This window comes from Flavitalea sp., from assembly GCF_035489435.1.
GTDB lineage: Bacteria > Bacteroidota > Bacteroidia > Chitinophagales > Chitinophagaceae > DATHKG01.
The window spans coordinates 1-57,671 of record NZ_DATHKG010000147.1 but is presented as its reverse complement, the minus strand read 5'-3'; the positions used below and the strand labels follow the sequence as shown (position 1 = coordinate 57,671).

The 57,671-nt window shown below is 41.2% G+C and carries 46 protein-coding genes (1 of these 46 running past the window's edge); 23 read left to right on the top strand and 23 right to left on the bottom strand.

Features of this window, described 5'->3' with window-relative positions:
• The 7 genes from VK664_RS22830 to VK664_RS22800 form a co-directional block, all read left to right on the top strand.
• Positions 1 to 1,214, top strand: the 3' end of a protein-coding gene (locus VK664_RS22830) for a SusC/RagA family TonB-linked outer membrane protein (RefSeq protein ID WP_461401025.1). 1,921 nt of this gene lie to the left of the window's left edge; 1,214 of the gene's 3,135 nt are visible here — the last part of the coding sequence; its start codon lies beyond the left edge, outside the window; the stop codon is at positions 1,212 to 1,214.
• 26 nt (positions 1,215 to 1,240) lie between these two features.
• Positions 1,241 to 3,085, top strand: coding sequence for a RagB/SusD family nutrient uptake outer membrane protein (locus VK664_RS22825; RefSeq protein WP_461401024.1), 1,845 nt, complete (start codon positions 1,241 to 1,243; stop codon positions 3,083 to 3,085).
• A 226-nt stretch (positions 3,086 to 3,311) separates the two neighbouring features.
• Positions 3,312 to 5,726, top strand: coding sequence for a GH92 family glycosyl hydrolase (locus VK664_RS22820; protein WP_461401023.1), 2,415 nt, complete (start codon positions 3,312 to 3,314; stop codon positions 5,724 to 5,726).
• 96 nt (positions 5,727 to 5,822) lie between these two features.
• Positions 5,823 to 8,993, top strand: coding sequence for a GH92 family glycosyl hydrolase (locus tag VK664_RS22815; protein ID WP_461401022.1), 3,171 nt, complete (start codon positions 5,823 to 5,825; stop codon positions 8,991 to 8,993).
• Between the two features lie 284 nt (positions 8,994 to 9,277).
• A complete protein-coding gene (locus tag VK664_RS22810; RefSeq protein ID WP_461401021.1) occupies positions 9,278 to 9,514 on the top strand; it encodes a hypothetical protein in 237 nt (78 codons plus the stop codon).
• Positions 9,515 to 9,791: 277 nt separating this feature from the next.
• A complete protein-coding gene (locus VK664_RS22805; RefSeq protein ID WP_461401020.1) occupies positions 9,792 to 11,099 on the top strand; it encodes an alkaline phosphatase family protein in 1,308 nt (435 codons plus the stop codon).
• Between the two features lie 216 nt (positions 11,100 to 11,315).
• Positions 11,316 to 11,720, top strand: coding sequence for a hypothetical protein (locus tag VK664_RS22800; RefSeq protein ID WP_461401019.1), 405 nt, complete (start codon positions 11,316 to 11,318; stop codon positions 11,718 to 11,720).
• Positions 11,721 to 11,939: 219 nt separating this feature from the next.
• Here the strand turns inward: VK664_RS22800 and VK664_RS22795 are convergent, their stop codons facing one another.
• Positions 11,940 to 12,893, bottom strand: a complete 954-nt coding sequence (locus VK664_RS22795; RefSeq protein ID WP_461401018.1) for a hypothetical protein — start codon at positions 12,891 to 12,893, stop codon at positions 11,940 to 11,942.
• Positions 12,894 to 13,364: 471 nt separating this feature from the next.
• Between VK664_RS22795 and VK664_RS22790 the strand changes: the two genes are divergently transcribed.
• Positions 13,365 to 14,879 carry an MFS transporter gene (locus VK664_RS22790; RefSeq protein WP_461401017.1) on the top strand — a complete coding sequence of 505 codons (1,515 nt, stop codon included), beginning with the start codon at positions 13,365 to 13,367 and terminating at the stop codon, positions 14,877 to 14,879.
• Here VK664_RS22790 and VK664_RS22785 read toward each other — a convergent pair.
• Positions 14,871 to 17,279 carry an ABC transporter permease gene (locus tag VK664_RS22785; protein WP_461401016.1) on the bottom strand — a complete coding sequence of 803 codons (2,409 nt, stop codon included), beginning with the start codon at positions 17,277 to 17,279 and terminating at the stop codon, positions 14,871 to 14,873. The two genes, VK664_RS22790 and VK664_RS22785, sit on opposite strands and share 9 nt — an antisense overlap.
• A 467-nt stretch (positions 17,280 to 17,746) precedes the next feature.
• On the opposite strand from VK664_RS22785, the gene VK664_RS22780 reads away from it, so the two are divergent.
• Both VK664_RS22780 and VK664_RS22775 read left to right on the top strand, forming a co-directional pair.
• A complete protein-coding gene (locus tag VK664_RS22780; RefSeq protein ID WP_461401015.1) occupies positions 17,747 to 18,502 on the top strand; it encodes a 5-oxoprolinase subunit PxpA in 756 nt (251 codons plus the stop codon).
• 210 nt (positions 18,503 to 18,712) lie between these two features.
• A complete protein-coding gene (locus tag VK664_RS22775; protein WP_461401014.1) occupies positions 18,713 to 19,891 on the top strand; it encodes an NRAMP family divalent metal transporter in 1,179 nt (392 codons plus the stop codon).
• On the opposite strand, the gene VK664_RS22770 is transcribed toward VK664_RS22775, so the two are convergent.
• Together VK664_RS22770 and pxpB are read right to left on the bottom strand one after the other, a co-directional pair.
• Positions 19,892 to 20,896 (bottom strand): 5-oxoprolinase subunit C family protein, encoded by a 1,005-nt coding sequence (locus VK664_RS22770; RefSeq protein WP_461401013.1) that lies wholly within the window; start codon positions 20,894 to 20,896, stop codon positions 19,892 to 19,894.
• A gap of 35 nt (positions 20,897 to 20,931) precedes the next feature.
• Positions 20,932 to 21,660 carry a 5-oxoprolinase subunit PxpB gene (gene pxpB / locus VK664_RS22765; protein ID WP_461401012.1) on the bottom strand — a complete coding sequence of 243 codons (729 nt, stop codon included), beginning with the start codon at positions 21,658 to 21,660 and terminating at the stop codon, positions 20,932 to 20,934.
• A gap of 223 nt (positions 21,661 to 21,883) precedes the next feature.
• On the opposite strand from pxpB, the gene VK664_RS22760 reads away from it, so the two are divergent.
• The 4 genes from VK664_RS22760 to groL all read left to right on the top strand — a co-directional run bounded on the left by VK664_RS22760 (position 21,884) and on the right by groL (position 29,761).
• Entirely contained in the window at positions 21,884 to 25,159 is a 3,276-nt protein-coding gene (locus tag VK664_RS22760; RefSeq protein ID WP_461401011.1) for a sensor histidine kinase, read from the top strand.
• 127 nt (positions 25,160 to 25,286) lie between these two features.
• Positions 25,287 to 26,027: a LytR/AlgR family response regulator transcription factor gene (locus VK664_RS22755; RefSeq protein ID WP_461401010.1), complete on the top strand. Its 741-nt coding sequence runs from the start codon at positions 25,287 to 25,289 to the stop codon at positions 26,025 to 26,027.
• A gap of 176 nt (positions 26,028 to 26,203) precedes the next feature.
• The gene (locus VK664_RS22750) at positions 26,204 to 27,508 is read left to right on the top strand and encodes a vanadium-dependent haloperoxidase (protein WP_461401009.1); all 1,305 of its coding nucleotides are present in this window, start codon (positions 26,204 to 26,206) and stop codon (positions 27,506 to 27,508) included.
• Between the two features lie 618 nt (positions 27,509 to 28,126).
• Complete coding sequence (groL, locus tag VK664_RS22745; protein WP_461401027.1) at positions 28,127 to 29,761, top strand: chaperonin GroEL; 1,635 nt, start codon at positions 28,127 to 28,129, stop codon at positions 29,759 to 29,761.
• A 56-nt stretch (positions 29,762 to 29,817) separates the two neighbouring features.
• On the opposite strand, the gene VK664_RS22740 is transcribed toward groL, so the two are convergent.
• The 5 genes from VK664_RS22740 to VK664_RS22720 all read right to left on the bottom strand — a co-directional run bounded on the left by VK664_RS22740 (position 29,818) and on the right by VK664_RS22720 (position 32,920).
• Positions 29,818 to 30,279 (bottom strand): redoxin domain-containing protein, encoded by a 462-nt coding sequence (locus VK664_RS22740; protein ID WP_461401008.1) that lies wholly within the window; start codon positions 30,277 to 30,279, stop codon positions 29,818 to 29,820.
• A 135-nt stretch (positions 30,280 to 30,414) separates the two neighbouring features.
• The gene (locus VK664_RS22735) at positions 30,415 to 31,068 is read right to left on the bottom strand and encodes a YciE/YciF ferroxidase family protein (RefSeq protein ID WP_461401007.1); all 654 of its coding nucleotides are present in this window, start codon (positions 31,066 to 31,068) and stop codon (positions 30,415 to 30,417) included.
• 74 nt (positions 31,069 to 31,142) lie between these two features.
• Positions 31,143 to 31,583, bottom strand: a complete 441-nt coding sequence (locus VK664_RS22730) for an arsenate reductase ArsC (protein WP_461401006.1) — start codon at positions 31,581 to 31,583, stop codon at positions 31,143 to 31,145.
• A gap of 19 nt (positions 31,584 to 31,602) precedes the next feature.
• A complete protein-coding gene (locus tag VK664_RS22725) occupies positions 31,603 to 32,448 on the bottom strand; it encodes an arsenite methyltransferase (RefSeq protein WP_461401005.1) in 846 nt (281 codons plus the stop codon).
• 142 nt (positions 32,449 to 32,590) lie between these two features.
• Positions 32,591 to 32,920 carry an ArsR/SmtB family transcription factor gene (locus tag VK664_RS22720; RefSeq protein ID WP_461401004.1) on the bottom strand — a complete coding sequence of 110 codons (330 nt, stop codon included), beginning with the start codon at positions 32,918 to 32,920 and terminating at the stop codon, positions 32,591 to 32,593.
• Positions 32,921 to 33,143: 223 nt separating this feature from the next.
• Here VK664_RS22720 and nhaA point away from each other — a divergent pair, with 223 nt between their 5' ends.
• Positions 33,144 to 34,379 carry a Na+/H+ antiporter NhaA gene (gene nhaA, locus VK664_RS22715; RefSeq protein ID WP_461401003.1) on the top strand — a complete coding sequence of 412 codons (1,236 nt, stop codon included), beginning with the start codon at positions 33,144 to 33,146 and terminating at the stop codon, positions 34,377 to 34,379.
• Between the two features lie 47 nt (positions 34,380 to 34,426).
• Here nhaA and VK664_RS22710 read toward each other — a convergent pair whose 3' ends face one another.
• The 4 genes from VK664_RS22710 to VK664_RS22695 form a co-directional block, all read right to left on the bottom strand.
• Positions 34,427 to 35,170, bottom strand: coding sequence for an SDR family oxidoreductase (locus VK664_RS22710; RefSeq protein ID WP_461401002.1), 744 nt, complete (start codon positions 35,168 to 35,170; stop codon positions 34,427 to 34,429).
• A gap of 117 nt (positions 35,171 to 35,287) precedes the next feature.
• Entirely contained in the window at positions 35,288 to 36,148 is an 861-nt protein-coding gene (locus VK664_RS22705; RefSeq protein ID WP_461401001.1) for an oxidoreductase, read from the bottom strand.
• A 423-nt stretch (positions 36,149 to 36,571) separates the two neighbouring features.
• A complete protein-coding gene (locus tag VK664_RS22700) occupies positions 36,572 to 37,159 on the bottom strand; it encodes a TetR/AcrR family transcriptional regulator (protein ID WP_461401000.1) in 588 nt (195 codons plus the stop codon).
• Positions 37,160 to 37,257: 98 nt separating this feature from the next.
• A complete protein-coding gene (locus VK664_RS22695; RefSeq protein ID WP_461400999.1) occupies positions 37,258 to 38,196 on the bottom strand; it encodes a diacylglycerol/lipid kinase family protein in 939 nt (312 codons plus the stop codon).
• Positions 38,197 to 38,280: 84 nt separating this feature from the next.
• Between VK664_RS22695 and surE the strand changes: the two genes are divergently transcribed.
• Together surE and VK664_RS22685 are read left to right on the top strand one after the other, a co-directional pair.
• Positions 38,281 to 39,018: a 5'/3'-nucleotidase SurE gene (surE, locus tag VK664_RS22690; RefSeq protein ID WP_461400998.1), complete on the top strand. Its 738-nt coding sequence runs from the start codon at positions 38,281 to 38,283 to the stop codon at positions 39,016 to 39,018.
• A gap of 244 nt (positions 39,019 to 39,262) precedes the next feature.
• Entirely contained in the window at positions 39,263 to 39,823 is a 561-nt protein-coding gene (locus VK664_RS22685) for a helix-turn-helix domain-containing protein (protein ID WP_461400997.1), read from the top strand.
• An 18-nt stretch (positions 39,824 to 39,841) separates the two neighbouring features.
• On the opposite strand, the gene VK664_RS22680 is transcribed toward VK664_RS22685, so the two are convergent.
• Positions 39,842 to 41,680 (bottom strand): PAS domain-containing sensor histidine kinase, encoded by a 1,839-nt coding sequence (locus VK664_RS22680; protein WP_461400996.1) that lies wholly within the window; start codon positions 41,678 to 41,680, stop codon positions 39,842 to 39,844.
• Positions 41,673 to 42,065 carry a cupin domain-containing protein gene (locus VK664_RS22675; protein ID WP_461400995.1) on the bottom strand — a complete coding sequence of 131 codons (393 nt, stop codon included), beginning with the start codon at positions 42,063 to 42,065 and terminating at the stop codon, positions 41,673 to 41,675. Before VK664_RS22675 ends, VK664_RS22680 begins: the two co-directional genes overlap by 8 nt.
• A 345-nt stretch (positions 42,066 to 42,410) precedes the next feature.
• Between VK664_RS22675 and VK664_RS22670 the strand changes: the two genes are divergently transcribed.
• Both VK664_RS22670 and VK664_RS22665 read left to right on the top strand, forming a co-directional pair.
• Entirely contained in the window at positions 42,411 to 43,127 is a 717-nt protein-coding gene (locus VK664_RS22670) for a 3-ketoacyl-ACP reductase (RefSeq protein ID WP_461400994.1), read from the top strand.
• Between the two features lie 731 nt (positions 43,128 to 43,858).
• On the top strand, positions 43,859 to 44,476 hold the full coding sequence (locus VK664_RS22665) for a putative quinol monooxygenase (RefSeq protein ID WP_461400993.1): 618 nt from the start codon (positions 43,859 to 43,861) through the stop codon (positions 44,474 to 44,476).
• A 122-nt stretch (positions 44,477 to 44,598) separates the two neighbouring features.
• On the opposite strand, the gene VK664_RS22660 is transcribed toward VK664_RS22665, so the two are convergent.
• On the bottom strand, positions 44,599 to 45,495 hold the full coding sequence (locus tag VK664_RS22660; protein ID WP_461400992.1) for a YitT family protein: 897 nt from the start codon (positions 45,493 to 45,495) through the stop codon (positions 44,599 to 44,601).
• 190 nt (positions 45,496 to 45,685) lie between these two features.
• Positions 45,686 to 48,136, bottom strand: coding sequence for an ABC transporter permease (locus tag VK664_RS22655; protein WP_461400991.1), 2,451 nt, complete (start codon positions 48,134 to 48,136; stop codon positions 45,686 to 45,688).
• 317 nt (positions 48,137 to 48,453) lie between these two features.
• On the opposite strand from VK664_RS22655, the gene VK664_RS22650 reads away from it, so the two are divergent.
• Positions 48,454 to 49,350, top strand: a complete 897-nt coding sequence (locus VK664_RS22650) for a YitT family protein (RefSeq protein ID WP_461400990.1) — start codon at positions 48,454 to 48,456, stop codon at positions 49,348 to 49,350.
• 198 nt (positions 49,351 to 49,548) lie between these two features.
• Here the strand turns inward: VK664_RS22650 and VK664_RS22645 are convergent, their stop codons facing one another.
• From VK664_RS22645 to VK664_RS22635, 3 genes are read right to left on the bottom strand one after another with little or no spacing between them, the layout of a single operon-like run.
• Positions 49,549 to 50,037 carry a hypothetical protein gene (locus VK664_RS22645; RefSeq protein WP_461400989.1) on the bottom strand — a complete coding sequence of 163 codons (489 nt, stop codon included), beginning with the start codon at positions 50,035 to 50,037 and terminating at the stop codon, positions 49,549 to 49,551.
• The gene (locus VK664_RS22640) at positions 50,037 to 50,984 is read right to left on the bottom strand and encodes a M56 family metallopeptidase (protein WP_461400988.1); all 948 of its coding nucleotides are present in this window, start codon (positions 50,982 to 50,984) and stop codon (positions 50,037 to 50,039) included. Before VK664_RS22640 ends, VK664_RS22645 begins: the two co-directional genes overlap by 1 nt.
• Positions 50,981 to 51,352: a BlaI/MecI/CopY family transcriptional regulator gene (locus VK664_RS22635; protein WP_461400987.1), complete on the bottom strand. Its 372-nt coding sequence runs from the start codon at positions 51,350 to 51,352 to the stop codon at positions 50,981 to 50,983. Before VK664_RS22635 ends, VK664_RS22640 begins: the two co-directional genes overlap by 4 nt.
• 65 nt (positions 51,353 to 51,417) lie before the next feature.
• Between VK664_RS22635 and VK664_RS22630 the strand changes: the two genes are divergently transcribed.
• Positions 51,418 to 52,707, top strand: a complete 1,290-nt coding sequence (locus tag VK664_RS22630) for an SGNH/GDSL hydrolase family protein (RefSeq protein ID WP_461400986.1) — start codon at positions 51,418 to 51,420, stop codon at positions 52,705 to 52,707.
• 237 nt (positions 52,708 to 52,944) lie between these two features.
• On the opposite strand, the gene VK664_RS22625 is transcribed toward VK664_RS22630, so the two are convergent.
• Positions 52,945 to 53,709 carry an oxygenase MpaB family protein gene (locus VK664_RS22625; protein WP_461400985.1) on the bottom strand — a complete coding sequence of 255 codons (765 nt, stop codon included), beginning with the start codon at positions 53,707 to 53,709 and terminating at the stop codon, positions 52,945 to 52,947.
• Between the two features lie 263 nt (positions 53,710 to 53,972).
• On the opposite strand from VK664_RS22625, the gene VK664_RS22620 reads away from it, so the two are divergent.
• Positions 53,973 to 54,569 carry a hypothetical protein gene (locus tag VK664_RS22620; RefSeq protein ID WP_461400984.1) on the top strand — a complete coding sequence of 199 codons (597 nt, stop codon included), beginning with the start codon at positions 53,973 to 53,975 and terminating at the stop codon, positions 54,567 to 54,569.
• 57 nt (positions 54,570 to 54,626) lie between these two features.
• Here the strand turns inward: VK664_RS22620 and VK664_RS22615 are convergent, their stop codons facing one another.
• Positions 54,627 to 55,349: an SMUG2 DNA glycosylase family protein gene (locus VK664_RS22615; RefSeq protein WP_461400983.1), complete on the bottom strand. Its 723-nt coding sequence runs from the start codon at positions 55,347 to 55,349 to the stop codon at positions 54,627 to 54,629.
• Positions 55,350 to 55,883: 534 nt separating this feature from the next.
• Here VK664_RS22615 and VK664_RS22610 point away from each other — a divergent pair.
• The gene (locus VK664_RS22610) at positions 55,884 to 56,171 is read left to right on the top strand and encodes a hypothetical protein (RefSeq protein ID WP_461400982.1); all 288 of its coding nucleotides are present in this window, start codon (positions 55,884 to 55,886) and stop codon (positions 56,169 to 56,171) included.
• Between the two features lie 179 nt (positions 56,172 to 56,350).
• Here the strand turns inward: VK664_RS22610 and VK664_RS22605 are convergent.
• A partial coding sequence (locus tag VK664_RS22605; RefSeq protein ID WP_461400981.1) for a DUF2569 family protein occupies positions 56,351 to 57,671 on the bottom strand: 1,321 nt, incomplete at its 5' end.

The window sequence follows — 57,671 nt, the reverse complement described above, 5'->3', positions numbered from 1 at the left end:
CTTCCGCAGCCTGGGTTTTAAGCAACGAGAAGTTTATGCCGAAGCTGTTCAACACGTTTAAATTAAGAGCATCATGGGGCCAGTTGGGTAATGACAGGGTAAATCCGTTTCAATATATAGGGGCGTTTGGATATTCACCTGGTTGGGTGGTAAATGGTGTTGATGTCAGGGGTATCGCAGCTACTTCAACACCAAACCCGGATATCACCTGGGAGGTATCTGAAACTACCAACCTTGGTGTTGAACTTGGATTTCTCCAGAACAGGTTAACATTTGAAGCTGATATCTATCAAACCAAAACAAAAAATATCCTGGCGCGCAGACAGGCATCTATACCTGCTTATACGGGTCTCGTACTGCCAGATGAAAACATTGGTAAAATGGACAGCAAAGGATTTGAGTTACAGGCAGGATATCGCCAGAACATCGGCAAGGTCGGATTAAGATTAAGTGCAAATTATTCTTATACTGAAAACAAGATCGTTTTTATAGATGAGACGCCACAGTCTGAACCTTATCAGAAAAGAGAAGGCCAGCCCCTGAGTTCAGGTCTTGTATACAAGTCGATAGGTATATACCGGACACCGGAAGACCTGGCTAAAAACATCAACTATCCCGGTGCAAGGGTGGGTGACCTGATTTTTGCAGATTTGAATGGGGACGGCAAGATTGACGGTAATGACCGTTATATGTTTAATCCCACAATTGTGAATGAAGCCGATGGTACCATTAGTGTTTATCCAAAAGCTCAGTTCGGTATAAATATCGGTCTCGATTATGAAAACTTTGATCTCAGCATACTAATGGCAGGTCAGAGTGGTGCAAAGTGGAGATTGAACAATGGATTCAATTCAGGTGCTGCAGGCAATGGTCTGAAATATGTTGCAAACAACAGCTATAGTCCCGATAATGTAAATGCTGAACTTCCGATGATTGCACCAAATGGTACCGGCGCATCGAACAGCGATTTTTATTATCATGAATCAACCTGGCTTCGAATGAAAAACATCCAGCTAGGTTACACGCTTCCAAACAAGTGGCTTTCACGGGTTAAGATATCAGCATTAAGATTGTATGCTTCAGGCGACAACCTGTTTCTGATTTATAATAACCTTGAGAAATATGGTGCAGGTGATCCTGAATTCCTGAGCGGTAATGGAGGGGTATATCCAAATATGAGAACTGTAAGTGTGGGTCTGAATATAACTTTCTAACGGCGCACGATCAAAATTATAGTAAGATGAATAATTCAAAATATACCAATAGTAAATCTGTCAAGGCTTTTGTGATACTGTTTCTTAGCCTTATAGTGATTGTCGTTTCATGTAAACGTGATCTGTTAGACAAGCGTCCGCTTGATACTATTTCCGGGGATGCTGTTTTCACCGATCCGGCGTTTCTTCAGAACTATGTTTACAATGTCTATAACGGCATAAGACCGCCCTGGAGTCCAGGCACCGGCAGTTACGAAGCGCTGACTGATATTGCAGTCTGTCAACCCGAAACTCATGATAAGGCAGCTGGTATACGTCAATACCTGGAGGGTAACATCTCACCGGATAATATCCGCGACCTAACAGATATCTGGAATGAAGAATACAGTTATATCCGGAAAGCCAATATCTTTTTTGAAGAGATTGCAGAATCGAAGATTGAGAAAGAGAAACTTGATCCGATGAAAGGTGAAATGCATTTCCTGCTTGGCTGGATCTACTTTGAACTGATGCGTAGTTATGGTGGAGTTCCGATCATAAAAGAAAGTTTTCAGTTAACGGAAACAACATTTGATGTATCAAGAAATACTTTTGATGAATGTGCTGCTTATGTCCTGGATAATTGTGAGAAGGCTATTCAATTACTTCCGGCTGGTTCAGCGCCTTCAGGCAAGATAGGCAAGGCTGCTGCACTGGCTTTAAAAGCCAGGGTACTACTATATGTTGCAAGTCCGCTCAATAATCCTTCCAACGATCTGTCCAAATGGCGGGCAGCGGAAGTAGCCACTAAGGCTGTTATTGATGCGGGATTTCAATTGCATCCAACCCATGAAGATCTATTCACACGTCCACTAAAAACTGATGAGATCATTCTTGGAAAAACATTTACACCCGGTACAAGAATACCAGATTGGGGTTTTAATTATGATTACTGGCCAAGTGGTTTTGATGCCAGGCAACGTATCATGCCAACACAGCGGTTCGTGAATATGTTTCAACTTAAAAATGGAAAATATCCTTATCTCGCAGATGGTATAACTGTAAACGCCGCTTCAGGTTATGATCCTCAACAACCAAATAAAGACAGGGATCCCCGTTATTATACATCTGTAATTTACCCGGGGGCAGGTCCTTTTAACATCAGCGATGGTGCAAAAAGTACAGTGAGGACCTATGAGTATTGGGAAGATGCAAATCCGAACCCAAACAATGTTGCGCCTTTTCAAAATCCAAACAAGGTTGATCCCAAAAACGGGCAGAATCTTTTTGATTTTGGACGTGATTCAAAAACATATTGGGTTAAGGGTTTAACCCCTTTTCATCACCGTGTTCAAACAGGTTATACTTTCAGAAGACTCCTGGATTTTACTGGCCCAAGGGCAAGCTATGATTATAATTACAGCCAGGCAATCGTGTTTTTAAGACTTGCTGAATTTTATCTTAACTATGCCGAGATACAAATAGCTTTAGGTAATGAAGCTGTTGCCCGTGAATACATCAATAAGATAAGAAAAAGACCATCGGTTAATATGCCTGATATCATATCAACCGGTGCTGAACTTGTAAATGAATATAGAAATGAAAGAGCTATTGAACTTCACCTGGAAGACTCAAGATTTTTTGATTTGTTACGTTGGAAAGCAGCTCCGGGCAATATAGATGCTCCGACAAGAGGGCTTACTTCTGTGACAATGGATTGGACAGGTGTGCAGGCGGGCGATCTTTTAGGTAAACTTTCATACACTTATGGCATAATACCGGAAGCTGAGATAAGGAGGCCATGGAAGGGAGATCATTATTATCTTTTCCCGATTCCGAATGATGAGATCAAAAGGAGTAACAATGCCATTAAGCAGAATTCCGGTTACTAATCTGGCAATAAATTTTATGATCATATTCCTGTATTAAATAAAGCTCTGATGAAATAATATTATTTAATAATGCGGGACGCTAATTTCAACTTGGTTGTTTAATTAATGGCTTCCAAAATGCCAGAAGTTAATTTCAACATGGTTGTTTAATTGATGGCTTCTAAAATCTCAAAAGGTATTATCTAAAACCCTATAGTTCGTTAGCAATATTTTATAAAAATTAAGAATGAAATTGTTCAAGTCCGATACCAGTAGACACCTATCCGGATCAGTAATCAAAAATATTTTATCTGTTTCAGGTTTTTTGTTTGCTGGCCTCATTACACAGGCTCAACAAAAGCAACCCGTTGATTATGCTGATCCATTGATTGGAACTTCGGAATCAAGATGGATGCTTAATCCTGGTGCCAGCAGGCCTTTTGGCATGGTACAACTCAGCCCCGACAACCAGGGTGATGACTGGAAAGCCGGTTACGAATATACCCTGGCCAGTGTTTCAGGCTTTAGTCATATTCATGCCTGGACCATGGCTGGCTTATCAGTAATGCCAACAACGGGCCCTGTAAATCCGAAAATCTATCCTCCTGATGCGCCAACCACTACCGGGGAAACGGCCGGTCACCGTTCAAGAATCGATAAACGTACTGAAGTTGCTTCTCCGGGTTATTATTCAGCCGATCTTATTAATTATCGTATCAAAACGGAAATAACCAGCACAACAAGGGCGGGATTTTTTAAGATGACTTTTCCCGTGTCACAGGATGCACACCTGATGTTTAACCTGTTGTTCCCTGCTGAATATCCTTTTAATGTGCTTGATGCACAGATAACCCGCGTTAGTGATACAGAAATTGAAGGTTATTCAAAACAGCAGAGTGGGAACTGGATGCAGAAAGGTGGTTTCAATGACTACACAGTTCATTTCGTCGCCCGCTTCAACAAACCTTTTAAAGATTTTGGAGGATGGAAAGGAGATACGATAACACATAAGCTCAGTGAAATTAAAGGCAATGGTGATATAGGTGCTTTTGTTGATTTTGAAACCAAAGCCGGCGAGGTGATCCTGATGCAGACAGGCATCTCTTATGTTAGCATTGAACAGGCGCGATTAAATCTTCAGACAGAAATGGATCCCTTTAAATGGGATTTTGAAGCGGCCCGTAAAGATGCACGGGATGTGTGGAACGGAATGTTAAGTAAGATAAAAGTCGAGGGAAGTTCGGAGACTAATAAGATAAAGTTCTATACCAATCTATATCGATCTTATGCCGCGCGTTCCATCCTGAGTGATGTGAATGGCAAATATGTTGATCCCTGCGAAAATATAAGACAACTTGATGATCCATCATCTCCGATACTTGGCTGCGATGCTTTCTGGAATACGTTCTGGAACCTCAACCAGCTTTGGACAACTGTTAACCCTGATATCGCCAGCAAATGGGTAAAGTCCCAACTGGAAATGTATAAACATGGCGGTTGGTTATCGCGAGGTCCTGCCGGTTTTGAATATTCAGGTATCATGGAAGGCTCTCACGAGATCGCACTGATCGTAAGTGCTTACCAGAAAGGCATACGCGACTTTGATGTAAAAACCGCGTTTGAAGCCATGTTGCATCAGCAAACGGTTCAGGGCATCAAACATGAATGCGGCGGTGTTGCAGGAAACAGGGATCTCAATGATTATATTAAGTACGGCTATGTGCCAAGAGAATCCGGTCCGGTATCTAATACACTTGAGTTTGCCTATGATGACTGGTGCGTAGCCCAGATGGCCAAAAGTCTCGGCAAGAAAAAAGAGTATGATACATTCACCAGGCGCGCGAATAACTATCGCAACATGTTTGATCCGGAGACAAAGTTCATGCGTCCGAAATTTAAGAATGGTAAATGGATGGATGAATTTGATCCCATCCATACAAGAGGATATACCGAGGGTAATCCATGGCAATACAGTTTTTTTGTTCCCCAGGATATGAATGGATTGGTAAGCCTGGTTGGTGTGGATGAATTCAATAACAGGTTGGATGATGGGTTCAAAAAATCTTCACCTTCCGATTTTAATGCGATCGGTGATAAGATGGAATTGTTTTATATCAATCATGGTAATCAGCCAAACATGCAGGCGGCTTATCTTTTTAACTATTCCGGCAAGCCATGGTTAACGCAAAAATGGGTGAAGGCAATCATGTCTCAGTATTACGGCTCCGATCCTTATAATGGATGGCCAGGTGATGAAGACGAAGGGCAGATGGGCGCCTGGTTTGTAATGAGTGCAATGGGTCTTTTTCAAACAGATGGTGGTGCTTCTGAAAAACCGTTTTATGAAATTGGTAGTCCGCTGTTTCCAAGAACAACAATTGAACTCGATTCAAAATATTATCCGGGTAAAAGTTTTGTGATTGAAGCAGAGGATGTTTCTGATGAAAATATTTATGTACAATCCGCAACACTTGATGGTAAAGCTTTAACCAAACCATGGTTTTATCATGCAGACCTGGTAGATGGTGGTAAATTGGTATTGAAGATGGGGCCGAAGCCAAATGAAGACTGGGGTAGCAAACCCGGCGATGCACCGCCTTCCATGTCTTCAGGCATTAAGGGTTCATCATCGGGATCTAAGAAATTAGCAGCGGCGAAATAAAATCGACTAAAATTAAGGTGCAGGTGCAAAGATCTGATATCATACATCAAGCCCTGAAGTAAAAACCGTTATGGTGAAACAAATAAAAAATCAAAGATGCAGTTTAACAGGTTCTTAAGAGTCCAGGTATTTACGGTTATTTTATTAGCAGTAACAACTTCTTCATTCGGACAAAACAAGGTTATTTGGGAGATAGGTAAAGCTGATAACCAGTCATCAGAGCTTGCACTGTCACCAATTGACTATAAAAAATTTCTTGAACATGATTTTGGATGGGAGGATCGGTATTTTATCATAGGATATTCAAAAGCAGAAAAAGATTTTCCATATGTACTGCCTGGTCCAAAAGATAAATGGGGTGGCACAGCACCGACCTCCGGAATCAGATCTCATTTGGTTAACATCCTTTTTCAGCTCGACAAACTCCCGCCGCAGGGGCAGCAGGCTGAAGCAAAGCTTATTATAGATCTGTTAGGCTATAACGTCAATATACCACCGCTTTTTAAAGTAAGTATAAATGGTGTAGGAATAGTAAAGGAGTTGCCTAAAGGTTCTTCAAAAAACCTGCTGCCAGACTCGGCCTTTACGCCAGCAGAATATATCATAGAGATTCCTGTAAAGCCGGGATTGCTACGCCCCGGCGGAAACGAGATCACAATAACTTCGTTGGATGGTTCATGGCTTGTATTCGACAATTTACGCCTGGAGGGACCTGCCATCATAGCGGTGCGGGATCCTTCCGGCGTATTTTTAAGAGAAGCCAAGGCAGCCAGTTATGAACTGAACCTTGATGGGAAAAGGATTCAACCCTTACTCGTGGATATGGAACACCTGGAAGGGAATCCAGCTGTAGCCGTGAAACTGGACGGTAAGCAGGTCTTCGAACAAAAGCTTGAGACTGGTCGCTACCAGTTTGAAGTCCCGATGCCAGCGACAACTACCGTTAAAAAAAGCAACTACGAGATCCTGGTTGATGGAAAGGTTATTCAAACCGGTACTGTTTCGCGTTCAGCAAAGCCGCTTGCCACCTATTCAGATTATGTGGATACTAAGATTGGAACAGCGCATTCACGCTGGATGATCGCACCTGGTCCCTGGATGCCATTTAGTATGGTTAAAATCAGCCCTGACAATCAGAATGATGGCTGGCAGGCCGGCTATGATCCAACCTTTGAAACCGTCGGAGCTTTTAGCCATATCCATGAATGGACTATGGGCGGACTTGGGATGTTACCTGTAAATGGTCCGCTGAAGACAAAGGTTGGAAGTCCCAGGAGTGCTCCTGGCGAAGGCTATCGATCCGCCATTGATAAATCCACAGAAGAAGCACCACTGGGTTTATACAAGGTTCAGTTGACCAACTATGATATCAAGGCCGAACTGACCGCTACGACCCGCGCCAGTTTCCAACGATACACTTATCCAAAAGATACGGATTCAAGGATCATGATTGATCTGCAAACGCCCGCTGAATATAAATATCAATTACCCGAGGTGCAGCTTAAAAAGGTAAGTGATCGCCGTATAGAAGGATTCAGTAAACAGGTTTCACCAGATGTCTGGAATGGGATACCAAACGATTATGTTGTTCATTTCGTGATTGAATTTGATCAACCTATAAGAAAATTCGGAACCTGGACAAATGATGAAACCGGAACCGGCGACCTGATAAATGTAAAAGATGCCAAAGACGCCGGGGCCTATGTTGAGTTTGATACACGCACAAACCAGGTAGTACAGGTTCGTACAGGCATATCTTATGTAAGCATCGATGGTGCTTCAAAAAACCTGGAGACCGAAATAAGCAAACCATTCGGATGGAGCTTTGAGAAAGTGTATAATAACCAGCGTAAGGTTTGGGATGATTTGTTCGGCAGGCTGAAAATTGCGACTAATGATCGGCGTGAGAAGCTCCGTTTCTATACAAATATGTATCGCGGTATCTGCAGCCGGAACATTTTCAGTGATGTAGATGGTAAGTGGGTGGATGCAACTGAAAAAATACAACAATTAAAAGGTGCTGATGATGTAGCTATTGGTTGCGATGCATTCTGGAACACTTTCTGGAACCTTAATCAATTCTGGAACCTTGTTACACCGGAATGGTCATCAAAATGGGTGAGATCACAACTTGCTATGTATGATGCAAATGGCTGGCTGGCAAAGGGTCCCGCAGGTATGGAATATATACCGGTAATGGTTGCTGAACATGAAGTTCCGTTAATCACTTCGGCATATCATATGGGCATCAGGGATTTTGATGCACAAAAAGCATTCGCAGCAATTGAAAAAACCGTATCAACCCAACAAACAAAAGTTGGTGGCGGCCTGGCAGGTAACCAGGATTTCGATAGCTATATAAAATACAAATTTGTACCTTATGATAAGGGTCGCTTTTCAAATACACTTGAGTATGCCTATGATGACTGGACAGTTGCCCAGTTTGCGAAGGCTTTAGGAAAGACTGAAAAATATAAAGAATTTTCTGAACGATCGTTGTGGTGGAAAAACGCGATCGACCCTGAAACGGGATATGCCCGCTTACGTAAATCAGATGGCACCTGGTACCCTGACTTCGATCCTTTTAAGTCTGGCGCCAATGAACATTATGTTGAAGGAAATGCATGGCAGTTAACATTTTTTGTTCCGCAGGATGTACCTGGTCTGGCGAGCACCATTGGTATAGATAAATTCAAAGAACGCCTTGCCTGGGGGTTTAAGGAATCTGAGAAATGGCGCTATAATGCACCGAACGATGCTTATTGGGATTACCCGGTGATCCAGGGCAATCAACAGTCTATGCATTTTGCTTATCTCTTTAACTGGGTGCAGCAACCATGGCTCACGCAGCAATGGAGCCGTTCGATTGTTGACAGGTATTATGGATACGATATTGCCAATGCTTATCTCGGCGATGAGGACCAGGGACAGATGAGTGCATGGTTTATTATGTCTGCCATTGGATTGTTCCAGATAGATGGTGGTGCGCGCATCAATCCGATTTATGAAATAGGCAGTCCTATCTTTTCAAAAGTATCAATTGATCTTGGAAATAAATACGGAAGAGGCAAGACCTTTGATATTGAAGCTAACAATGTTTCAAGATTAAATAAATATGTTCAGTCTGCTACCTTAAATGGCAAAAAATTAGATGCCTTCTGGTTTCCCGCGAGCGAACTGTTAAAGGGCGGCAAACTTGTACTTGAAATGGGCCCGCAACCCAACGTAAATTGGGGAGTCAGTAGTCCGCCGTCAGTTGCCAACTAAGTATTATTATAGTTATGAGTTATGAGTGATGAGTTATGAGTGATGAGTGGAATGGTGAGTTGTGAGTGGCGAGTGGTGAGTTGAGTGATAGAGTGAGGAGTTGGGGTTGTGGGTCATGAGAAAGCCCGTAAATTGCGAATACTGCCCAACCCCCGATGGGGGGGTGACTTCGCATAGCCCGGAGTGGAAACCCCGGGAACAGGTGAAACCACGTGGATGGGTGAAACCACGGCAATTTTATAATTATTTACCGCGAGGGTTGTGTTATTTTTGCGAACATATTGATGCGCAGATTAATCATTTTTATTCCGGGTGGGGAAACGGAGCCAGTTACCGTTGCAATTCAGCATCAACCAGATCTAGAAGTGCCAGGTATCTGGAACGTTTCAACAAATGAAGTGTTTCTTGGTACGGAACTCTGGAACAAGTTTCCAAAAAATGATCAGCCTATGCAGAGAAAAATCTTTGATCAATTGATAAGAGTTTCAAATGAGTTGCCTGCCGCTGGCATAAAACCTTAACCACGGAAATCAACGGATGAACTTTAATTGTCATCACCTAGTTTATTATCTTCACCCATGAAAATCCCAGGCAACATTAATAAATCATTAAGTCGAACCCGATCAATCATAATTCATAACATTGCACATTATTTGAAATCCTACACCACTAAAATGCACCGCTACCTAATCATAAAATAATTCATCCCTTAAAAATTCATCATTTAAGTTTCATAATTCATAACTCATAATTCATATTTCTCTTCACATATTTCTCTTAACATAATTCATCATCATTTTGAAAAAGTTATATCTGTTTACATTTTTACTTGTCGCTTCATTGATGGGATTCGCTCAAAAGGTGGAACATGTTGTCCTTATTACGATCGATGGATTCCGCCCGGACTATTATCTTGACCCATCCTGGAAAACACCCAACTTAGCGCAAATGCTGAAAGACGGAGTTCATGCAAAGGGCGTTAACAGCGTATTTCCATCAATGACCTATCCTTCACATACAGCCATAGTAACAGGGGTTAGACCGGCTAAGCATGGCATTTACTTCAATGGAATGTTTGAACCCAATGGTTCGACAGGCAAGATATATTGGGAGGACAGCTCAATCAAAGTACCTACGCTTTGGACCGCTGCGAAAACAAAGGGATTGAAGACTGCTGCGTTGATGTGGCCGGTATCGGCAGGTGCCCCTATCGACTATGATATTTCAGATGTTGGAAGCATGGGCGAAAAAAACCGGGAACAGCGCGCAACTCCTTCAGGAATCGTCGCAGAGCTTAAGAAAAATCTTTTTAATGATTCACCCCGTATTGAATATGGTAAGGACCGTAATGTCGCAAAAATTGCCGCTTATATTATCAAGAAGGAAAAACCAAACCTGATGACGATCCACTTTTTTGGTGTTGATCATTATTCTCACCAGGAAGGTCGTGAAGGTCCGGCAGTAAGCGCCGCTATCGCACATGCAGATAGTAGCTTAGCAATTGTTATCGATGCAATCAAATCAGCTGGCATCTGGGATAAAACTGTCTTTATTGTTACAGGAGATCACGGCTTTATGGATGTTACTACTTCAGTAAGTCCAAATGTCTGGCTCACCAAAGAAGGCTTTATTACCGATGTAAAAAAAGATGAATGGAAGGCTCAGTTTTATTCTGTTTCGGGTTCCGGTTATCTTTATCTCAAGGATAAAAACGATACAAAAACGGCAACAGCAGTAATGACTATGCTCAATAATCTTCCGGCGGAGGACAAAAAATATTTTAAAATCATCGATCGCAAACAACTTGATAAAGCAGGGGCAAATCCAGAAGTCGCTTTTGCTATTACAGCTCAGAATGGTGCAGCAATTGGAAATGCAATGACCGGAGATGCTGTAAAATCCAGGAATAAAGGTGGAGCACACGGGCACTTTCCGGATTTCAGGGAGATTCGGACAGGGTTTGTCGCAGTCGGACCTGGAATAAAAAAGGGAAGTGTTATCCAGGAAATGAATCTTATTGATATCGCACCTTATATATCGCAGTTGCTTGGACTTTCAATGCCTGGTGTTGAAGGAAAGGTTCCAGCAACCTTAGCTGGCAAATGATAACATCGGGGTACATAGTGAATTCTTAAGATATTATAAATAAGGCCGGACATATTAATGTGTAATACCAGGTAAGTCAATAGCAATTCTATAAAATTGAATTAGATGAAAGCTTAGTGAACTTTGTTTCGCTAAGTTATTTTTATGAATCGGAAAGTCAGAAATCAACATCAGTACCGAGGCTGATAAAAATCATGTTTTTGCAAAACGCAGATCATGGTAGGGATAAGTCAGATGTCTGAATTTTACAGTACAAAATTCAAACACATGCTAAGCACTCTTAATCAAATCATTCAACCTTCTTTAGCTTATCCTGCAAAAACATCTTTAGTCAGCCGTTTCACTACCTGGGCATCTGGCCAGGAAAATAATCGTTTTATGTGGCTTGGGTTATCAATAGCGGGACATGGCTGTTTCCTGACCCCGTTAACTGTTGCGATGGTGGCGTTGACCGGAATGAACCTTGTTTTGTTTATGTCCGCAATGGTTGGCATGACAATATCACTGATTGTAAACCTTGCAGCGCTGCCTACAAAAATCACTATACCTGTATTGATCCTAAGTATCTTAATTGATATTGTAGTAATTATATCAGCATTTTCTTTAGAGAATATCAATTAACATAAGGCAAGCTCACGTGCTCAAATAAAGGAGCTTGCTCGCCACATAATCTAAGTGTAGTCCATTAGTAGTCATATGTCCTCGGCGTCCGGAATACTGTTAAACCAGCGTTCCGGATCCCGTATTTATGCGCACCTACAGTACTGTTTTTTTGCTCTCGAAAATGCTTTTATGCGTTATTTCCCAAAGAGCCAACATTACTTATACAAGCCGCCGTTACTATTTCTGCAAAGTCTTGTTGATACTCTCCACCTTCCTTTGCTGATTTCTATAACGCTGATTATAGAAAAAAGCATTGCTGGCGGCAAGACCTATTCGGATAAAAGGATAGGGCTGATAAAAGTATATATTATAATAGTCATGTCCCATATAACCAACAGAGCCGAAAAAAGCTGCGTTTTCGCTTCCCTGTATTTTCCGGTAATACTTTATTTCTGTGTTGAAGTATTGATTCCATTTAGCTTCGATATTTTCAAGAATGAACATTCCACTAATCACTAAACGGTATTTTTCTTCTTCAGTTACTTCTGTGCGTTCCTGAATGTTCCTGTCCATTAGTTTGTTAACTATCCTTGCAAATCTTGTATAGGCATAGTAATAGTTCATCCTGAACTTACCAAAGCGATCGCGGTAAGCAGGCTCGTCTCCTGTCTTTATCAAGCCGGTATGTGCCTCCAAACCCAGTCTCAGGTAGTTGTTTTGACGATTTGTGATTTTTCCAAAATGATAATTCGCTACCAGGTAATTGGTAACAAAGTTGCCATTGTACAAATTAGGATTACCTGTTATTGAATCAAGTGGTGGGCCATCCTGGCCATTGCTATGATGATAATAACCTACACTTAAGTACTTATAGTCAGTTAGTTTTGTACGGTCAATGGGGAAATAGATTTGTCCACCGGGGTTGAAGCTTGGCGTACGTACCGGCAATGACTTTTGATTTGCGATTATCCGTACACGCACAATAGGAGTCAACACAACATTGAATCTCCACTTTCTTGGTGTGATATAAAAATTGGGGATGATATTGGCGTTCAGTATGTACTGACGTTTGTCGGGATGACCCTGGTCGAAAAATGTGATATCCCCGATATCTGAATTCAATACATATAGCTGTGAGTAAGCGATATTCATTTCCTGCGGATACCTTACCACATTTATCACCGTATCCATTTTTTGAGAATGAGTGTTTAAGTAAATCAACATGCAGGTATTGAGAAGAATACAAAACCTCATAAGTGAAAATTCTTATACGAATATATTCAATTCATCGTGGCATAATCATTGAAATCGAATCAGCTCAACTTCTCGTCATCTTCAGTAACTATAATAAACAATGGTCATGCACATCATTTCCGACGCAACAGGGCATATTGGATCTGCTGTTCTCATAAAGCAGCAATGGCCATGGCAAAAATTGCCCGGTTTGTTCTTCAAAAAAATATGAAATGTCAGACCACCCAACGCTGGACGGACTTCACTCAGAAATATATTAGAAACCTCTTAAAGGCTGCGTGGCCAAAACTAAATCGCGGAATGGTGCCGGCCAGACAGCCTCGTCGCAATCACGCCGTATGATTGTCTTATCTGCACCCTGTCAATGTATTTTCTTTCGTTTAAGTTTGTGTCTCAATAAATGATATCATGGACAATTCCATAGCGCCCAAAGCAACCAGGAAGGAATGGATAGGACTTATCATTATTGCACTTCCATGCATTGTATATGCGATGGATCTAACAGTTCTTAATCTTGCCATTCCACATATCAGCGCAGATCTGAAACCAAAAAGTTCTGAATTACTTTGGATCATAGATATCTATGGTTTTATGGTGGCAGGTATGCTGATAACCATGGGTACATTGGGAGATAAAATAGGTCGTCGCAAACTGTTGATGATTGGAGCGGCATTTTTTGCCATTACTTCAATATTAGCGGCGTTTTCAACCAGCGCTGTCATGCTTATCGCAGCACGTGCTCTACTCGGGCTTGCAGGTGCCACGGTGGCGCCATCCACTTTATCACTTATAAGAAATATGTTTCCTGATGAAAAGCAACGCACGTTTGCCATCGGGGTCTGGATAACAGGTTACTCTGTTGGCGGTGCTATTGGGCCATTGGTAGGAGGAACATTGCTTGACCACTATTCCTGGCAATCCGTTTTCCTGGTCAGTGTTCCGGTAATGGTTTTACTATTGATAACTGCACCTTTCCTTTTACCCGAGTATAAGGATCCGGATGCTGGTAAGCTTGATCTCCTGAGCGCAGGCCAGTCGATTATTGCCATTCTTTCAATCATATTCGGATTGAAAAAGATAGCAGAAGATGGGCCTACCTTACAAGCCGGGACAAGTATTCTTATAGGGATTATTTTTACTTTCATATTTATCAGACGTCAGAATAAACTTGCGTCACCGCTAATCGATCTCCGGTTGTTCCGCATTCCCACCTTCAGTGTTTCATTACTTGCTTATATGACCGGGGCATTTGTTTCATTTGGAGGAACCGTATTTCTCGCTCAGTATCTTCAACTGGTGCTTGGTTTATCGCCCTTGAAGGCAGGACTTTGGATGCTTCCCTGGACAATAGGTTTCATCATTGGTTCATTGTTAACCCCTCTGATCATAAGGTTCATGAAACCTGTCAGGGTTATGACAATTGGATTTGTGCTGGCAGCGATTGGCTATGCCATACTGCTTCAGTTGGAATACCTGCCACCATTAATGGCAATAGTTATAGGATCAGTGATTACTTCCATAAGTATGGCACCAATTTTTACATTGACAACTGATTTTATTTTGAATTCAGCACCGCCCGAGAAAACCGGGGCCGCTTCAGCTATCTCAGAAACAAGTGCGGAAATGGGTGGAGCCCTGGGTGTTGCAATCCTGGGAAGTATTGGCACCGCCATCTACAGACTTAAACTTGCCAATGAGCTGCCTGCCTCAATTCCAGGCTCAGTCGTGGATGCGGCGGAAGACACACTTGGAGCGGCTTTAATTGAGGCCACTAATTTAAAAGCAGGTGGTGAAGCTTTAATGATGATAGCAAAAGAATCTTTTACTGATGCACTTCAGTTTATACTGCTCATCTCTGCCATCTTATCCGCGATACTTGCGTTTATTATATATATAAAGTTGGGCCGGGCAAAATCACTCTGACCTTAAAGTATAAGCCGGGTTATAAATAGCTACTTTAATTGCCTGGAAACTTATTGTCAACATTGTTATTAATAATGCACCCAGGCCTACCAATATAAAGATCCACCATGAAATTCCTGTACGGTATTGATATCCCTGCAGCCAGCTAAACATAAATTGATAAGCAATAGGAATTGCAATACATAGTGAGATCATGATGAGGATAACAAAGTCTTTGCTCAGCATCTTCCAGATCGTGATTACTGAGGCACCTAATATTTTTCTGACACCGATTTCTTTAGTTCTTTGTTCCGCCACAAATGAGGCCAGGCCGAAAAGACCAAGAAATGAAATAAAAATGGCAATAACTGCAAACAAGCCTGTGAGTTTTGCGATCCTTTCCTCTTCAGCAAATTTGTTTGCATATTCAAGGTCAGCAAATTTATAATCGAAAGGAGCCGATGGTATCAGCTTATTAAACACAGCTTCAATTTTTGGCAATGCATCATTTGCGCTTAAAGAAGGATTTATTTTCAGATTGATCCATGAAAGATCCTTTTCAAGCCGGAACATCGTCGGTATAATCGGTTCATAGGGAGAATCCATAACCATATCTTTTATTACACCGATAATTTGATATTGCTTTAATTTTCTCCACGGCGTTTCCCAGCTAATGTATTCACCTACCGGATTTTCGAGCCCCATTAATTTTGCTGCGGTTTCGTTTATGATAAAGGCAGTTGAGTCGGTTGCCAGGTCTTTAGAAAAGTCCCTTCCCTGTATAAATTGCCAGCCAACGGTTTTGCCATATTCCTGTGTTACGCCAAGTGTTCCGAAGTGCGGATCAAGGAAAGCATCCTTACCCTTCCATGTAAAACCTCCATTCCACTGCCATACTCCCGTCACCTTTCCACCACTTTCGGCCATAGATGAAATTGCACCGGTCTTCATTAATTCATCGCGCAGTAAATCTGATTTTCCATAAAAATCCTCTGACCTCTTTTGAATCTGCAATAAACCGTCGGCATTATAACCTACTGGTCGATTTTTTGCAAACATCACCTGGTTATAAACAATAATAGTGCAAATGACGATGATAGCTGAGATTGAAAATTGCATCACCACCAGCACCTTTCGTGGCAGCGCGGCCAGTGGGCCAGCTTTGAAAGATCCTTTTAATACTTTGATAGGTCTGAACGACGATAAATACAAAGCAGGATAACTACCGGCAATTACTGAAGTCATAATAATAAAAGCCAGGCACCATAACCAGGTCAATGGTTCTGTTGACCAGGGAATATTTATATCTTTTGAGACCAGTTCATTGAATGCTGGCAACGATAAACTTACAATGATAATTGATATTGCAAATGCTCCTAAAACCACGAGCAACGATTCCCCGAAAAACTGTATTATAAGTTGCAAACGTCGTGACCCTATTGTTTTACGAATGCCAACTTCCTTTGCCCGTTTTTCTGAGCGCGCTGTGTTGAGATTTATGAAATTGATACAAGCCAATAGCAGTACAAATGCGCCGATGGTTCCGATCAATCTTACAAATTGAATTGGTCCTGATTCCCGATTACCGTTTTTGAATTCTGAATACAGATGCCATTTACTCATCGGGTTTAAATAAACACGTGGTTTACGCGCTGCCTGCTCTTTATAATTATCAAGCTTGCTGGTTATATTAATCTCGGCGTTTTTTATAGCCGCAGAAGCTTTTTCGAAATCAGTATTGGGATTGATCTGTACATATGTAAAAAGAAACTGGTTATCCCAGCCTTGCTGGCTAATCCAGCTATTGGAAGATAGATCCAGGGCAAAGGGACAAAAAAATGCTACTTCGTGGAATTGTGTATTGAGGGGCAGATCTTCGTAAACCCCGGTTACAGTCGCGGCTATTTTGTTGCTGATTTTTAATCGCTTACCCATTGGATCCTCATCTCCAAACAGGGCCTTAGCAGTAGATTGGGAAATTATGATTGAGTTAAGCTCTTTTAATGCTGACCAGTTGCCATTTACCATTTTTAGTGTAAACATCTCAGGGGCGCCGGCATCAATAAACTGGCCTGTTTTTGATATTTTTACCGCCCCCGCCGAAAGGTCAAACTCTTCGGCCTGGCGGGCTGTAACGATATGTTTGAATAAGCCTTTGTAATTTTCTTTTAATTCAGTTGTGAGAGGATAGGGCAGGTGATTGTTATCGTTCTGTTCAGCATCATAAACGGCATGTTTCATTACCTGCGCGATATTTTCATAATTTTTGTGGTATTTGTTGAAGGATAATTCATCGTAAATCCAGAGACTTATCAGGATTGCTACAGCCATGCCAATTGCCAGTCCCGCGATATTTATGAAAGAGAGCACCTTATTCCTCGCGAGGTTACGTAAGCCAACTCTGAAATAGATTTTGAACATGAAAGGTGTATTTTTTAAGGTGGAATAGCTTAAAGCAGCTAATACTGCATCCAAGCAAATGCCAGTATTTACAGACTTAGTAATCAAAACATTAACAAGGCGCTGTAAGTCCTTGTGTACGGAATTGATACGGTTGAAATCTTGCGGTTGGTCGTTTTCAATACATTAATCTTGACCAAATTTGGTCGATAGTCCAATTGCTTTGGTCCAATAACTTTGACGATTTTTATTTGAAAGATGCAATCCGAAAGCGATATTTGAAAAGATGAGGATATGAAAATGCGGTTATGTTGCCAGTTTATGACAAACAGTTATGTTAACTGGTTATGACAAATAATTATCATAGCAGATTGTGACAGTCAGTTATTTTAACGGCTTATGACTAACAATTATCATAACAACGTTATATCAAATAGTGCTCTGAAGAATCCATGTAAAACAGCAATCTTAAAGGGAACATAAAAACTATGATTGAAGTTGATCTGAATTGTGATATGGGTGAAAGTCCTGGCAGCACCAGGTATAGCCATGATGAAGAACTGATGCAGTATGTTTCTTCGGTTAATATTGCCTGTGGATTTCATGCCGGGGACGCAGCTATTATGTATAAAACTGTTGCTGCTGCTATCCAAAAGAACGTTGCGATTGGTGCGCATCCTGGCTTACAGGATTTGCAGGGATTTGGAAGAAGGAATATGGCTATCACACCAAACGAGGCATACCAGATCACGCTTTATCAATTAGGAGCCCTTGCCGGATTTGTAAAAGTTGCCGGTGGAAACCTGCACCATGTAAAACCACATGGTGCACTGTACAACATGGCTGCTGAAAACAAAACTCTCTCTAACGCAATTGCCGAAGCCATAGCGGACTTTGACAATTCACTGATACTTTATGGTCTTGCAGGCAGTAAACTGATTGAGGCTGGTAAACAAAAGGGATTAAGAACTGCCAATGAAGTATTTGCCGACCGTACTTATCAATCCAATGGCTTTCTCACACCAAGATCTGAACCCGGGTCGATGATTACAAATCCGGAAGCCGCGGTAGAACAGGTAATTTCCATGGTTAAAAATCATTTTGTTATTTCAACAGATAACACAAAGGTAACTGTGCAGGCCGACACAATATGCATACATGGTGACACTGAACATGCAATTGAATTTGCAAAAGCGATAAGTCAGGGACTTAAAATTGCGGGAATCAACTTAAAAAAGTTATGAGTTGTGAGTGATGAGTTATGAGTGAGTTGAGGAGTTATTGAGTGATGAGTTGAGTATGGGAATGATGAGTAATTACCTAAAAATCCTGATCTGATGTTCTTTTATTTCATATCTTCTTTCATAATTCATAACTCATAATTCATAATTCTCTTAAATGTATTCCAACTCGTCACTCACTCATAACTCATCACTCATAACTCATAACTCGAATTGAGCCGTTCTTATAGTAAGGTTTTAACTGGTGCCGCATTTCTCATGGCTACTTCAGCAATAGGGCCGGGGTTTTTGACCCAGACCACGGTATTTACCGAACGGCTGGCAGCAAGCTTTGGATTTGTTATCCTCATTTCAGTGCTCATGGACCTGGCTGCGCAATTAAATATCTGGCGTATCATAGCAGTTTCAGAACGAAGGGCGCAGGATGTGGCAAATACTTTGATGCCCGGTCTCGGTTATGCATTAGCGTTGCTAATCGTTTTCGGCGGATTTGCTTTTAATATTGGTAATATCGCCGGAGCGGGGCTTGGGCTCAATGTATTGTTTGGCGTAGATACCAGCACTGGTGCGATCATCAGTTGTGTGCTTGGAATAGCAATCTTTGTGTTCAAAGAAGCAGGTAAAGCAATGGATGCTGCCACAAAGTTATTAGGAATACTTATGATAGGCCTTATACTTTATGTTGCCTGGGAATCACGTCCCCCTTATTTGCAGGCCATCAGGGAAACCTTTGTGCCTGTGAGAACTGATTTGCAGGCTATCCTTATACTGGTTGGAGGTACTGTTGGGGGTTATATCACTTTCGCAGGTGCACACAGGCTTATTGACGCCGGCATAAAAGGAAAGGAACATATTGCCGAAGTGAGTAAAAGTTCCATGCATGCTATCGGCCTTGCAAGTATCATGCGTATATTATTGTTTCTCGCATCCCTGGGTGTAGTTGCCGGCGGTGGTATCCTGGACAAGGAAAATCCAACTGCATCGGTATTCAAGATAGCTTCCAGTGAACTGGGATACAAGCTGTTTGGTATCGTATTATGGAGTGCGGCTATCACCTCTGTGGTCGGATCGGCTTATACATCTATTTCTTTTGTGAGGAGTTTTCATCCTTTGCTTGACAAATATTATCGCCAGCTGATTATCATTTTTATCCTGGTTTCAACGATCGTTTTTTTATTCAATCCGAAGCCGGTGAAACTATTGTTGCTGGCCGGTGCACTAAATGGTTTGATTCTGCCGGTTGCTTTGACTATAATGCTGATAGCTGCGCATAAGCAAAAAATAGTAGGTGATTATAAACATCCGAAATGGATGACGGCGCTTGGTATTGTAGTGGTCGCGGCTATGACTTATATCGGGATACAGTCTTTGTTGACGAACTTTAAGTTTTAATCACTGTATGCCGGCAACAACCCTTTGAACAATTCCTTTTGCCAGGCAACTGATGTCTTTTTCTAGTTGAATAAATGCAGTTTCGGCTTCCTGCATAGTAATTTCCCTGAAGTTGATCTTATCTCCCGGCTTAAGTTGCGCGCAAACCGGAAGATCAACCGCAGCTACCTGGGCAATTCTCGGGTAACCTCCGGTTGTCTGGCAATCGGCCATAAGCAGGATCATCAAACCGGCTGTTGTTACCTGTATGGTGCCCATGCTAACTGAAGTAGATAATAACTGCCTGGAGGAAGTTTGGGTGAGCGGTTCTCCATCCAACTGGTAACCCATGCGATTCGAATTCCCATTCAATGTAAATTCATCCTTAAAAAAAGTCTCCTGGGAGAACGGATCAAACCAATCGAACTCATGCTGAGTCATCACCCTTATTTCTGTTGACTGGTAGTTCACCATGCTGTTTGCATAAATACCCCAATCGAAAAAATTTATTCCTGAACTTGAAAGCTTTGAAATCATCGTCATCGAAATCACACTGATTTTGGGTTCACCGGTCAGCGTATCGCCGGACTTTATTAAACCGCCATCCAGGCCCCCGATCCTGATTGGGATATAAGTACTTCCACTGTTCATAATGAGTTGGCCCTGCCATCCTCCTGCAATGGCAACATAGGTACGGCATCCCGTAAGTACGGAGTTAAATCGTAGTTCAACCCCGGCCGGGATAAACAATGTTTTCCAAAATGCAAGTTCGGTTCCATCTGCAAAAAGCCGGCTCCCATCACCAGTGCACGATATCAGCACATCGGTCTCTGTTTTCAGGTGTATATCACCGTAAGTGAGCTCCAGCACAGGACTGGTGATTTTATTTCCTACCAATAGATTAGCCAACCGCGAAGCAAACCGGTCCATCGCGCCCGATACGGGAACTCCAATATCGCGAAACCCGGTTCTGCCCTGGTCCTGGATGGTAGTCGATAAGCCAGCTTTTATCACTTTTAGTTTCATTCGTTCATTTGTGTATACTTACTGCCGCCGTTGTCTCATTCATCTGAACTCAGGTATTGAAATTCTGAATAAGTAATGCTCGAAAACTGGATACGGTTACCGGCGCGCAGCAATGCAGGTGAAGTTAACTGTGGGTCAAACAACCGCATTGGAGTGCGTCCGATCAATTGCCATCCCCCCGGTGAACTTAACGGGTAGATGCCTGTTTGCGCCCCGGCAATGCCAACCGAACCTGCAGGAACAGTCTTACGTGGGTTGAGGCGTCTCGGTGTTGCAAGTTTTTCGTTTATCCCACCGAGATAAGGAAATCCAGGGAGGAAACCAACCATATAAACAATATAAATCCTTTCAGCATGCAGTCGGATCACGTTTTCAATACTGAGTTTATTGTATTCAGCAACTTCTTCTATATCGGGGCCGAATTTGCCGCCATAACAAACAGGTATTTTAATGGGGCTGGTGTCTGGTACCGACCGCGATTGTTTTATCTCATTTGTGAATTTCTTCAAATAATTTATCACCAGCTGAAAAGCATAAATGCCAGGTGATTCAGCTGCTGAGCTCACAAGCAAAGGATCATAAAAAACAGTGAGCGTGGTATAGGCCGGAACAGACTCAATGAAGCCGGGAAATGGAGCTTGATGTAACGATTCGTTAATTGCAGTAATGCGCTGAAGGATTTGTTCATCAATTGAATCACCAAAGGACATTCGCACTGAACTTTCGCTTTCGGCTTCAATAATGATTTTCGTTTCATGATTCATAAACAGAAGCAAAGTATTGGCATCGGAAGGGGTCAGCCTCTAAGTTATGAAGTCCGGCCCGCATACCCGAAAACGAGTGTGAAAATTACCATTTGTATACTGCCAATTACTCACCGGCGCTTGATATTTTTTGATCGGGCAGGTACATTGTCCGCAGGCAAATCCTTTGAATCCCCAAACCATGAGGCAGAATTTACTTATATTTAAATATAATAATAAGTGCATGAATGGCAAACCTGTCAACTGCGGAATTCTCAAGTTAATAGGTCTTGCTGAACTGCGCCGGGTGAATGCTGTTTATTACATTTTGCCATTGGTGCTGCTTATTTCAAACATAAATCTCGCTCAACAGGTTCAACAACCTCCCCAGGACCGGCAACTCATAACAACGATCGATTCCCAGAGTTACCGTGCGGTTCTTTGGAAAAGAACTGACGGGTTATCCCTGCCAAAGAAAAATGCCATGATCAAGGATGTCTATGGTTTTTTATGGATCATCAGTCCCGTGGGATTGAATCGGTTTGATGGAAATACTTTCAGGATTTTTTACCCTGACAAAAGCACGCCTGGCTCTGTCTCCGGTTCCTATAGTTTTTCACTGGTAGAAGATAGTTTGCATAATATATGGGTGGGTACTAATAAGGGACTCTCCCGGTACGATATCAAGGCAGATACATTCACAAACTTTTCACCCGGGGTGATTTCGGTAACTTCAATAGCCACTGTTGTTCCTTTCTGGGCAACAAAAGATGAACTCTATTGTCTAGAAGCCGGGAATAAAATTGTCAGGTATAATATTCATTCGTTAAAGAAGACAGAACTGGTTACCCTGGACAAAGCCGGACCTCAAGTGACAAATGCTACCGTCAGAACTTCAGTGTACGACTCCGTTTCAAATTCTTTGTATTTATTAACCGGCGGACCCGGAATTAACGGGGGAGGATTGCTCCAGATTTTATTAAACGAAAAACGAACCATTCATTATCAATGGCCCTGTTATCATAATATTGAAAAACATGCACATTTTTCCTATGCGATACAGTTTGATAAAAAGCGACGATCTCTATGGATCAATAGTGTTGATGGACTGCTTGAGTTTAATCTGAACGGGGAAAAATTTCATGATGTACCTGCCTGTAGCGATCTGATGGAACTCGCCAACTATGAAATCATGGCAGGGATGGATATTGATAAAGCTGGCAATGTCTGGTATTTCTCACAGAGCCGCGGCATACTGATCTATAATCCGTCGACCAATATTGCTAAACCACTTTTCAAAGATCCCGTCACTCAACATTATTTTTCTGAGGATAATATGGATATTTATTGCGATCGGGATGGAATGATCTGGTTCGGAAATCTCTCAACATCAAAAGGAGTACATCAACTGATCCCTTTTTCACCGTCTGTTAGCCGCCTCAGCATTCCGTACACAACGAGGGATGGAAAAGGTCAGGAAGACGGTATACTGTTTATCTCTAAAGGAAACGGGCAAAAAGTCTGGGCCTCCACAATCCGGGGCATAAAAACTCCTGGTTACGGAACAGATAAATCAAATTTGCTCAAAGACACATCAATCCCTTCTTCGTTACAAAATCATTGTATAGCACTTGGGATAAATGATCAAAAAACCAAAGCCTGGTTTTATGACTGGAAGAATATGTCGTTAATCGGCATGGATCTGCAAAGCAGGAAGTTGTTAACAATTATAGTGCGGGACTTAAATAATAAGGAGTTCTCAAAGATAAATCTGCTGGCCACCACGATAAAACCTTATAAAAACGGTTTCATTTTTCTAATCGATTACAAAGGTATTTTCTATTACGATAGCGATAGCACTGTAGCAAGACAGATTATTGATTTGCCTTATCATGTCACTAATGTTGCTATGGCTGTGCAGAACCGGATCTTCTTAAGATTACATTTTGGCTATACAAATCTCAGTTTTGTTGAATCCGGAAAGAAATGGACCCGGTCTTCAACTCCACTGGATAGTGTTGAGTGGTCCTGTATTTTTTATGACAGTATTAATAAAAGTTATTGGGTAGGTGGTGTTAAACAACTATATCATTATGATGGTAATTTCAAATTGATAAAACGTTATATTGACAATGATGGTTTGGCCGGCAATGATGTATTAAGTATTCAGCAGGACGAACATGGCCATATCTGGTTTAACAGTTCTGATGGTGACATATCCCGGCTCAATACAGAATCTGATGTGATCACGATATTGTCGGAGAAAGACGGATATAAAAGACAGGTATTTAGCTGGATGCCGCCGCATGTAAGAGACGAAAGCGGTAACCTCTATTTCCTGGGACATGATGGGATAGATAAAATAGAGCCGGATAAAATTGACCGTTTTCCACCTGCTATCGTTTACATGAAATCACTCGCGATAAATCAACAACCGATTGATCTTCCCACAGGTATCAATAATCTTCATACTTTAAAGCTTAAGTATGATCAAAGCCCGATCGCCATTGAAACGGGGGTGATAGATTTTTATTCAAAAGGTAAAAGCAGTATTCGCTACCGGTTGGAGGGCATTAATGAGAACTGGCAATATGCGCCAGGAAATTATTCGATACGTTTTGAAAAACTTCCGCCCGGTAAATACCGCCTTGTTATCCAGGCATCGAACTCAGGGAATAATTTTACCGGGCCGGAAAACATCCTGTTCATTGCAATCAGCCCGGCATTTTATAAAACCTGGTGGTTCATGGCTCTCATGGCTTTATTTATACTTGGAGTCATTTATGGCATTGCGCGGTTCCGGTTAAAAGAGAAGTTTCGATTGCAACTGGAAACTTCCGCTAAAGACATGCAGCTTGCTGAAATGCGCCAAAAAACAACAGAGTTGGAGATGCAGGCTTTACGTACCCAAATGAACCCGCATTTTATTTTTAATTCGCTCAATTCAATCAATCGTTTCATTTTACAAAACAACCGGACACAGGCTTCAGAATACCTGACGAAATTTTCGAAACTAATGCGTATGATCTTGCAGAATTCCCAGGCCTCTCTTATAACACTTGAAAGTGAATTAGAGTCACTGCGTCTTTATCTTGATCTTGAATCTTTGCGTTTCAATTATCATTTTAGTTATCGCATTTCTTTTTCTTCCGACATGGATGTATCCGCGTTTAAGTTGCCACCCCTGATTGTTCAACCCTATGCCGAAAATGCTATCTGGCATGGCCTGATGCATAAGGAGGAAAAAGGAAATCTTGATATTGAGATTACGGAAGAAGATGGATTTTTATTTCTGAAAATTGCCGACGACGGCATCGGCAGAAAGCAATCGGCAGCGATACATGAGAAGTCTGATACCCGGCATAAACCTATGGGATTGAAAATAACCGCTGACAGGATTGCTATACTTCAGCCTGGGGAATCATCGGATAAAGTGGTGAGGATAGTTGACCTGGTTGCGCCGGATGGCTCACCGGCCGGAACGGAAGTAATTATTAAAATTCCTGTGATTTATAATTGACCTTTTATTGAGTGATGAGTGATGAGTGATGAGTTATGAGTGAAGTTATGAATTGTGGAATGGAATAGAACTCATCACTCAAACATTCATCAACTAACTCATAACTCATCACTCATAACTCATAACTATGTTGAAGTCTATTCTGGTTGATGATGAAGTGCACTGTCTGGATACGCTGAACATCCTGCTGGGAGATTATTGTCCGGGTGTCGAGGTTGTTGAACAATGTATGTCTGCAAAACAAGGCCTGGCGGCGATACAGAAACATGATCCTTCGCTGGTGTTTCTTGATATTGAAATGCCTACATTAACTGGTTTTGATATGTTGCAGCAGCTTCAGGTTATACCCTTTGCCGTTATATTCACAACAAGCTATGATCAGTATGCAATTAAGGCCATTCGTTTCAGTGCCATGGATTACCTGTTAAAACCCATCGATCCAAAAGAACTGGTAGCGGCTGTAAACAAAGTGCAGGCACAAAAATATTTACCTACGGCCGAACAGTTCCACATGTTGATGAATCAATACAAACATCGTGAAAGCCCTTTCCACAAAGTAGCGGTTCCAACAGCAGAAGGATTTGAATTAGTTCCTGCCGGGGAGTTAATAAGATGCGAAGCAAACGATAATTATACCTGGTTATTTTTAAAAGACAAAACAAAAATCGTTGCCTGCCGCACGCTTAAGGAAATGGAAGAACAGCTAAGTCAATTCGGTTCGTTCGTACGCGTGCATCATTCCTATATTGTAAATCTAAATGAAGTCGCAAAATACATCAGGGGCGAAGGAGGTTATCTTGTGATGTCTGACGGGGCCACCGTGAATGTTTCAAGAAGCCGGAAAGATGCATTGCTGAAATTGTTTTAAGAGCCGCTGCTAACTTGCCTGCCGCTAATTATCCTGATGCTAACTTAATCTGCTGCTAACTATCCTGATGCAAACTACCCGCCTGCAACAGCGATATATCTGTTAAAGTCTCCACTTACTCACCGGGGCTGTTATTTTATCAGGGGTTAGAATAGATTTAAACTAAACTCTTTAATATGAAAAAGAAAACAATCCTCACGTCTATTCTTTTCTCAACATTATGTCTCTTTTACAGTTGTGAGAAAATTGAGTTTCCGCACCCTCCTAAAGACCCCGTTAGTTCAAAATCAACGATTGCGCTTGACTGGTATAAGCTCCAGCTGCGGATTCTGCTTGAAAGGAATTCCGCCTTTAACGGGATTTATTTTGGTTATATAGGTGTCGCCTTATATGAAGCGGTACGCTATGAGAATAAAAAATCCGTCAGCTTCTCTTCAAAACTATATATGATGCCAGCTATGCCCGCTATCGATAAAAAGCAGGATTATAACTGGGAGGTTAGTGCCAATGCTGCTCTTGCAGCTATGGTAAGATCTTATTATACCGGTCTCACCCCGGCGAATAATTTCTCAATTGATTCACTCGAAAAACTATATAATGATAAACTGATGGCAAAAGCCGGCGCAGCAACCTTTGCACGTTCACAAGCTTATGGAAAAAGTATTGCTAAAGCGGTATACGATTGGTCCCTCACCGATCTTTTTAATGGAAGCAATGCGGGTTATGTTCCGCCAGTATTTACCGGTGCATGGGTTCCAACACCGCCAGCATTTGCAAATGGCATTAACCCCTACCTCAGCGCGGCACGGACATTCCTGTCTGCAAACATAAACGCTGATGCGGCGACATTCCCATATGCATATTCTGAATTCGCAAATTCTGACTATTTCAAAATGGTTAGCGAGGTGTACACGGTTTCTCAAAACCTGAGTACCGAACAAAAAAATATCGCGTTGTTTTGGGTTGACCAGGGGAATGGTATTGCCTATACACCGCCGGGACATGACATGAACATAATCCTTCAGTGTATTGAAGTCACTGACGCAAATCTTTTTACAGCTGCAGAAGCGCTTGCGAAGGGTGGAATAGGGGAACGTGATGCCACTATAGTTTGTTTCAAAGCGAAATACAAGTACAATGTAACGCGTCCTGTTACCTATATTCAAAAAGTGATTGATCCGAAATGGCTGCCGTTTATTGTAACACCACCACATCCTGAATATCCTGCGGCTCATGCTTTTGTTAGCGGCGGTGCACTCCGCGCGGCCGAACATGTTTTGGGCAAAGTAAAGTTCACTGATCACACTTACGATTTCCGGGGATGGACACCAAGAGTTTATAACTCAATGTTCAAAGCAGCTGAGGAAGCCGGTATCTCCAGGCTTTATGGCGGTATACATTATCGTATTTCTATTGAGACCGGCCTCTCCCTGGCAGAGGAATTAGGTGACAGGGTTGGTAATTTGAAAATGACAGATTGATTCCCGTCAACTTCTGTCTGCGTCAATGTTGAAATCGTTAATATTGAAATGCTTCTGCATCCCTGATGTTGAAGCAGAGCTAAACTTACCGCTAAATCCTTAACCTTCAAACACCCAACGGCTGTCCCGAAAGAGGCAGCCTTTTTTTATAAATCAGGGAGGCAAATCCGGAAACTCTCAGACTTCCCGTTTAACTTTTTTGGCAGAGTTTTAGTTCGCATAACAGAGATTCCGCTGTCAAATTTCCTGCAACCTCCAGAGGTTCAGCCGACAATTTTTCAGCAGAAATGACACTTTTTTCATGATGCCGGCTACTGCATCCAAATGGCATGGTCATTGAAAAAGGAAATTCATGGGATCTGCGTACTTAAAGGAAACCGGCTGCGGAAAGGTTTTTAATCCACATGACTTCTTTAAAAAATTCCAATGTTTAACCAATTGCAAAAATTATCAAAATCATGGAAAACAATTTGACGCTAAACCATTACATGTGAAGACCTTCTGATTATGCCTGAATCAGGAATTCTTGCGATACCTGCCTACAACCGGAAGATCAAACCTGGTAAACTGAAATGGCAGGCAGTTGAATCAAAACAATTAACACTAAAACCTATTGTTATGGCAAAACAACTTTTCTTCGATATTGAAGCAAGAAACAAGATGAAAAAAGGCGTTGACATCCTCGCCAATGCAGTTAAGGTGACGCTCGGGCCACAGGGAAGAAATGTAATCCTGGAAAAGAAATTTGGCGCCGGCAGCATTACAAAAGACGGTGTAACCGTTGCAAAGGAAATTGAGCTCGAAGATCCGATCGAAAACATGGGCGCACAAATGGTAAAAGAAGTGGCTTCCAAAACGGCTGATATTGCCGGTGATGGAACCACAACAGCCACCGTGCTGGCGCAGGCCATTATAAGCGAAGGATTGAAAAACGTAGCCGCAGGTGCTAACCCCATGGATCTTAAACGTGGCATAGATAAAGCAGTGGTCGCAATTGTTGAACACCTGAAAAAGCAGTCACAAGCGGTCGGAACTAATGCCCAAAAAATTCAACAGGTAGCAGCCATCTCAGCAAACAATGACGAAACAATTGGTAAACTAATTACCGAAGCTTTTGAAAAAGTTGGCAAAGAAGGAGTGATAACCGTTGAAGAAGCAAAGGGTACTGATACTACTGTTGATGTTGTGGAAGGCATGCAATTTGACCGCGGTTATATCTCCCCTTATTTTGTAACCGACTCCGAAAAAATGGAAGCGGTGCTGGATCATCCTTATATCCTGATAACAGATAGAAAAATATCTGCGATGAAAGATGTTCTTCCTCTACTCGAGAAGACAGCACAAAGCGGAAGACCCCTGGTAATCATCGCTGAGGACCTGGAAGGGGAAGCGCTTGCAACTTTGGTTGTAAATAAACTTCGTGGCACATTGAAAGTTGCTGCTGTTAAAGCTCCTGGTTTCGGAGACCGGAGAAAAGAAATGTTACAGGACATTGCCATTTTGACCAAGGGAGTTGTTATCAGCGAAGAACAAGGCTACAAGCTGGAGGATACAGATATCTCATTTCTCGGCACTTCAGATTCAGTAACGATCGATAAGGACAATACCATTATCCTGGGGGGTAACGGAAACAAAGAAGACATCATAGGTCGTGTGAACCAGATCAAGGCACAGATTGAATCAACCACTTCTGATTACGACAAGGAAAAACTGCAGGAAAGGCTTGCTAAACTTTCAGGTGGCGTGGCTGTACTTTATATTGGTGCGGCAACTGAAGTTGAAATGAAGGAGAAAAAGGACAGGGTTAATGATGCCCTGCATGCGACACGTGCTGCTGTTGAAGAAGGAATAGTTCCCGGTGGCGGTGTTGCTTATATCCGCGCCATTGATGCTTTGAAATCCCTCAAAGGAGCCAATGAAGATGAAACCACGGGTATTGCGATTGTAAAACGTGCAGTTGAAGAGCCATTGAGGCAGATTGTTCAGAATGCTGGTCTTGAAGGAAGTATTATAGTTCAGAAGGTAAAAGAAGGCAAGGGTGACTATGGTTTCAATGCACGGACTGAACAGTATGAACAACTATTGGAAGCCGGGATTATTGATCCGACAAAAGTCACAAGGATAGCGATCGAAAACGCCGCTTCCATTGCAGGGATGTTGCTTACTACCGAATGTGTGGTTGCTGATAAGCCAAAGAGGGAACCGCCTTCTATGCCAACTCCTGGTGGACCGGACATGGGTATGGATTATTAATGGTTCGGACATGGGTATGGAGTATTAATGGTTATTAAGCAGCTTGGGCGGGCAGACTACTTTTGATTGAGTTCCTCTAATGCTGCCAGAATTCCATCTGCCCCGGGATTCCGGTCGATAGGAGAAAGATAGTTCCATTTTATTAACCCCTTTTCATCGAGCAGATAAAGTCCTCTTTTTGAAGTTCCTTCCTGCGTATCATAAACCTCGTAGAGAGTAGAAATGGCGCCTTTTGGTTCGAAATCGGCCAAAAGCGGAAAACCGATATTCCGGTTTTCGCTATAACTGGCATGACACCAACGGCCATCAACCGAAATTGCCAGCACCTGTGTATTGTATGAATCAAAGATGTTTTGCATCTCATTGTACAAAGCAAGCTCATCACCGCAAACCGGGCTCCAGTCTGCCGGATAAAACACAAGGAGAATCTTCTTACCCCGGTAATCATAAAGCGACTCGTTCTTTCCGGTAGTAGAAAATAAATTAAAATCGGGGGCTATGGTTTCGACAGGAAGCATAATTTTTTTATTAATCAATGGATAAAAAATTTTAGCAAAAAGCCGCAGGCGTTCAAAACCTGCAGCTTTTTGAAATCTAAATCTACCCTGAATTTTTAAATATATTTTTGATGGGCGATTTAACTCACCTCATTCTTAGATTTCGTTTTTGATTTTGTTTTGGTCGGGGACTTTTTTTGGCTTTTCTACCATCTCTCCATGAATGATTTCCTTAACCTCCTGAACCGCATGCTTCACTTTTTTTGAGGTTTTTTTTGACGCTTTTTTGGGTTTTTCTTCGACTGCTTCTTCATTAATACCTGCTTCGGCGATAGCAGTCAGTGAAGCATCAGTGTCCTTTTCTTCATTCAGGCTGGGAACCAGTATTTTCGCAATTTCATTTTCCCCAATCGTTTTTGCGAGCGTGATCAGGCTGCCATAACAGGCAATTTCATAATGTTCAACTTTCTGGGCCGCCACGATCAGTGCTGCATCGCGAATTGCGCTTCCATCTTCCGTTTCGTCGATCACCTGCCAACCTTCATTAAATAGTCCCTGGAGACCAATAGATGGCCCAGCCTGGGCTGGCAGATTCAACAGGTTAAAAACTTTATCGAGCCTTTCCCTGTGCTGAGTTGTTTGTTGGGCATGCAGGTCAAAGGCTTGTTTGAGATTAGGATCCGTAGCTGCTTTAGACATGGTGGTCAATACACTGACCAGGTGAGTTTCAGCCCAGTACATTTTTTCGAGTGAAGTGACGAAGAATTTCTGAAGTTTAGGATTTGTACCAGCATTCTTTTGTTCTGACATAAAGAGTATTTATCATGATTAATACTCATCATACATAAAAATGATGCCGCATTTTTTACACTTTCTTTATCAGATTAATTGTTCACATTCTGTCCCCCGACAGACAAATTTTTTCTCACAAAATCAAAACTGTAGTTTTTTATAAGCGTTCTTACTTTTCTGAATTCATTCATGATTGCGTGCTGAGTACCAGTAGCTTTAGCGGGATCAGGAAAATTATAATGAAAGCGCTGTGCCCGGGTTGAAAAATAAGGACAACGTTCAAGCGCATGATCACAGACTGTAATAACATAATCGAAATCAATTTCGCAATACTCCTCAACGTTGTTCGAAGTATGAGCTGAAATATCTATACCGTCCTCCATCATCGATGCAATTGCCAGCGGGTTTACACCATGTGTCTCAACACCTGCACTATAAATTTCGGCCTGATCACCTGCGAAGTGCCTTAAATAGCCTTCTGCGATCTGGCTTCGACAACTGTTTCCTGTACACAATACCAACACTTTTTTCATGTTCCGGTTTATAGGATGATTAATTACAACATCCTGGTTCACAACAACTCTTCTTTTCAACAGGTTTTTGTGCAAACACTGTAATGCTGTAAATGCCGGTATCACTTATCCTGAATTGTTCAATTTCTTCAGCTGATAAATATTCTGAAAGTATATCATCAGGAATATTAATCACTTTTTCTTTCTGCAGAATAATGTTTTCAAATCCGGTTTCTTGTATCAGGTCAAGATATTCGTTTTTCTGAATCGCTCCCGAAACGCATCCGGTATACATTTCTGCTGCTGATTGCAGATTAGCTGGTAATCCGCCTTTCAAAACAATATCGGAAATGCTGAAATGACCGCCTGTTTTCAGTACCCGGTAGATTTCCTTTATAACAGCCTGCTTATCAGGCACGAGATTAAGTACGCAATTACTGATCACAACATCAGCTGTGTCTCCTGCTACGGGTATATTTTCAATATCGCCTAGCCTGAACTCAACATTATGGAGACCGAGTTTTTCAGCGTTTGTTCTGGCTTTTGCTATCATCGCAGGTGTGAAGTCTATCCCGATTACGATGCCGGTTTCGCCAGTCTCAGAACATGCAATAAATGCATCATTTCCGGCGCCACTGCCAAGATCAATTACTAAATCACCTTTTTTGATTTTTGCGAATTGTGTTGGTAAACCGCAGCCAAGGCCAAGGTCCGCATCGGCTGCATAACCTTCGAGCTGGGTATAATCTTCGCTCATGATATTGTAAACTTCAGTTGAACATCCACCAGAGCCACAGCATGAAGACTGGTTATCACTTTTGTCCTGCAATGCTATCTCGCTGTATTTTTGTTTAACCAGTTCTTTTAATTGTTCCTGGGTTTGCATATATCGGGTTTTAAATAATTGATTGTAATATTACGATTCAATGAAGCAAAAAAAATCATCTTACAAAATACCGTGGTGCCGGTTCTCATTCGACATGCCATCGGCAACAACCAACACAAAACCATTAATCACTAATTCGCTATCAGCAACAATTGTCAGCCGGGTTTATTTCCTTGAAAAAAATATTGAATAATTCCCGGTAGCGGTTCCAGACTTTCGGATTGATGCAATAACAAACACTGGCACCTTCGATGGATCCGTGAATGATTCCTGCATTTTTCAATTCTTTCAGGTGTTGTGAAGTAGTTGCCTGTGCCAGCCCGAGTTCTTCAACAAGGTCACCACAGATACAGGCATTTTTTTTTACAAGATATTGAAGGATTGCTATTCTCGCAGGATGTCCCAGTGCCTTGGCTACATTAGCCAGGTCATTTTGCTGTTTGGTAAACAATTCCGATTTCGTCAATCCCATATCGCAATATTACGATATAATTTGAAATCAAAAAATATTTTTTTCACCGGTTTGATGTGTTGAAGATTATTAGGATGCAGTTTGATTGACCCTTGGTTCCTAAGAAAATTATGTTACCGGGAATAAACTTATTATTGCATCCTTGATTTGGGATCGCTTCTATTTTGATATTTAATGTCAGGACCGGTCCTTCATCCAAAATATTCAATCAAACCAGGTGTCAATGAAGTTAGGGATCAACTACAATGTATTTCGTGAATTTGTACGTTCGGGCTCCATTGGCGGTATCATTTTGCTAATATGTGTTGGTCTATCACTGGTAATTGCAAACTCACCTTTCAACGAAAGTTTCAGTAAGTTCCTGGATTTGGAAATCGGTGTTGAGAACAATTATCTTCATTTAAGATATCCTGTGCTGTTATGGGTGAACGATGGATTGATGGCTATTTTCTTTTTGCTGGTTGGTCTGGAGATCAAACGGGAATTGGTTGAAGGTGAACTTTCTTCACCAAAGAAAGCATCTTTACCTGTACTTGCTGCTTTCGGGGGAGCTATTCTGCCCGCGCTGATATTTGCTTTTTTTAATTACAATCGTCCAACGAGCGCAGGCTGGGGAATTCCAATGGCCACCGATATTGCTTTTGCCATTGGCATCTTATCTCTGCTGGGTAACAGGGTGCCATCTTCATTAAAAGTCTTCCTTGCCGCGCTGGCAATCGTTGATGATCTGATTGCAATACTGGTAATAGCGCTTTTTTATTCATCAGGGCTAAATACTACAAACCTCATGATAGCCGGTGGCCTGTTCGCTTTCATGTTAATTTTGAATCGCCTAAAAGTAAAATCATTGTTTGCCTATCTTATACCGGGCACTTTGATGTGGTATTTTGTTCATCACTCGGGTATTCATGCAACTATTGCCGGTGTGCTCACTGCTATAACACTACCTACCAATAAAGTCGCTGCTGAATCGCCGCTTGAAAAGCTTGAGCATTTTCTTACAAGGCCGGTAAGCTATTTCATCATGCCACTGTTCGCCATCGTAAACACGAATATCCGTATCGGGTCGTCCATGTTTGAGGGTCTCGCCAGTGATGTTGGACTTGGTATTTTGGTTGGATTGGTGATTGGTAAACCTATTGGGATCACGCTGATGTCATGGCTGATTGTGAAGATGAAACTTGGTACTATTCCAACCGGGGCAACCTGGTGGCATATCATTGGTCTCGGCCTGCTCGGCGGTATAGGTTTCACTATGTCGATTTTTATAGCGCTGCTTTCTTACGATGATCCTTCGCTTCAGACAGAATCAAAATTTGTTATTCTTCTTTCTTCGGTGATAGCTGGTATAGCAGGATTTTTGCTGTTGTCATCTGTTAATAAAAGAAAGAATGTTGTCTTTCAGGATAGAAATTCTGATTTTCCCGATCCAGGTACTGCAATCAATACTAAGGATTGACTTTTTTTGAAAAAGACAGAAAGCGTGGTGCCTTCTGTCTTTTGATATTAATTCTGATTGAGAAGATCGAATGCCGCTGTTGGATTTGACAGGTAAAGATCCCGGAAATCCCTGGTGCCCGCCACATGAATTTCATATAAGTCATTTTCAATGCCATCGACCAGGGCCTGTGCAACATCGGCTGCAGGCATCCCGTTTTCAAGTCCCCCTATCCCTTTTGAAAAATGAGTTTTAACTAAAGGAGGCATCAGTTCAAAAACTTTCACTTTTGTATCTCTTGACAAGGTAAATCTTAGCGCAAGTGTATAGGAATGCAATGCAGCCTTAGTGTCTGAGTAGGTGGGAATGAAAGCATCCGGTGCGAATGCCACGATTGAACTAACATTTACTATTGCAGCTTCAGGTTGTTGTTTCAGAACCGGTAATAGTTTTTCGTTGAGCCTGATAACTGATAAATAATTGGTCGAGATTTCTTCGCTGGCTTTTTCAAAAGCGTTAGCTTCCTCGGCATGCCAGTAGGCATAAGCAGCTGCAGCATTGTTTACTACGATGCTCAGATCGCTAAAATCTGTTTTTAGTTTGTTTACAAGTTTCTCGACGTCTTCCGCATTGGTAATATCGGCCTGGAACCAATTGATATTTTTAAGTCCTGCTGCAGCCTTTTGCAGCGTTTCGGCATTTCTACCAATGATGATTACGCGATTGTCTTTGGCCGCAAATAATTTCGCTGTTTCGAGCCCTATCCCAGAACCACCGCCTGTGATGAGGATTGTTTTGTTTGAAATAATCATAAGAGAGATATGAATTATGAGTTATGAGTTATGAAATCAGTGACGAATGATGAAATACTAATTTCTGACAACCCCAGATAAGGGTTGACTTCGTATAGCCCGGGGTGAAACGATAGATTAATTGTGTGATAGCGATGCGGAAAAGTCAGTGCTGGCAGAAACGGTTTCCCAGACAGCAATTTCTGAACGAATCTTCTCATTATTTTGTTTGTAAAGGGCAAGTGCATCGTTACCGGCAAGAAAATGAAGAGGGGGTTTTGGTGATTCCACCAACCTCAGGATTATCTGAGCCAATTTATTAGGATCACCAGGCTGTTTACCATCAAGGCCTGATATTCCGGCCCTGATTTGACCAACTGTATCTTCGTACTGGCTGATAACATTTTTGGATGCTATATAAGAATCGGAAGAAACGAATTCGGTCCGGAAAAGACCAGGAGCGACAGCTGTTACATGGATATCAAATGATTTTAGTTCTAGTGCAAGGCCCTCGGTGATACCTTCAACCGCATATTTCGTAGAACCATATAAACCCAATCCCGCAACAGAAGATCCGTATCCGAACAGGGAGGATATATTAATAATGTGCCCGGAGTTGTTTTTTCTCATCCAGGGTAACACAGCCCTGGTAACATTCAACAATCCGAATACATTTGTGTCATACTGCCTCCGCACCTCTGCATCAGATACTTCTTCAACAGCGCCCAGCAGGCCATAACCTGCATTATTAACGAGGACATCTATTCGTCCAAATCTATCGATTGCTTTTTGCACACCTGCTTTAACAAGGTCTTCATTGGTAACATCAAGTACGACCACCTCAAGATTATCGTGGTTGTTTAATAAAGCGAATAATTTTTCCGGTTTTGAGCGCACTGTGGCAACTACATTATCACCGTTTGCCAATGCGACTTTTGAAATCTCAATTCCGAATCCGCGCGAAGCACCAGTGACGAACCATGTTTTTTTAATACTCATAACGAAGGTTTTATTTGTTGATTATAATGTTATTTTATTTTTTAGGTGAGCTGCTGAATTATATATGCGGTAGATTAAGTATGATTCTACATAAAGATGCTAGCAAATGAAGTATGATGAAATGAAGTATGATGATAAATGAAGTATGATGATAAATGAAGGGTACTAATAAATGAAGTATGATGTTAAATGAAGGATACTGATAAATGAAGTCTGATGTTAAATGAAGTGTACTGATAAATGAAGTCTGATGTTAAATGAAGTGTACTGATAAAATGAAGTATGACGATAAATTAAGTACACTGTAGATTATTGTACTGATAGATTAAGTAATTCATCATTCATAATTTTCTTTCATAATTCATAACTCATAATTCATAATTCTGTTGACTGACCGTTCGGTCATTTAATTTGCAAAAAAAATCAAATTGTGTTTGAGTCAATTTCATTTTTTATCATTTTCACAATAATCTTCATTTGATCACTTTTTCCTGATACTCGGGATATAAGAACACCGCCTTCTATTAATGCGAAAGACTTTATAGCAAATTCCTTCGAATTCCATTTCTTATCAAACTCACCAGCCTTAATTCCCTGCTCCACAATACCTGCCACAGTTTGTTGTATGCCTTTTATCACTTTATATACCTTATCGAGAATTACAGGATTGGTATCATCCGCTTCAGTTCCAAAATTCAATATCGGGCAACCACCTATAACAGGAGGTGAAAGGGGATCACTTAAAAATTCTATCAGGCTATATAGCTTTGCCTTTCCCGTTTTTTGATGACTGAAAGCAGCCTTTGCCTTTTTTATGAATGTGTCCAGGGTGTAATCAACGGCACAATATGATAAAGCTTCCTTGTCTTCGAAATGTACATAAAGGCTTCCCTTTGACAATTTGGTCGCTTCCATAATATCACTCATTGCCGTACCGGCGACACCTTTCTTATTAAAGATAGGTGCTGCCTGTTCGATGATCCATTGCTTTGTCTTTTCTGCTTTTGTCATGTGAGTTGATCCCTGTTTCTCAATTGCCTGTCTCAATTGCCGAAGCAAATGTACATGACCGATCGGTCATTTTACAAATATTTATCAGTTTATTTTTTTCAGACAGGATCATTTAACAATTCAATGGGATTGAGAAGAGGCGTTAAGAACGCCAATAACTCATTCCTTAACCTGATAGTCACTTCAATGCCATTTTCCAGTTCGATGAACTTGTCATCAACATGGGCCTGGTTTCCATCCCAGCTGATTTTTATGTGCTTACCCTTTATCGTTTCGAAGTTGTATTCATCTTTGCTTTCGCTAATCTTTCCACTTAAATAATCTAAAAACTTTTGCCTGTCACTTTCCGAAACCATCACCACTTCAAAAGATCCATCACCGGGATCCGAAACGGGCGACAGGTCGAGCTTAGGGCCGATAGAAGGAGTGTTCATGACTTCTATCAGTAAATATCTGCCTGAATACTCTTTACTATCAATCTCAATTTTGCAAAACACAGGTTCATAGGATACTACAATATCATACAACCGCTTCCGGGCAAGTTGGATCTTTTCCTGCAGCGTTTTTTCAGCTTTGTCTTTATCTGGTTTCTTCTTTGATTCTTCAATCAGTGCAGGAAATACGCCAAAGCCAAAACTTTCAAGAAAATATCCTGCACCTGGTACATTGTAAATTCTCCCGATATCGAAGGGCTTTGCCTGGTACAAGTGGAGAGTGTTGACTGCTTCTTCAATGCTGGTATTTAATTTCAGTGATCTTCCGATATTATTGGCTGTGCCTAAAGGGAGTAGGGCAAGTGCTCTGGGTTTATCCAACAGTTGTCGATTTAGGATCTGGCCGGCAACTTTTCGTACTGTGCCATCACCACCCGCAACAATTAAAAGATCTGCATTCGTATCAAAATTTTTCCATTTGTCTTGTTTGGTTGACATGTAACTACACTGGTAGCCATTGTTTTCTAAGAGTTCGATTAAATGTTCCCTGGTATATTTTTCGTCTCCGGCGCCAGGATTATGGAGGATATGTACTTTTTGCATATATATATGTGGATTGTGATATAAAATTGAATAAAACTATGCCGCACCGTTAGTGGTTGGCACAATGTTGTTGGTTCAATTTACATGAACATCCTGATAACAAACGACGATGGCATTTATAGTCCCGGAATAGCAGCCCTGGCCGACCGGGCAAAGGCGTTTGGAGAGGTAAGGGTTATGGCGCCGGATGTGGAGCGTTCTGCTGCTTCGCATGCAATTACTACCCACCTCCCGATTTCCTACAAAAAAGCCAAAATCCAGGTTGATGGAGTACAGGCATTTAAAGTGACTGGAACACCGGCTGATTGCGCGGCTCTCGGCACCCATCTTACTAAGACAGACCTGGTACTTTCGGGTATCAACATGGGTCCTAACCTGGGCAATGCCCTGTGGCACTCTGGTACATTGGCAGCCGCAAAACAGGCTGTTTTGTTAGGGATAAAAGCGATAGCCTTCAGTACACCGGTTGGTAAAGAGGAACCGGACTTCAAAGCCCTTGCCCCTTTTGTTGATGAGACATTAGCCTTACTGCTAAAAATTGAAGGTCTCTTCCTGTTCAATGTAAATTTTCCTCCTGCACCAAAAGGGATAATGTGGACAAGGCAATCAGTGCGGTTATACGATAATGAGATTGTTCCGGGTATCGATCCGATGGGCCGTAAACATTATTGGTTTTCCGTTATTCCTCTCGGCCCCGCTGAAGAAGGAACAGACCGATGGGCCGTTGAAAATGGTTATACTTCGATAACGCCACTTCGTTTAAATCTCACGGACGAAGACCAGTTGAAAAAATTCAATAAAGACTATAAAATACCAGGATAAAGTTTTTTGATGTTGACACCATTTTTCAAATTTGATGAACCTGAGACAGTCTCTTATGCCTAAGGGTTTACTATTATAAGACCCGAGCGTTTACGATTACAAGATATGAAAGAAGGATTAAATTTTTCTTTTATACGGTCCCTGAGATCCAATCGGCATTTTTCTGTCGTATCTTAAATTTCATATTCGTAGCAAGACATACATAAGACCTTGCTCATCCCCTTTCGTATTTTAACCCGCAAAAATGAAACTCCTTATTAAGAATATGGTTAGTCTTCGATGCAAGCTTATAGTGAAAGCTGAGCTGCAAGCATTAAAAATACCATATTCAACCTTGGATTTAGGTGAGGTTATACTTGATAAAAGGTTGACAGAGGCGGAAACAGAATTGCTTAGAATGGCCCTGTGGAAATCTGGCCTTGAGATAATGGAGGATAAGAAAAGCATTCTTATAGAGAAGATAAAAAATGTGATTGTTGAAATGATTCACTACATGGATGAACCTCCCGTTATAAATTTCTCAGACTATCTAAGTTCAAAAATTGATTACGACTATACTTATCTTTCTAACCTGTTTTCGGAAGTGAAAGGTATAACTATTGAACACTATATTATTTCTCATAAGATCGAACGTGCAAAGGAGTTGTTGATTTACGATGAATTGACCTTAACGGAGATCGCCTCCAAACTACATTATAGCAGTGTAGCTCATCTGTCCAGGCAATTTAAACAAGTTACAGGCCTTACTCCCACCTACTTCCGCAATATGAAAAACAGGCGCCTTATCGCTCTTGAGAATTTGTGAATCAGGTCCTTAGGACAACTAAGTATTTGAAAGCGGCACAGCAACTTTGAGTTCGTAGCCTTCACCTGGCGAAGTAATAATGTTCATTGTTCCTCCGTGCAACTCTACCCGGGTTTTTATATTCAGAATTCCAACTCCTTTTAGCTGCTGACCAGGATCGCATCCCTTTCCATTGTCTTTGAAACTCAAGACGAGTTGGTTTGCCTTGATCGATAAACGAATGATCGCTACATCAGCACCTGAATGTTTGATAATGTTGTTTACCTGCTCCTGGGCGATCCGGAACAGATCCATTTTTATATCCTCCGCACATTGTTCTTCCTTCACTTGTACCTGCAGCTTGAATTTAATAGGGTTTGGCAGCACCAGGTCAGCGATCAGAATTATGAGGCTATCGATCAGTCCTAACACAAGGACAGGTGTAATCATTGCTTTTGATAATTTGCGAATTTCCTGGATCACTTGCAGTATATAATCTGAAGCCTTATCGAGACACAATGAAGTTACCGATTCATCGGTTTTTGCTAGTTCGATATATAGCTTCGCTGCTCCCAGTATCTGGTTAAGATTGTCATGCATTTCCCGGCCTATCACTACTCTTTCGTTTTCCTGAGCAGCCAGCACTGCGCGGCTCATCTCTATAAGGTTCGATTCTTTTTCTAATGCCGACTTTCGTTGCCGTTCTATTTTTTCCGTGATGTCAGTGTCCATGGCAAAATACCGGTCGCAATTCCCCCTTGAATCAAAAAGCGGCTGTCCATGGAGATGTATCCAGAACGGCCGCCCTTTTTTGCTATAATTCAGAATATCGCAGTCGAAAGGAAGTTGTTGGTTGATCCTGTTTCTCAGGTACGAGATGGTTGCCGGATCTGTATCCGGCCCTTGTAGAAAGCTTCCCGGTTTTTTTCCCATTACTTCTTCAGCGGTATAGCCGGTGATATTTGTAAAAGCTGTATTTACCCAGTTAATATGTCCGTTGACGTCAGTTATGATGATAGCGTTTACCGTTTGTTTGGCTATCAATGAAAGTTGTTGTTCACTTTCAAGCAACTGAATTTCTGTCAATTTTCGCCTCGTGATATCCTGAGTGGCACCGATCATCCTTATAGGTTTTTCATCATTGTCGTACATCAGGTGACCACGATCACATACGTATGCATATTCACCATTAGCACGCTGGAAACGGTATTCTATATCCCATTCCTTACCAGAAGGGGGATAAGATAGAAACTGCTTTAACATGGCCTTGACTTTCAAACGATCCTCGGGATGTATACGGCTTTCCCAGAAATCCTGCGGGATCAGAGCATTTTCAATATTATAGCCGAAAATCCTCTTGTGACTGCCATCGATCCAGAATATCTGTTTATTAGGCAGATCCCATTCCCAGAGGCAATCGTTTGTTACTTCGGTAACATATCGATATAACTCATCAAGGATTCTCATTTGCTGAACCTCTGCGGTTATTCGGATACGGCCTGCAGGCACCGAGGAACTCTTAAAGGAAACAGAAAGTTTGTTTCCGACATGATAGGTTATCACATCAAACCAGGCGCTCATCTCCGGCCAGTATTCTCTAAAATGCAAAGGTACGTCAGTCAAAAACGCTTTGTGATATACTACGTAGAAATTTAGTGGAAGGGTGCCGACGAATTCCTCCCAGAGATTTTTTCCAATAATATCCGCCCCGGTAACACCAAGTATCTGTTCTGCAGCCTTATTCCAGGACAGAACAGTCCAGTTTTCGTCTACGGTAAAAAAACCATTACTAATTGTCTCGGTAATAGGCATACCGCCATAAGTATTCCTGCTACTGTGACTTGTGAACGGCGATCCGATATCGGGAAAACTATTCATGCTCACTTTTTATGATGGTTAAGATCATTTTAAACCGGCCGTTCGGATTGATATGATTTGGTTGGTGAGCAGGAATAATAATTCCTTCGCCGGAGTGCAACAGATTTGCAGTTCCATCAATAACGATTTCCGCGCTCCCTTCGATAATCTGGACAAATGTGTCGAAGGGAGAGGTCTTCTCAGTAAGCCCTTCCCCACTGTCGAATGATAATACACTTATATTTCCTGACGATTTTTTTATTATTGTTTTACTTACTACAGCGTTCGGAACATATTCAATAATTTCAACGATAATATGTGAAACCGATTTTGGAGGTTTATCGTCCCCTGAATGCAAAGCATTTATAGTAGAAGGCGCCTTAGCAGACGGCTTTTTTTTCTTCATGATAGATAAGATTTAGATCCTTATCAAAGATGACTTAATCCTGTCACTAAATTTGTTGCAAGATTTTGCCTGAAATTTGCACTATTTACTGATTTTACAACAGGACCAAAATTGCTGGTTTTGTGATTTTGCCAGGAGGTTTAATCTTCGGGAAAAAATGTGGCAACTGTTTGGATACATATATTTGAACAACAGAAAGTTATCCAGTAAACAGCCGCGATCGATACAAAAAGTGAGGAACCCGGTTCACAGATCGGGGCAATGCACCGCTTTGAATTTAAGACCCGGGATGGAATATTCTCGTAAGGATGGGGCATCAATATATTTAGTACATAAAGAAAATTTATGGAAAATTTAAAAGGAAAAATAGCCCTGGTCACCGGTGCCGGTAAAGGAATTGGGAAAGCAATAGCCATAGCATTGGCAGCAGAAGGTGTAAATGTTGGCTTGATAGCAAGGACAGAAAAAGACCTGGCTGCCGTAGCCGAAATAATAAAATCAATGGGTGTGAATGCCGCTTATGCTAATGCTGATGTAAGTAATCGCGAAGAAGTCGAAAGCGCAGTATCAAAAATAAAAAATAATCTTGGCGAGATTGATATCTTAATCAATAATGCCGGCACCGGCACATTTGGGAAATTCCTTGAGTTGGAACCGGAAGTCTGGGAACAACAAATTAAGATCAATTTGTTTGGTGTATATTATACCATACGTACCGTGTTGCAATCTATGATTGACCGAAAGACCGGCGATATCGTCAACATCTCTTCGACGGCAGGAAAAACAGGTGCTGCCAATACAAGTGCTTACAGTGCCTCCAAATTTGCTGTATTTGGCCTCACAGAAAGCCTCATGCAGGAAGTGCGAAAGCATAATATCCGGGTTACGACATTGGCTCCGAGCACGGTTGTAACGGATCTGGCCTATAGCGCCGATCTTATAAAAGGGGATCCTGAACGGGTGATGCATCCCGAAGATTTTGCTGAACTGATCATAGCCCAGTTGAAACTTAATCGCAGGGTATTTGTAAAAGAAGCAAGTATTTTCTCAACAAACCCCTGAATAGAATTATGAGTTATGAATTATGAGTTATGAATTATGAGTTATGAGTGAGTTATGAGTTTGTGACTTATGAGTGCTTTTTTGTATGGCATGCATAACTCATTCATCACTCATTCATCACTCATTCATCACCCATTCATCACCCATTCATAACTCGCTCATAACTCGCTCATCACTTTTAACTATTTTCAATGGGTTTGGATTGTTTCTTCATTTGGTCTGCCAGCAACCTATCCGGAATTGCATTAACCTATCGGGAATTACATTAACGTATCCGGAATAACATTTGCCGTGGCAGCGATCCCTGAGGGTGTTGAGAAGGGTTTCGGGATCAGACACTGTTTGATACGCTCCATACTTGGAAAGGAGATAGATTATACTTTTGGGGAAGAAACCGGGCGGGCCGGGTTGATGAGCTTATTATCCCGGTTTAATAGCAGATTTGATACGATTATTTTTTAACTTACTGTCAGAAGCAATTTTTGAACAATCAGGATCGTCGGAAATCATTGCTTTGTACAGGCTTGTTTAACTATTTATGTTGAACAGTATTTATGTTGAACAGAATTTCCGCACTATGAATACTGTATCGCAGTAAACCGTGTTACTGTTTATCTTGATATTGTGAATGTTGTTATTGTACATCTTGTAACTGTAAATCTATTATGGTAAGTCTATTACAGTAAATCTGTTAATGTATATCGCCTAACATTTTAAAACAGGAGGTTATCATGATTACAAAAGGATTGCTTGTTCGTTTAGAAGGGAAAGAAGGCAAAGATGATGAGATTGAATCATTCCTTGCTTCTGCAGTTCCGCTGGTAAAACAGGAGCCAGCTACAATCGCCTGGTTCGCTAATAGATTTGGTCCTTCTGCATACGGGATCATCGATGTTTTTGAAGATGAGGCGGGACGGGATGCACATCTTAACGGGGATGTGGCTAAGGGCCTGATGCGTATGGCACCTGAATTATTCTCAAGTCCTCCGGACATTCAAAAAATAGATATAGTTGCCAGCAAGCTTCCTGCAAAAGCACCTGCCGAGCCGGATACAAAAGGGATATTATTGACTTTTAAAGGCAAAGAAGGTCAGGAAGAAGAGGTGATTGAATTTTTGAAAGAAACTCAGCCTCTTGCGATGGAAGAAGAACAGACCACAGCCTGGTTTGCCATTCGTCTTCCTGACAACGAATATGGCATCTTTGACGTGTTTCCTGACAATGGTGCGCGTTTAAAACATATTGCCGGCCGCATCCCGAAAGAGATAACAAAACATGCATTTCACTTAAACGGAGGAACGCCGGATATGGATCTGCTTAAGGTGACTGCAGAAAATTTTAAACTCTGATATTTCAAGAGAGGTATGAATTATGAGTTATGAAACCATTAATGAAAGAATTATGAGTTCATAACTCTTGATTTCACAACTGCTTTCATAATTCATAACTCATAATTCATATCTCTTTTCAGCTATTTAGCGTGTGCCTTTGGCTTCAGAATACCACCGCTGGCTTCCTTAATGCTTTGCACGTATACAAAAGCCGCGGGATCAACCGTGCCCAAAGCTTCCTGGATCCTTTTTATTTCCAGGCGCGTTACTATTGTAACAATAATCTCGCAGTCAAACTTAATATCAAATGAACCGGGGAGATAACCTCTTTCTCCTTTATAAACCGTAATGGCCTTGCCAAGATCATTGACAAGAAGTCGCTTCACTTCTTCCTGCTTCGAACTGATGATATTCATTGCAGTAAATTCTTCTATACCATCCACAACATAATCTGTAGCCTTCGTGGCTGTGAAATATGTAATGATGGAATACATGGCAGTTTCTATCCCAAATTGTAAGGCAGCTGCGGCGAACAGGATCGTATTCATTGCCATAATAATCTCGGAATTGGAAAAACCGGTTTTTCTTTGCGTAAACACCGCAATTACTTCTGCCCCATCAATTACACAACCAGTCCTGATGACCAGTCCCACACCGGTCCCGATAAGTATTCCTCCGAAAATGGCTATCAATAACCGGTCGCTTGTAATCGGTCCGATGTTAACAAATATCAGACCTAACGAAAGGAGGGCAACCGCGATCGAGGTTTGCACTGCGAAGGTTTTGCCAATCTTTTTGTAACCGAGATAGATAAAAGGCAGATTCAGGATAAACATGAGCAAACTGATGTTAACATGTAGCACTTCATGAAGCAGGATTGAGATACCGGTAACCCCTCCATCGAGAAACCTGTTTGGGATCATAAATCCTTTCATGGCGACAACGGCGAGGCCGGTGCCAAAAACCATTTGCGTCAGATGTTTTGGATTTCGAATATGTTTCCAATCTATAGAGCTGCTCTTGAATTTGCTGGTCATGCTGAAATTTAATTAAATGTTACCCGCCCTGGCTATACTCACAGTCAGGCCATCTCATCAACTCATGATTTCATCAAACCCCTGGTCATGATTTTACCAATTGCGTGGTTTTTAGCAAGCAGATTTGAATGCTTCCATGGCGTTTAATGAAGACTGTTGGTAAAAGATAAAACTTTTAATGTAAAGGCGCTCAGTCTGCCCTCAGGGTTTTTACAGGACTTGTGACTGCTGCCCTGAATGCCTGGAGGCTGATTGTAAGCAAAGTCACGACTACCGCTGCAAAACCGGCCATTACAAATGCCTGCCAGCCGATATCGACGCGATAAGCAAATTCCTGCAACCATTTGTACATGGACCACCAGGCAACGGGAAAAGCAATAAGGGCCGCTACAATTACGAGTTTGAGAAAATCACCGGAAAGCATCAATACAATATTTCCGGAAGAGGCGCCCAGTACCTTGCGGATACTGATCTCCCGCATCCGTTGTTGGGTTGCATAAGCTGCCAGTCCCAACAAGCCGATACAGGCGATAAAAATGGCAAGTGAAGAAAAGAAAGAAAATATTTTTTGAGTAGTTGCTTCCGCCAGGTATTGTTCTGCCACTGTTTTGTCAAGGTAGTTAAACTGGAATGGACGATCTTTTACAAATTGTTTCCATTTGCCTTCCAATGCAGTTATGGCTGCCTTGAAATTGTCTGCTTTAATCCTGACAGCCGTCATAAACATAACATCATTGAAACGGGATGAATTTGTAAATACAAGCGGAGTGATGGGGTTATGCAGAGACTGGTAATGAAAGTCTTTCACGACCCCGATAACCGTATACATATATGGAGATCCATCTCTTCCATTAAATTGTTGTTCCTGTGTAGTTAGTTGTGCCCCGATAGGTTTTTTTAATCCAAGCTCTAAGACTGCCCTTTCATTCAAAACGACACCAAGAGAATCAGTTGAAAAATCTTTAGAGAAAAATCTTCCTTCTTTTATCTGCAGACCGAGAGTAGCTGCATGGGCTTCATCAGTAATAATTCCCCTGCCGGTCATGGGTTCTGTGCTTCCTTTTTCCTGCCAGCTCACACCAAAATAATTGCTAACCCCGGGTAACGAGGAAGCTCCGCTAATGTTTTCTACACCGGGTATTTTCATCACTTCATTTTTAAATGCCCTGGTATTATCATTCAGCAAATCGGTTCGTTCAATGATGATTGTATGGTCTTTGTTAAAGCCAAGTTTTTCACCGGTCATAAACCGCATCTGTGAATTAACTATTATTGTGCAGATGATTAGTATTACGGAGATGGAGAACTGAAAGATAACCAGGCCATTCCGAAGTGCTAATCCATAATTGCTCGATTTGAACTTTCCTTTCAAAACAGAAATAGGTTTAAACGAGGATAAAACAAAGGCGGGATATATACCAGCTGCTAACCCGGTAACCAGGGAGAATAATAAAAGCAAAATAATATTGGGCAAAGTAAACAGATCGCCGAGATTAAGTTCCTTTCCTGATATCTGGTTGAATAATGGAAGCAACAGGAAAAGAATTCCGGCAGACAGCAACATGCTCATGAAGCTGAGCAGTGTTGATTCGGCAAGGAATTGTATGATCAGAGATGTTTTTTCCGAACCAAAAGTTTTACGTATGCCCACTTCTTTTGCACGTTCAATTGACCTCGCAGTAGCCAGGTTAGTAAAATTTATACAGGCAAGTAATAAAATAAATACAGCTACTATACCGAATATATAGATCGCCTGCATGCTGCCATTGGGTCGCAGCTCTGCTTCAAGATGCGAGGTCAGGTGAATCTTTGGCAGCGGTTGCAGATAATAATTGTAGCCATTCCCGGCAAACTGGAATTGTTTAAACGGCATTGCAAAACTCCTTTCTATATTTCCTGCGGCATGTTGCTCAATAATTTTTGGAAAACGAGCCTGGACTGTTTTCGGATCAGCATTGTTGTTAAGCAACAAGTATGTATGTGTGGCAAAATTTACATAGTTCAATTCATTGAACTGGGGCCGGCCCGCGGTGGTAAAAAGCAAATCGAAAATGAAATGAGAGTTTTCCGGCCAGTCAGTACATACAGCAGTTACTTCAAAAGGCGGATTGTCATTGCCTTCGGGCTTCAGCAACTTGCCGGTCGCACTGGCAACATTGCCAAAATATTTTTTTGCAGTTGTTTCAGTAATGACTACTGCATTTGGCTTCGCTAACGCAGTTAAGGGATCACCGGCAAGGAACTTTGCGGAGAACACTTTGAAGAAATTTGAATCAACAAAATAACCGCGTTTTTCCTCGAACTTCTTATCTTCATAAGACAATTCGAAACTTGCTCCTCCCTGCGAATACACACGAACCGATTCTTCTACCTCGGGACATTCGAGTTTTACGGCTGCAGCATATGACTGTGGAATAATTGAATAAGAAGTAGCCCGTCCCGGGTATTTGCGATCTACTACCATCCGGTAAATCCGATCACCTCTTTCCTGGGCGCGGTCATAGCTCACTTCATTCTTTATAAACAAAACGATGAGCAGGCAAACTGACATTCCGATTGCGAGGCCTAATATATTAATTGTGGTATACCCTTTTCTTTTGAGAAGATTTCTCAAGGCTATTTTGAAATAGTTTTGGAGCATTTGCAGGAGTTTGGTAGTTAAGAAGAATACTGAAGCTTTTTAAATTTAAGCGTTTGTTCTGTTTTTTCAACATTCCTGTATCACATGATAAGATGACACCTTTCTATTGCATCCCGGCTGTTTTTTGTTTGAAAGCAAAAAATAAATCAGTCATGCAAATCCGGAATTATGACCAGCATGAAACTAAAAACTATACTGGTATTCATTATTGTTAGTTTTCATGTTTCCTTCGTTCAGAAAATGGATGTAGATTCAGCAACCTTTGTTATTGCTATCGATTTATCATTTATAATTCAGGAAGTACACCAACGACTATTATGGCAGCGAAGATTTATAACAGTGGTATTGACTGGAAACATATCAGGAATCCCAAACACCTTTTGCAGATGGTAATTGGCGCCGGGCTGGCTGTTATTGCAATGAAAGGTTTTATGATTCCGAACAGGTTCCTGGATGGCGGTGTAACAGGAGTTTCAATTCTCTTGCATGAAGTACTGGACATCAAGGTCAGCTTTCTCACTTTGATATTGAATATACCATTCGTTTACCTTGGCTATAAAAAAATCGGCAAGACCTTCGCCGTTCAAACTTCTATCGCTATAATATTGCTTTTTTCAGGCCTGATTTTCGTCAATATTAACCCTATCACCAGCGACAAATTACTTATTGCAATTTTTGGTGGAATACTCATCGGGACAGGAGTTGGCCTTGTAATCAGAACAGGTTGTGTAATTGATGGGGCAGAGGTGATTGCAGTGTTTACTCAAAGGAAGACAGGTTTCTCCAATTCGGAGATTATTATGGCCATGAATACCGTCCTCTTCGCTGCTGCAGCCCTGCAGTTTGGGATAGAAACGGCCATGTATTCAATCATTACCTATTTCACAGCCTCAAGGGCTACTGACTATGTTGTGGACGGCATTGAGGAGTTTACGGCGATGAATATTATTTGCTCGAAACAAGAAGATGTAAAGCGACTGCTTGTAATTGACCTTGGTAAGGGAATTACTGTTTATAAAGGCGAGAGGGGATTTCTGCCCGGATCTTTCGATATCAGCTTTGATTGTGAAATAATAGTGACCATCGTGACTCGTTTGGAAATTAAGCGAATACAGGAAGCTGTTAAGATAGTTGACCCTGCAGCATTTATATATGTGCAAAGTATCAAGGAAGCAAGTGGTGGTGTGCTCAAAGTAAAGAAACATGCAAAATGAGTTGGATCCCACCGATGCCAGGGTAGTGACCAGGAACTCCTGTTCAGTTTCATCTTTAACCTGAAGATAGCCGGATTTCGTTAGAATATTAATATTCGCTTTTAAGGTGTGCTTCCTCGTCTTTTGTGTTTCTTTATACGTTGCTGCAATCCGATTTGCTGCTGGTCGGATAAAATTGTATCCCATTTCTTATACGATTCAGGAATCAATTCTTACACCCTGAAACAAAGGATACCTCGCATTGCCGGTGCGATAGAACATTAAATATTTTTTCTGGTTCTTAACCGCATTTTGCAAATAGACGTCATACTTTTCTCCGGTCATCAGGTTGACCTGGTAATAATGTTTTCCATAATTGATAGCATTCTTTTCGAGTTTACTTAGAAAAAAATGCGCAAAGCTTGTATCACTAAATTTATTCAGCTCAGTATTATTTATACGTTTATCATTTATCCAAACCCCGTAAATCTTTGGATTTTTCCAGGACTCAAGTTGTTCTTTAGTCGGAAGAGTTCGTGGCATTGGTGGTGGCGAGGGCACAAATGCAACCATTTGTTTATCCTGTTGATCTCTGCTCATCGCAAAAAAGATAGTCTGTAGCCTCAGTATATCCTCTTCTGTGAATTTGTCATACAAAGGAATTCCTTTATCGTTTTTAGTTTTGTTTACAATTTCTTCAAATTCCATTAACTGTTCTTTAGTTGCACCCACCTGGGTTGATGGCGCTTCTTTTTGTTTTTTTGTTTGACAGGAGAGGATTGCTGAGCTATCGTATTTGTGCTGAATATTAAAACGGATAGAGCAAGAACCGGAATCAGAAAGATTTGTTTCATCAGCTCAATTGTAAAAGACCTGGGTTTTGTCATCATGATCAATCTTTTTTTTGTTGTTAAATAATTAAACTGGCTGGTGAAGTAAGAAGCTGATGGCTGTATATATTTTCTTATTAATAGATTTTGATAACCACCGATACTTGAACAACCCTGAATTACAGTTTCATCAGCCAGAAATTCATGGTTTAATCGCAGGGACTTTTTAAAGAGATATAAAAAGGGGTTGAACCAGAAAATGGTTAGAAGAAGCTCTATAAATATAATGTCATAGCTATGTTTTTGTTCCACATGACAGAATTCGTGAGCCAGGATTTCATTTTCAATTTTCCCGGTTTGAAAGTCTTTTTCGTTGATAAAAATATAATGCAAAAAACTATGCGGTGCCTGGTTTCCGGGTATGAGAACTATATGGGAAGTTCTGTACTGGATTTTGGCTTTAGTCCGTACGGTGGACAGAATTTTTGCGAAATTTATTATGAATCGAAAAAGTAGTATCGTTGAAATAACGATATAAACTGTAAATAAAACAACAACAGCAGGGTTCGGACCGACCATCATGGGTGAACTTTGAACCGGATTGATTGCAGCTGAAATATTTGTTGTTAGTAATAATTCTTGTATTGCCGGAAGGTCAGCACTGAACGTTTTAAAAGTTAATGCGGGGATGGTAAATGATAACAGCATTGTAAACAAAAGATAGGCCCTGTTAAAACGGAACATCTTTTCTTTCTCAAGCAACAGTTTATAAATAATGATGAACAACCCGGAACAGAGCATTACTTTGATGAGGTATGCAATCATTTTTTTCGTTTTTTTATTTGCTGATCAACAATTTTTTTGAGATCCTCCAGTTCGGCATTTGTCAGGTTTGTTGAGGTTGTAAAAAACGAAGCAAACTGCATTGCTGAGTTATTGAAATAGTTCTTAATAATCCCTTTCACATGTTTAGCAAAATAATCGGACTTGTTTACCAGTGGGTAATACTGGCGTGAATTTCCAAACAGTTCATAGGCTACGAAACCTTTATCCTGCATTCTCTTTAATAAAGTTGCAATCGTGGTGGTTGCGGGTTTTGGCTCTGGAAAGTACCCGATCAATTCTTTCATAAACACTTTTTCGTATTTCCAGATAAGTTCCATTAATTGTTCTTCAGCTTTTGTAAGTTTCATTGTTCTATGTTTATGTAGTACGCTCTACAAATGTAGAGCAATATCTTACAAATAAAAAAAATTATTTGTCAGGTCGAATATCGGAGCCGGGAAAGAAAAATCAGAATCGGGAAAGGTATATTACACCCGGATTTTCGATGAACTGGGATAAAAGTTCAAAGGATATAATTTTTAGTAATCACCATAAGTTTGAACAAATGATGAAAAACTTTTCCATTTTTGCCGTCGTTTTTTTGTTTGGTTGGCAAACGGTTATCGCCCAGAATACTGAAAGCTATAAAACCTGGAGCCTTGCTGAATCAAAAGTACCAGTAATAGCAGGCAGGGCATGGCATACTGGTCTGGCAATGCCTTTTGACCGCTTGCCCGCAAAGGCAGAGAAAACAGTGCGACCTGAGGTATGGCGCTTATCGCATAACTCAGCCGGGGAATATATCAGGTTTAAATCGAACGCCGCTGAAATCGTAGTCAGGTATAAAGTTACCGGTAACAAAAGCATGAATCATATGCCCGCGACCGGTGTAAGTGGTGTTGATTTATATGCATTGGACATTAATAACAACTGGCATTGGATAAGAGGAGCTTTTAGCTTTGGTGATACCGTTGTCTATAAGTTCACAAATTTTTTTTCACCCCTGTCTATAAAAGAGTTCAGGTTGTATCTTCCTTTATACAACACACCTGAATGGATGCAGATCGATGTGCCGGAAAAGAATTCATTTGATCCGTTCCCGGTAAGCAATGAAAAACCAATCGTGTTATATGGCACTTCAATCATGCAGGGTGCTTGTGCAAGTCGCCCGGGTTTGGCCTGGACTAATATCCTGGGCCGCAGGCTCAACGTTCCCATTATCAATTTAGGCTTTTCAGGGAATGGGCGCTTAGAGCAGCCTTTGATTGATTTGATCAACGAAACGGATGCAAGTCTTTTCGTGCTCGACTGCCAGCCAAATCTGCACGACAGGAAAGTTTATTCTGAATCAGATATTAGCGAACTCATCATTTCTTCGGTAAAAAATCTGAGGTCCAGGCATCCTCAAACCCCTGTTTTATTGGTAGAACATTGTTGCGGATTACCGGGCGTTAATATGGATACCGCATTTACAAATCGATACAAGTGGACCAGTGATATTCTCTCAAATACTTTTAAGACTTTGAAAGGCAATGGTGAAAAAAATATTTACCTGCTTACCGCAAATGAAATTGGTTTTGATGCAGAATCAACCGTTGATGGCACTCATCCAACCGACATCGGAATGATGAAATATGCTGATGCATATGAAAAGGTTATCCGCAAAATTCCGGATTTCAGAAGATCAACGTCTATGCCATCAAAACCTAAGGAATCAAAGTAGAAGACGTTAGCCTGATTGCTATTCAGCTGCAACCACGGATGCAAATGGCCTGGTTTCAGCAACAATAAAAAAAGGACAGGCTATTGGCCTTCAACGCCCAGCGTATTCACATATACTTTATGGCTCAAATAAGGTTGTAAGGCCTCCCAGACTTTCCGGTTCCAGTTAATATTTAGTTGATCGTCTTTTACATCTTCCTAGTTGGACATTATCACCAGGTCAAACAAAACCGGTTCATTATTTCTTATACTGGTTCAGGTCAGCGATTTGCTTTTTATACTTTTCCGGCAATAGTATGGATTTGATCCATGAATCTATTTTCAATTTACAGCTTAGCTTGTACAAAGGAAGTATGGGATTAAGTAAAGAATTTTTCTTTAATGCTAACAGTTTATGAACCCTGGCTGGCACGACAAGAATCTGTGCTTCCTGTAATATTTTGAAACGAACAGCACCCAGGTGTTTTTTATATTGTTTAAACAGGTCAACCGTATAGTTGCTTTTTTCAAGATCATGTTCAAGGTGTTCATGATATACGCTGAGCCATTCAATATAGCTGGTTGGAAGTTCTTTTAAACCCATCCTCGTTCCAACCCTGTTAAATACATCAAATACCTCCTCTTTTTCTGCCCCGGTTAGTTTTCTATCTAAAACTTCAAATGAGCTGATCGAGTAGTGGATAAGCATGAACAATACATCGCGATAAGCCCAATCCGGAATATTGAAACCTCTTTTATTTTCAACGCCGGTATGGATCATTCTCATTTTATCGATCATAGTATTCGCCGAATCCTGGGAAGAAAAAACGATAAGACGGGCATAGGTGACTGTCGAAAATAACCTTCCGATAGGATCAGCAGGAAGCCGTCCGGTAAAATACAGCCAGTCTACAGCTTTATTCAGGGCAAACTCCGCTGCAGCTCCACCGAAAATAAGGAGGATGGTATCTGCATTTCCCCAGATCTTTCTGACAACTGACTCTTGTTTTACGAACCATTCCATATCGTTAAAGTTAATTTGTCATGTGGCTTAACCAGTTAGTGTAATTTAAAAGCAAAAGTTACAGTTGAGGAAGTTTATTTTTTTAAGGTATTGGCCCAGGCCCGCCAGCAAAACAGCGGTTTTTAATTATTTCTATGTTTGTTTGATAAGTATTTGTACCTAGCGTTGCATTATATTTTCCCATCCGCTATAAATCTGGTTGGCCGGATATTAGTTTGAGCGTTCATTAATTTACCAAACCCAATATCTAAAATCTCTAATCCATGAAAAGAAGTTTACTATTAGTTTCTTTAAGCGTTATGCTGGCTTTTTCTTCAATAGCACAGGATGACCTTAAACCTTTCAAATTTGACTTAAGCCTTGGATATGCGATTCCAGGTGGATCAGGAGCCAAAGGCGGAATTATTTTTGCGGCCGAACCAAAATTCGCTGTGATCCCACAACTTGCAGTTGGTTTAAGAATGGAAGTGGCGGTGATGGCCAGGGGGGTATCTGGTGTTGAAGATGATTATGATGAATTCGAGGTAAAAGCTTCGGGTTCTTACCTGGCAACTGCAGACTATTACTTTACTGATAATTATTCTTTCCGTCCATTTGCTGGTGCTGGTGCCGGGATATACTCGCTTGCTGCAACAACTATTAACGAATATGAAGATGAATATAACGGTTCTGCAAAATCGAAATTTGGCGGTATGGTAAGGGGTGGATTTGAAGCAAGGCATTTCCGCTTCGGGATTGAATACAATATTGTGCCTAAAACAACATATGTAGATTATAGTGGTTCGGGCAATATAGTAACGACTAAAAATGGTTATTTAGGTATCAAGGTCGGCATTTGTATAGGTGGCGGACCAAGATAACAATAATACAATTTCGATAAGCTTAAGGGGCATCAACAGTGATGCCCTTTTTCTTTTTCATCTATGATGAACCTGGTGGAAGGCCGCGAGATACTTGTCGATATATATATTCCTGTTACGGCTTTTGTATTGCATGATATATCTCGGATGTTCGAGTGCGATCAGTTTATCAAAAAAATGATGTTCGCGGTTTAATGTATTTAAAAATTTTTCGTTTTTTCCTGTTCCAAGAACAAAACAAACATCAGTTTTTATGCCGAGTTGCACCAGGTTTGTAATGCTTTCTATCATAAATGATTTTACGGCTTTTATAAGTGCGGGACTGTCATAATAATTATAGTTTTTTTCTCTGCCCCGTTCGTCGACTTTTGTAAATCCAAGCGGACAAGGTGAGTTAATATAAAGATCGCCGTAAAATTTACTTAAGCCGCCGTATGCATTAATTACCTCATGAACGAACACTGAAGAAACTTCATGGGTTACAGGCCCATCATAATGGATAGCACATTCCGCCTGGAGCCTTTTGGGATCTGTGAAGGGAATGCCGGTAAGCCCGCCACCAAGCCGGCCGGGGTTAATGCCAAGGATTATATTTCGTTTAAAATGATCGTTGAAATATTTGTTGTAAAACTGTTCAATAATTGGCAATACGGCCGGATTTTCCCTGAATGGATTCATGATTGTTATCCCGTCCGGAAGCGGATCGCCATTATAATGCAGGTTTTTATGGAAGTCGATGGCTTTCGCTGCAAATGATTTATCAGAATGGTTGGCGCACATAACTACAAATTTACAGATTGAAAGCATTGTTCCCTACAACTGACATGAGGGCTATCGTCAGATCGGATAAATTCATAAATGATACAGGAATAAATCGATTATAAAAGCACCATAAAAGTCTGGTAAAAGTTTCTCGCTTCGTATTCAAATATTTTATACGTTTGTATTCCTATTCCAGGACAATAGTTCCAGGAAAAACTAAACCTAAAAGTTACCTGATTGGTATTTCGCAGCCTGGAAAAACCTTTATCCATGTTTTAAGAAAAGGCAACTTATTTTATTTGCATTTCATACATGGCAAATTGATCTATAATTTAAAGCACTGTTTGTTTTTCTTTGCAGTACCCCCGATACATTTTGTTTTCCGCACCACTGATTGTAGTCTAAGCAGTAAGGTAATCAGCAGAACCCCTGGTTATTCAACTCGCAATGTCATTACCAAATTATCTCTATTGAAAGTTTGCTCACACAATACCTTTTAAGCAGGTTTACGTGCCTTATTCACTTGTATTATTCACCCTTCAAATACTACATATGAAAAAGTTTACAAACCTCATTTTTGCTGCCCTCGTCAGCACATTGTTTATTGGTTGTGTTAAAAGTGATTTTCCAAAACACTACCCTGATAAACTGCCAGATGACATAATCATAGAATGGAATTTGCTTGCATTCGATGCGGAAGGAGGAGCAGCTTATGAACATGGGCCATTGTCGGCAAGGTCAAATGCTATGGTGCACATAGCTATGCACGATGCGCTGAATGCTATACGCCGGCATCCATTACCGCTTTTCCACTTTGGCAGGACAGAAAACGGGCGATAAAATTGGTAAATGGGCTTATGATCATTATTTAAGGCCATTGGATTAGATAACAGGTATGATTCCAATTTAACAGGTATGATTCCAATGCTTTAAAACTTACCATCAGTATGATATTAAGAGAATGTAGGGGGTAGATAGTATAGTTTATCACCAGTTGGAAACCTCATAGATTGAATCACTTATCCCCTATATTCTTTTAAAAATGTCCATTTTGCACGATGGGACCGGGCCAGGAAGCTACACCAGATTACACCATAAATAAGAAACCTTCCAACCTGCTTTAAGCCCTCATCGACCACCCCGTTCAAAGCATCATGGTTGGCGTATTTTTTATACAGCAGGAACAAGATCGCCTGGGTCGCAATCAACATTGTAACATATCCGTTAAACATTAACGGGAATATATCTCTTCTCTGAACAAACCAATAAATCATGGCAGCCGTTGAGAAAAACCAGAACATATAAAAAAACAACTCCAACATAACCGTATAAACAAAACCCTCCCCATATGTCTGCCAGATTGCATAAGACTCAGCAGAGAAATAATTTCCCGCGTATAAATTATATACCTGGTATCCGCCTTTCACAACCAAAGTAATGCCCAGGACTGTGACCCAGCCACCTAGTCCATGACCATTGGCACGGTCATAAGGAACCTCAATTGTTCTGCGATTCAGCAAATTGAAGGCGGCAAAGGCGGCACCGGCTGCGAGCAAGCCGAGCAAAATGGCAATAAAATTCACTCCACTAACAGGCTTAATTTCTCCATCGCCCGTTTTACCGCCATAGCTGAAACGATATTGTAATGCAGTCGAAATTTTCTTATAATCTTTTTTGTACTGAGCAATTTCAGCTACAGGAATATGATCCCTGAAAGTAACAATTGAATATTTAAGCGTAATCAGTGAACCTGTAACAACGGCACTAAAATTAAACTCATAAGAGTCATTCCTGATTTGAACATCCTCTGTTTCAAGCGCCCAGGGCTCGGGCATTTCAATTTTAAGGGTATAATGAGCTTCGGTTGGAAAGGTCAATGCCAGTGGATAATTGTTTGACTTTCCCGTAGGATCAGTCAGTAAGTCATCAATAAGCCTGGCATAGGTGAGAAAAGCTCTTTTCTTATTGTCGTCTTCAATCCAGATAGCCGGTATCTTGTACGCTTCATTAACTGTCATTAGATTTTTTAAGCTGTCGTCCTGGTATTCGATGTCTTTGTCCATTACAATGCCATCGAATAACGACGAATAGTATTTCAGGTAGGAATCCGATGCATCCCTGGCACTGGTCGTGGCAAAATAACTGCGTACGCCATCAGCCCTGTCACCACCGTAACTGGTATTAACTGTTAATGTACTGGTGTCTTCAAAATTCACTTTGAGCCATTCTATTGATCGGACTATGGTAGTCTTTGCAGGAATGATGGGGCTTAAAGCAATTTCACCATCTTTGATCAGCAAGGCATATTTATAAGCCGGAGTATAAATTTCAGGTAGTGAT

Coding starts and splice junctions, on each gene's coding strand:
- VK664_RS22710 (WP_461401002.1), bottom strand. CDS start 35,170: ATGATTATTTCAAACAAAACAATCCTCATCACAGGCGGTGGTTCTGGG.
- VK664_RS22770 (WP_461401013.1), bottom strand. CDS start 20,896: ATGAAACTAAAAGTGATAAAAGCTGGCTTATCGACTACCATCCAGGAC.
- VK664_RS22815 (WP_461401022.1), top strand. CDS start 5,823: ATGCAGTTTAACAGGTTCTTAAGAGTCCAGGTATTTACGGTTATTTTA.
- VK664_RS22635 (WP_461400987.1), bottom strand. CDS start 51,352: ATGAAACTTACAAAAGCTGAAGAACAATTAATGGAACTTATCTGGAAA.
- VK664_RS22795 (WP_461401018.1), bottom strand. CDS start 12,893: ATGGATACGGTGATAAATGTGGTAAGGTATCCGCAGGAAATGAATATC.
- VK664_RS22785 (WP_461401016.1), bottom strand. CDS start 17,279: ATGTTCAAAATCTATTTCAGAGTTGGCTTACGTAACCTCGCGAGGAAT.
- VK664_RS22700 (WP_461401000.1), bottom strand. CDS start 37,159: ATGACAAAAGCAGAAAAGACAAAGCAATGGATCATCGAACAGGCAGCA.
- VK664_RS22660 (WP_461400992.1), bottom strand. CDS start 45,495: ATGACCAGCAAATTCAAGAGCAGCTCTATAGATTGGAAACATATTCGA.
- VK664_RS22810 (WP_461401021.1), top strand. CDS start 9,278: ATGCGCAGATTAATCATTTTTATTCCGGGTGGGGAAACGGAGCCAGTT.
- VK664_RS22800 (WP_461401019.1), top strand. CDS start 11,316: ATGGTAGGGATAAGTCAGATGTCTGAATTTTACAGTACAAAATTCAAA.
- VK664_RS22670 (WP_461400994.1), top strand. CDS start 42,411: ATGGAAAATTTAAAAGGAAAAATAGCCCTGGTCACCGGTGCCGGTAAA.
- VK664_RS22825 (WP_461401024.1), top strand. CDS start 1,241: ATGAATAATTCAAAATATACCAATAGTAAATCTGTCAAGGCTTTTGTG.
- VK664_RS22665 (WP_461400993.1), top strand. CDS start 43,859: ATGATTACAAAAGGATTGCTTGTTCGTTTAGAAGGGAAAGAAGGCAAA.
- VK664_RS22720 (WP_461401004.1), bottom strand. CDS start 32,920: ATGGGATTGACGAAATCGGAATTGTTTACCAAACAGCAAAATGACCTG.
- VK664_RS22685 (WP_461400997.1), top strand. CDS start 39,263: ATGAAACTCCTTATTAAGAATATGGTTAGTCTTCGATGCAAGCTTATA.
- VK664_RS22620 (WP_461400984.1), top strand. CDS start 53,973: ATGAAAAGAAGTTTACTATTAGTTTCTTTAAGCGTTATGCTGGCTTTT.
- pxpB (WP_461401012.1), bottom strand. CDS start 21,660: ATGAATCATGAAACGAAAATCATTATTGAAGCCGAAAGCGAAAGTTCA.
- VK664_RS22640 (WP_461400988.1), bottom strand. CDS start 50,984: ATGATTGCATACCTCATCAAAGTAATGCTCTGTTCCGGGTTGTTCATC.
- VK664_RS22610 (WP_461400982.1), top strand. CDS start 55,884: ATGAAAAAGTTTACAAACCTCATTTTTGCTGCCCTCGTCAGCACATTG.
- VK664_RS22650 (WP_461400990.1), top strand. CDS start 48,454: ATGGCAGCGAAGATTTATAACAGTGGTATTGACTGGAAACATATCAGG.
- VK664_RS22615 (WP_461400983.1), bottom strand. CDS start 55,349: ATGTGCGCCAACCATTCTGATAAATCATTTGCAGCGAAAGCCATCGAC.
- surE (WP_461400998.1), top strand. CDS start 38,281: ATGAACATCCTGATAACAAACGACGATGGCATTTATAGTCCCGGAATA.
- VK664_RS22755 (WP_461401010.1), top strand. CDS start 25,287: ATGTTGAAGTCTATTCTGGTTGATGATGAAGTGCACTGTCTGGATACG.
- VK664_RS22725 (WP_461401005.1), bottom strand. CDS start 32,448: ATGCAAACCCAGGAACAATTAAAAGAACTGGTTAAACAAAAATACAGC.
- VK664_RS22695 (WP_461400999.1), bottom strand. CDS start 38,196: ATGCAAAAAGTACATATCCTCCATAATCCTGGCGCCGGAGACGAAAAA.
- VK664_RS22680 (WP_461400996.1), bottom strand. CDS start 41,680: ATGAATAGTTTTCCCGATATCGGATCGCCGTTCACAAGTCACAGTAGC.
- nhaA (WP_461401003.1), top strand. CDS start 33,144: ATGAAGTTAGGGATCAACTACAATGTATTTCGTGAATTTGTACGTTCG.
- VK664_RS22790 (WP_461401017.1), top strand. CDS start 13,365: ATGGACAATTCCATAGCGCCCAAAGCAACCAGGAAGGAATGGATAGGA.
- VK664_RS22735 (WP_461401007.1), bottom strand. CDS start 31,068: ATGTCAGAACAAAAGAATGCTGGTACAAATCCTAAACTTCAGAAATTC.
- VK664_RS22645 (WP_461400989.1), bottom strand. CDS start 50,037: ATGGAATTTGAAGAAATTGTAAACAAAACTAAAAACGATAAAGGAATT.
- VK664_RS22740 (WP_461401008.1), bottom strand. CDS start 30,279: ATGCTTCCTGTCGAAACCATAGCCCCCGATTTTAATTTATTTTCTACT.
- VK664_RS22780 (WP_461401015.1), top strand. CDS start 17,747: ATGATTGAAGTTGATCTGAATTGTGATATGGGTGAAAGTCCTGGCAGC.
- VK664_RS22675 (WP_461400995.1), bottom strand. CDS start 42,065: ATGAAGAAAAAAAAGCCGTCTGCTAAGGCGCCTTCTACTATAAATGCT.
- VK664_RS22760 (WP_461401011.1), top strand. CDS start 21,884: ATGAATGGCAAACCTGTCAACTGCGGAATTCTCAAGTTAATAGGTCTT.
- VK664_RS22730 (WP_461401006.1), bottom strand. CDS start 31,583: ATGAAAAAAGTGTTGGTATTGTGTACAGGAAACAGTTGTCGAAGCCAG.
- VK664_RS22655 (WP_461400991.1), bottom strand. CDS start 48,136: ATGCTCCAAAACTATTTCAAAATAGCCTTGAGAAATCTTCTCAAAAGA.
- VK664_RS22705 (WP_461401001.1), bottom strand. CDS start 36,148: ATGAGTATTAAAAAAACATGGTTCGTCACTGGTGCTTCGCGCGGATTC.
- VK664_RS22625 (WP_461400985.1), bottom strand. CDS start 53,709: ATGGAATGGTTCGTAAAACAAGAGTCAGTTGTCAGAAAGATCTGGGGA.
- VK664_RS22820 (WP_461401023.1), top strand. CDS start 3,312: ATGAAATTGTTCAAGTCCGATACCAGTAGACACCTATCCGGATCAGTA.
- groL (WP_461401027.1), top strand. CDS start 28,127: ATGGCAAAACAACTTTTCTTCGATATTGAAGCAAGAAACAAGATGAAA.
- VK664_RS22750 (WP_461401009.1), top strand. CDS start 26,204: ATGAAAAAGAAAACAATCCTCACGTCTATTCTTTTCTCAACATTATGT.